Origin of the sequence: Reyranella sp. (assembly GCF_050185545.1) — a bacterium.
Taxonomy (GTDB): Bacteria; Pseudomonadota; Alphaproteobacteria; order Reyranellales; family Reyranellaceae; genus Reyranella.
Genome location: NZ_JBFWZI010000052.1, coordinates 1 through 40,432, shown reverse-complemented (window position 1 = coordinate 40,432; position 40,432 = coordinate 1). Strand labels below are relative to the sequence as shown.

The 40,432-nt window shown below is 67.0% G+C and carries 44 protein-coding genes; 24 read left to right on the top strand and 20 right to left on the bottom strand.

Annotated features, from left to right (window positions below):
* Positions 1 to 115: 115 nt before the first annotated feature.
* The 4 genes from AB7O82_RS16500 to AB7O82_RS16485 all read right to left on the bottom strand — a co-directional run bounded on the left by AB7O82_RS16500 (position 116) and on the right by AB7O82_RS16485 (position 4,946).
* Positions 116 to 1,084 (bottom strand): 2-hydroxyacid dehydrogenase, encoded by a 969-nt coding sequence (locus tag AB7O82_RS16500; RefSeq protein WP_428541083.1) that lies wholly within the window; start codon positions 1,082 to 1,084, stop codon positions 116 to 118.
* The gene (locus tag AB7O82_RS16495; RefSeq protein ID WP_428619784.1) at positions 1,084 to 2,070 is read right to left on the bottom strand and encodes a hypothetical protein; all 987 of its coding nucleotides are present in this window, start codon (positions 2,068 to 2,070) and stop codon (positions 1,084 to 1,086) included. Before AB7O82_RS16495 ends, AB7O82_RS16500 begins: the two co-directional genes overlap by 1 nt.
* Before the next feature lie 59 nt (positions 2,071 to 2,129).
* Positions 2,130 to 3,095 carry a peptidyl-alpha-hydroxyglycine alpha-amidating lyase family protein gene (locus AB7O82_RS16490; RefSeq protein WP_428541077.1) on the bottom strand — a complete coding sequence of 322 codons (966 nt, stop codon included), beginning with the start codon at positions 3,093 to 3,095 and terminating at the stop codon, positions 2,130 to 2,132.
* 147 nt (positions 3,096 to 3,242) lie between these two features.
* Positions 3,243 to 4,946, bottom strand: a complete 1,704-nt coding sequence (locus AB7O82_RS16485; RefSeq protein ID WP_428619783.1) for a GMC family oxidoreductase — start codon at positions 4,944 to 4,946, stop codon at positions 3,243 to 3,245.
* 302 nt (positions 4,947 to 5,248) lie between these two features.
* On the opposite strand from AB7O82_RS16485, the gene AB7O82_RS16480 reads away from it, so the two are divergent.
* From AB7O82_RS16480 to AB7O82_RS16460, 5 genes are all read left to right on the top strand, one after another.
* Positions 5,249 to 5,659 carry a nuclear transport factor 2 family protein gene (locus tag AB7O82_RS16480; protein ID WP_428541071.1) on the top strand — a complete coding sequence of 137 codons (411 nt, stop codon included), beginning with the start codon at positions 5,249 to 5,251 and terminating at the stop codon, positions 5,657 to 5,659.
* Complete coding sequence (locus AB7O82_RS16475; RefSeq protein ID WP_428541068.1) at positions 5,659 to 7,377, top strand: N-acyl-D-amino-acid deacylase family protein; 1,719 nt, start codon at positions 5,659 to 5,661, stop codon at positions 7,375 to 7,377. The genes AB7O82_RS16480 and AB7O82_RS16475 overlap by 1 nt, the downstream gene beginning before the upstream one ends.
* The gene (locus tag AB7O82_RS16470) at positions 7,374 to 7,634 is read left to right on the top strand and encodes a hypothetical protein (protein WP_428541065.1); all 261 of its coding nucleotides are present in this window, start codon (positions 7,374 to 7,376) and stop codon (positions 7,632 to 7,634) included. Before AB7O82_RS16475 ends, AB7O82_RS16470 begins: the two co-directional genes overlap by 4 nt.
* Positions 7,635 to 7,747: 113 nt before the next feature.
* A complete protein-coding gene (locus tag AB7O82_RS16465; RefSeq protein ID WP_428541062.1) occupies positions 7,748 to 9,427 on the top strand; it encodes a thiamine pyrophosphate-binding protein in 1,680 nt (559 codons plus the stop codon).
* 205 nt (positions 9,428 to 9,632) lie between these two features.
* Positions 9,633 to 10,586 carry an SMP-30/gluconolactonase/LRE family protein gene (locus tag AB7O82_RS16460; RefSeq protein ID WP_428541059.1) on the top strand — a complete coding sequence of 318 codons (954 nt, stop codon included), beginning with the start codon at positions 9,633 to 9,635 and terminating at the stop codon, positions 10,584 to 10,586.
* A gap of 212 nt (positions 10,587 to 10,798) precedes the next feature.
* Here the strand turns inward: AB7O82_RS16460 and AB7O82_RS16455 are convergent, their stop codons facing one another.
* The 5 genes from AB7O82_RS16455 to AB7O82_RS16435 all read right to left on the bottom strand — a co-directional run bounded on the left by AB7O82_RS16455 (position 10,799) and on the right by AB7O82_RS16435 (position 16,565).
* Positions 10,799 to 11,830: a 5-methyltetrahydropteroyltriglutamate--homocysteine methyltransferase gene (locus tag AB7O82_RS16455; RefSeq protein ID WP_428541057.1), complete on the bottom strand. Its 1,032-nt coding sequence runs from the start codon at positions 11,828 to 11,830 to the stop codon at positions 10,799 to 10,801.
* Positions 11,831 to 11,940: 110 nt separating this feature from the next.
* Complete coding sequence (locus AB7O82_RS16450) at positions 11,941 to 13,314, bottom strand: amidohydrolase family protein (protein WP_428541054.1); 1,374 nt, start codon at positions 13,312 to 13,314, stop codon at positions 11,941 to 11,943.
* A 2-nt stretch (positions 13,315 to 13,316) separates the two neighbouring features.
* A complete protein-coding gene (locus AB7O82_RS16445) occupies positions 13,317 to 14,246 on the bottom strand; it encodes an NAD(P)-dependent oxidoreductase (RefSeq protein ID WP_428541051.1) in 930 nt (309 codons plus the stop codon).
* Positions 14,247 to 14,253: 7 nt separating this feature from the next.
* A complete protein-coding gene (locus AB7O82_RS16440; protein ID WP_428541049.1) occupies positions 14,254 to 15,657 on the bottom strand; it encodes an amidase in 1,404 nt (467 codons plus the stop codon).
* A 14-nt stretch (positions 15,658 to 15,671) separates the two neighbouring features.
* The gene (locus AB7O82_RS16435) at positions 15,672 to 16,565 is read right to left on the bottom strand and encodes a LysR substrate-binding domain-containing protein (protein ID WP_428541047.1); all 894 of its coding nucleotides are present in this window, start codon (positions 16,563 to 16,565) and stop codon (positions 15,672 to 15,674) included.
* Between the two features lie 200 nt (positions 16,566 to 16,765).
* Between AB7O82_RS16435 and AB7O82_RS16430 the strand changes: the two genes are divergently transcribed.
* Positions 16,766 to 17,845: an NAD(P)H-dependent flavin oxidoreductase gene (locus AB7O82_RS16430; protein ID WP_428541044.1), complete on the top strand. Its 1,080-nt coding sequence runs from the start codon at positions 16,766 to 16,768 to the stop codon at positions 17,843 to 17,845.
* On the opposite strand, the gene AB7O82_RS16425 is transcribed toward AB7O82_RS16430, so the two are convergent.
* A complete protein-coding gene (locus tag AB7O82_RS16425; protein WP_428541041.1) occupies positions 17,826 to 18,416 on the bottom strand; it encodes a TetR/AcrR family transcriptional regulator in 591 nt (196 codons plus the stop codon). The genes AB7O82_RS16430 and AB7O82_RS16425 overlap by 20 nt on opposite strands.
* Positions 18,417 to 18,461: 45 nt before the next feature.
* On the opposite strand from AB7O82_RS16425, the gene AB7O82_RS16420 reads away from it, so the two are divergent.
* Positions 18,462 to 18,929 carry a VOC family protein gene (locus AB7O82_RS16420; protein ID WP_428541038.1) on the top strand — a complete coding sequence of 156 codons (468 nt, stop codon included), beginning with the start codon at positions 18,462 to 18,464 and terminating at the stop codon, positions 18,927 to 18,929.
* A 205-nt stretch (positions 18,930 to 19,134) separates the two neighbouring features.
* On the opposite strand, the gene cutA is transcribed toward AB7O82_RS16420, so the two are convergent.
* The 4 genes from cutA to AB7O82_RS16400 all read right to left on the bottom strand — a co-directional run bounded on the left by cutA (position 19,135) and on the right by AB7O82_RS16400 (position 23,463).
* On the bottom strand, positions 19,135 to 19,446 hold the full coding sequence (gene cutA / locus AB7O82_RS16415; RefSeq protein ID WP_428541035.1) for a divalent-cation tolerance protein CutA: 312 nt from the start codon (positions 19,444 to 19,446) through the stop codon (positions 19,135 to 19,137).
* Complete coding sequence (locus AB7O82_RS16410) at positions 19,443 to 20,477, bottom strand: S1C family serine protease (RefSeq protein ID WP_428541032.1); 1,035 nt, start codon at positions 20,475 to 20,477, stop codon at positions 19,443 to 19,445. The genes cutA and AB7O82_RS16410 overlap by 4 nt, the downstream gene beginning before the upstream one ends.
* A 219-nt stretch (positions 20,478 to 20,696) precedes the next feature.
* Positions 20,697 to 22,127, bottom strand: coding sequence for a glutamine synthetase family protein (locus AB7O82_RS16405; protein WP_428619782.1), 1,431 nt, complete (start codon positions 22,125 to 22,127; stop codon positions 20,697 to 20,699).
* Positions 22,128 to 22,131: 4 nt separating this feature from the next.
* Positions 22,132 to 23,463 carry a Rieske 2Fe-2S domain-containing protein gene (locus tag AB7O82_RS16400; RefSeq protein ID WP_428541130.1) on the bottom strand — a complete coding sequence of 444 codons (1,332 nt, stop codon included), beginning with the start codon at positions 23,461 to 23,463 and terminating at the stop codon, positions 22,132 to 22,134.
* Between the two features lie 336 nt (positions 23,464 to 23,799).
* Here AB7O82_RS16400 and AB7O82_RS16395 point away from each other — a divergent pair, with 336 nt between their 5' ends.
* The 15 genes from AB7O82_RS16395 to AB7O82_RS16325 all read left to right on the top strand — a co-directional run bounded on the left by AB7O82_RS16395 (position 23,800) and on the right by AB7O82_RS16325 (position 35,510).
* Positions 23,800 to 24,684, top strand: a complete 885-nt coding sequence (locus AB7O82_RS16395; RefSeq protein WP_428541026.1) for an alpha/beta fold hydrolase — start codon at positions 23,800 to 23,802, stop codon at positions 24,682 to 24,684.
* On the top strand, positions 24,681 to 25,700 hold the full coding sequence (locus AB7O82_RS16390) for a zinc-binding dehydrogenase (RefSeq protein ID WP_428541023.1): 1,020 nt from the start codon (positions 24,681 to 24,683) through the stop codon (positions 25,698 to 25,700). Before AB7O82_RS16395 ends, AB7O82_RS16390 begins: the two co-directional genes overlap by 4 nt.
* Positions 25,701 to 25,888: 188 nt before the next feature.
* Entirely contained in the window at positions 25,889 to 26,503 is a 615-nt protein-coding gene (locus AB7O82_RS16385) for a glutathione S-transferase family protein (RefSeq protein WP_428541020.1), read from the top strand.
* A 26-nt stretch (positions 26,504 to 26,529) separates the two neighbouring features.
* Positions 26,530 to 27,687, top strand: a complete 1,158-nt coding sequence (locus AB7O82_RS16380) for an NEW3 domain-containing protein (protein WP_428554602.1) — start codon at positions 26,530 to 26,532, stop codon at positions 27,685 to 27,687.
* A 10-nt stretch (positions 27,688 to 27,697) separates the two neighbouring features.
* Positions 27,698 to 28,651, top strand: coding sequence for an ABC transporter ATP-binding protein (locus tag AB7O82_RS16375; RefSeq protein ID WP_428554599.1), 954 nt, complete (start codon positions 27,698 to 27,700; stop codon positions 28,649 to 28,651).
* Positions 28,641 to 29,642, top strand: a complete 1,002-nt coding sequence (locus AB7O82_RS16370) for an ABC transporter permease (protein WP_428554597.1) — start codon at positions 28,641 to 28,643, stop codon at positions 29,640 to 29,642. The genes AB7O82_RS16375 and AB7O82_RS16370 overlap by 11 nt, the downstream gene beginning before the upstream one ends.
* 50 nt (positions 29,643 to 29,692) lie before the next feature.
* Positions 29,693 to 30,310 (top strand): hypothetical protein, encoded by a 618-nt coding sequence (locus AB7O82_RS16365; RefSeq protein WP_428554594.1) that lies wholly within the window; start codon positions 29,693 to 29,695, stop codon positions 30,308 to 30,310.
* Positions 30,311 to 30,648: 338 nt separating this feature from the next.
* Positions 30,649 to 31,524 carry an LLM class F420-dependent oxidoreductase gene (locus AB7O82_RS16360; protein WP_428554592.1) on the top strand — a complete coding sequence of 292 codons (876 nt, stop codon included), beginning with the start codon at positions 30,649 to 30,651 and terminating at the stop codon, positions 31,522 to 31,524.
* Positions 31,525 to 31,536: 12 nt separating this feature from the next.
* Positions 31,537 to 31,674, top strand: a complete 138-nt coding sequence (locus AB7O82_RS16355; RefSeq protein WP_428619780.1) for a hypothetical protein — start codon at positions 31,537 to 31,539, stop codon at positions 31,672 to 31,674.
* A gap of 30 nt (positions 31,675 to 31,704) precedes the next feature.
* Positions 31,705 to 31,941 carry a type II toxin-antitoxin system Phd/YefM family antitoxin gene (locus AB7O82_RS16350; protein WP_428554589.1) on the top strand — a complete coding sequence of 79 codons (237 nt, stop codon included), beginning with the start codon at positions 31,705 to 31,707 and terminating at the stop codon, positions 31,939 to 31,941.
* A complete protein-coding gene (locus tag AB7O82_RS16345) occupies positions 31,938 to 32,105 on the top strand; it encodes a hypothetical protein (protein WP_428554586.1) in 168 nt (55 codons plus the stop codon). The genes AB7O82_RS16350 and AB7O82_RS16345 overlap by 4 nt, the downstream gene beginning before the upstream one ends.
* A 131-nt stretch (positions 32,106 to 32,236) precedes the next feature.
* Entirely contained in the window at positions 32,237 to 32,488 is a 252-nt protein-coding gene (locus tag AB7O82_RS16340; protein WP_428554584.1) for a hypothetical protein, read from the top strand.
* A 410-nt stretch (positions 32,489 to 32,898) separates the two neighbouring features.
* Positions 32,899 to 34,284, top strand: coding sequence for an aminotransferase (locus AB7O82_RS16335; RefSeq protein WP_428546343.1), 1,386 nt, complete (start codon positions 32,899 to 32,901; stop codon positions 34,282 to 34,284).
* A 28-nt stretch (positions 34,285 to 34,312) separates the two neighbouring features.
* Complete coding sequence (locus tag AB7O82_RS16330; protein ID WP_428546340.1) at positions 34,313 to 35,188, top strand: hypothetical protein; 876 nt, start codon at positions 34,313 to 34,315, stop codon at positions 35,186 to 35,188.
* A 13-nt stretch (positions 35,189 to 35,201) separates the two neighbouring features.
* On the top strand, positions 35,202 to 35,510 hold the full coding sequence (locus AB7O82_RS16325; RefSeq protein ID WP_428546337.1) for a hypothetical protein: 309 nt from the start codon (positions 35,202 to 35,204) through the stop codon (positions 35,508 to 35,510).
* A gap of 138 nt (positions 35,511 to 35,648) precedes the next feature.
* On the opposite strand, the gene AB7O82_RS16320 is transcribed toward AB7O82_RS16325, so the two are convergent.
* The 5 genes from AB7O82_RS16320 to AB7O82_RS16300 all read right to left on the bottom strand — a co-directional run bounded on the left by AB7O82_RS16320 (position 35,649) and on the right by AB7O82_RS16300 (position 38,311).
* Positions 35,649 to 36,515 carry a hypothetical protein gene (locus AB7O82_RS16320; protein ID WP_428546334.1) on the bottom strand — a complete coding sequence of 289 codons (867 nt, stop codon included), beginning with the start codon at positions 36,513 to 36,515 and terminating at the stop codon, positions 35,649 to 35,651.
* Between the two features lie 85 nt (positions 36,516 to 36,600).
* Positions 36,601 to 37,017, bottom strand: coding sequence for an ester cyclase (locus tag AB7O82_RS16315; RefSeq protein WP_428546331.1), 417 nt, complete (start codon positions 37,015 to 37,017; stop codon positions 36,601 to 36,603).
* Complete coding sequence (locus AB7O82_RS16310) at positions 37,014 to 37,616, bottom strand: helix-turn-helix transcriptional regulator (RefSeq protein ID WP_428546328.1); 603 nt, start codon at positions 37,614 to 37,616, stop codon at positions 37,014 to 37,016. The genes AB7O82_RS16315 and AB7O82_RS16310 overlap by 4 nt, the downstream gene beginning before the upstream one ends.
* A 37-nt stretch (positions 37,617 to 37,653) precedes the next feature.
* Positions 37,654 to 37,980 (bottom strand): hypothetical protein, encoded by a 327-nt coding sequence (locus tag AB7O82_RS16305; RefSeq protein WP_428546325.1) that lies wholly within the window; start codon positions 37,978 to 37,980, stop codon positions 37,654 to 37,656.
* 58 nt (positions 37,981 to 38,038) lie between these two features.
* Positions 38,039 to 38,311 (bottom strand): helix-turn-helix transcriptional regulator, encoded by a 273-nt coding sequence (locus AB7O82_RS16300; protein WP_428546322.1) that lies wholly within the window; start codon positions 38,309 to 38,311, stop codon positions 38,039 to 38,041.
* On the opposite strand from AB7O82_RS16300, the gene AB7O82_RS16295 reads away from it, so the two are divergent.
* Positions 38,310 to 38,885 (top strand): hypothetical protein, encoded by a 576-nt coding sequence (locus AB7O82_RS16295; RefSeq protein ID WP_428546319.1) that lies wholly within the window; start codon positions 38,310 to 38,312, stop codon positions 38,883 to 38,885. The genes AB7O82_RS16300 and AB7O82_RS16295 overlap by 2 nt on opposite strands.
* A 221-nt stretch (positions 38,886 to 39,106) precedes the next feature.
* The gene (locus tag AB7O82_RS16290) at positions 39,107 to 39,358 is read left to right on the top strand and encodes a hypothetical protein (protein ID WP_428546316.1); all 252 of its coding nucleotides are present in this window, start codon (positions 39,107 to 39,109) and stop codon (positions 39,356 to 39,358) included.
* Between the two features lie 130 nt (positions 39,359 to 39,488).
* On the opposite strand, the gene AB7O82_RS16285 is transcribed toward AB7O82_RS16290, so the two are convergent.
* Complete coding sequence (locus AB7O82_RS16285) at positions 39,489 to 40,187, bottom strand: RluA family pseudouridine synthase (protein WP_428546313.1); 699 nt, start codon at positions 40,185 to 40,187, stop codon at positions 39,489 to 39,491.
* Positions 40,188 to 40,432: the final 245 nt, after the last annotated feature.

Sequence of the window (40,432 nt, the reverse complement as noted above, 5' to 3'; positions counted from 1 at the left end):
CGCCCGCTCAACATCATGATCATGAGCGGGCGGGACGCCCGCGGTCTGCCTGATTCATGACCCCTCCGTCGCCGAAGACGGCGACACCTCCCCACTTCGTGGGGAGGAGCATGAACTACGCCCCCTCCAGCAGCTCGGGCACGACCCACAGCGCAGGCTCACCGCGGGCGACGCGCTGGACGTTGTCGAAGCCGTTGCGCAGGCGGGTGACGTTGCTTTCCCAGGTCGGGCCGGCGAGATGCGCCGTCAGGATCACGTTGTCGAGCTTGAGCAGCGGGTTGTCGGGCGGCGTCGGCTCCTCGTCGAACACGTCGAGACCGGCGCCGAACAGGTTGTTGGCCGAGAGCGCCGCCGTCATCGCCTTCTCGTCGATCACCGGGCCGCGCGAGGTGTTCACGATGATCGCCGACTTCTTCATCATCGCGAGTTCCTGCGCCCCGATCATGTGATGGGTCGAGGCATTGAGCGGCACGTGCAGTGACAGGATGTCGGAGCCGCGCAGGATCTCGGGCAGCAGGCGAAAGCGCACGCCGAGCGCGTCCTCCTCGGCTTCCGACAGGCGCTTGATGTCGTAGTAGTGCACGATCATGCCGAACGCCTGGGCGAGTCGCGCCACCTTCTTGCCGATCGTGCCGAGGCCGACGATGCCCAGCACCTTCTCGCGCACCTGGTGGACGGTGGGCGGCTGATTGCCGTGCCAGCGCCCGGCGGTGACGTTGCTGTGCTGAGTGATCAGGCGGCGTGACACCGCCAGCATCAGCAGCACGGCGTGCTCGGAGACGGCCACCGAGTTGGCGCCGCCGTTGTTGCAGAGCGGCACTTTGCTCTTGCGCGCCGCCTCGAGGTCGGCCCGGTCATAGCCCGCGCTCAGCATCTGGATCAGCTTGAGCTTCGGCGCGTCCTTGAAGAGCTGCGGCGTCACGTACTGCTGGATAAAGCCCACGAAGTAGTCGGTGCCAGGAAGGGCCGCCTTCATCTCCGCCGAATTGTGGAGCGCCTTGACGATCTCGAACCCCTTCGGTGCGAGGTCGTCGACCATGGAGATGGTGTCCCGGGGTCCGACGACGAGTACGCGTTCAACCATTAGAGTGCCTCCGCAGCATCACGATGACCTTTGAGCAGGCCGGGCAGCCGGCCGGGTTCGGTGCGGCCCCAGCCGCACTCGGCTGACAAGCCGAAATCGCCGGGGACGTGGCGCCGCGCCACCGCGAAACGGGCGCGATCGCCGGTATCGTCGTCGTGGTGCAGCAGCCCGAGAAAAAGCTTGGTGCCGGCCGGCCGCTTCCACGCGGCGATCGGTGCGTAGAAGGCGTCGTCGGTGCGGCCCTTGGGGACGGGGATGTGAAAGAAGTCGATCGGCCGGCGGGCGGCCGCAGCGATGCCTTCCATCATCTCGACCAGGATGCCTGCGTCCTTGGGCTGCACCAGGTGCTCGTCGCGCGGCGAGCCGTAGCACAGGTGGTATCCCATCTCGACGCCAGCGGGGACCGCATCACCCAATCGCCCCAGCATGTCGAAAGTCTGTTTCTTGTAGTCGGCCGGACGATCGACGAAGTAACCCTCGAAGGCCAGCACCTCCTGGCAGACGTCCCACTGGATGGTGAGGTCGGTGGCCGGGATCGCCTTGACGATAGCGGCCAGCGCCGACTTCAGCGCGCGTTCGTAGACGCCGAAGTAGGTCTGCCGCGCCGGTCCGCTGACATAGAGATAGCCGCTGGCCTGCGGCGTCGGCACCGAGACCTGGAAGCGCATCGGCGCGGGAATGGCGCCCGCGGCGCGCAGCCGCTGGAACACGCCCCAGGATGCAAGGGCCGCCTTGTCGTAGCCTGTCTCGAACATCACGGTCTGCGGATCGGTGCCGGGCTTGAAGCGGACCTGCTCGATCTCGCGCAGCAGCTTGCCGTCCCATTGGACGAACTTGTAGGGCGGCACCGTCGGATCGATCTCCATGGCCGGATGATCGAGCAGCATCTGGCGCTGGAAGAAGACCCAGCGGGCGCGCTCGCCGGTCTCGCCGTCGGGGATGCAGCGCAGGAACGGGCCGAGCGTCTCGCTGAGTCGTCTGAACACTTGCTCGCTGCTGTCGAGGGGCATGCTGCCGATAAGATGCAGCCGTTCCTGCCTCTCCATCACGCGACCTTCTCGAGCTTCTGCAATGAGCGCAGGTATCTCGGCACCGGCGTGCCGGGGTGCGTGCCCGACCAGTTGGTGTAGCTCACCTCGCCGACATAGATGTCGCTCTTGCTGTCGACCGCCAGCCCATGAGGCGAGAGGAACTTGCCGGGCTCCTGCCCGGGGCCCTGCTCGCCCCCCAATCGGGCGATCACGCCGCCCTTCTTGTCGACGATGGTGAGGCGCGGGCCGATGTTGGTGTGCTTGCTGTTGACCGGCATGCCGGGCCCCAGCTCGCCGATGATGAATTGCGGGTTGGGAGCTCCGCCGCAGCAATAGAGCGCACATGGCCTGTGCATGTTGTTCCATTGCAGCTCGTACTTGCCGTTGCCGTCGAACACCTGGACGCGATGGTTCTCGCGGTCGGCGACGTACACCCAGCCGTCCTCATCGGTGGCGATGTTGTGCACGATGTTGAACTGGCCGGGATCGGTGCCGGTGGTACCCCAGCACATCAAGTGGCGGCCGTCAGGCGTGTACTTGTGGACGCAGGAATTGCCATAGCCGTCGGCGACATATATCTCGCCTTTCGGCGAGAGGGCGGTGTGGGTGCAGCGGTTGAACGGCTGGCCACTCAGGAACGGCGCCGGCCGGTTGGGCACCCCGATGGTCAGCAGCACCTTGCCGTCGGTCGTCATCTTGCGCACGGTGTGATCGCCGTCGTCGGTGCAGTAGAGCGTGTCGTCGCTGTCGATGTGGATGCCATGCGCGCGGCTGAACAGACCCTCGCCCCACGAGCGCAGGAAGTTACCGTCGCGGTCGAACACCATCATCGGATGCTGGCCGCGATTGAAGACGTAGACCCGGTCCTTGCTGTCGACGGCGACCGCGGCGACGTCGCGGAACTCCCAGCCGTCGGGCAACTTGGCCCAGTTCTCGACCACGCGATAGCGATGCTCGCCACTGCCCAGGATCACTGACATGGTTGGCTCCTTCTTGTTTTTCCTCCCCAGCGCAGCTGGGGAGGTGTCGCCGTCTTACGGCGACGGAGGGGTCATGATTCATGATTCTTGACCCCTCCGCCCCGTAAGACGGGGCACCTCCCCAGCGAAGCTGGTGAGGAGAAGAACTCACGTCGCCGACATCATCGCGTCGGAGATCTTCTCCGCGGTCATGAGCGTCGGGAAGTTGGTGTTGGCGCAGGGCACCACGGGGAAAACCGACGCGTCGACCACGCGCAGGCCCTGCACGCCCTTGACCCGGCCCTGGATGTCCGTCACCGACATCGGATCGTCGGGTCGACCCATGCGGCACGTGCACGAGGCATGCCACACGCCGATCGCCGCCTTGCGCACGAAGGCTTCGAGTGCCTCGTCGTCGTTCATCACCTGGTCGAACGTGAATCCCTCGACCACGAACTTGTCGATCATGTAGCGGCGCAGCGCCGCCGGCCCGTCGAGGCATTGCGCCACGATCTTCGTCAGGATCTTGTTCTTGGTGTTGACCACGCCGATGGCGCGCACGCGGTCGCTGTAGGCGGCGGGGAAGGGGACGTCGGTCACCTTCTGCAACTCGTCGGTCATCTGCACCGCGGCCATCAGCTTGAAGCCGCTCATCAGGCGGTCGAGGTCGCGCTTGTCGGACAGGAGATTGAACTCGACGACCGGCTCGCTGCGCCAGTCGCGCGAGGCGAGCTTGACCTGACCCGTCTCCGAGTAGGTCTTGTTGATGAAGGTGAGCAGGGAGGCGATCTGCTCGCCGACGGCGTGCCAGGCTGACTTGCTGACCACGGCGACGAACATGTCGCCCTTGGGTACGCCGGGCAGGCCCGACGAGTAGCGCAGGCCGAGATGGATGTGCCGGCGCGTGTGCTCATTCATGCGCGAGCCGCGCCGGATGAACGAGGACAGCGCGATCGACGGATGATCCATCAGCCGCTGGCCCACGCCAGGCAGGCCGGAGACCACAGGGATGCCGAGCTCGGCGAGATGGCCGACCGGCCCGATGCCGGCGCGCATGAGATGGGCCGGGGTATGGATGGCGCCCGACGACAGGATCACCTCCGTGGCGCGGAACTCCTGCTCCTGACCCTTGACCATTGCCGTCACGCCGACGCAGCGCGTGCCGTCGAACAGCAGCGATTTCACCTGGGTGTCGGTCGAGATGGTGAGGTTGGCGCGCTTGCGCGTCTCGGCGTCGAGATAGCCCATGGCGGCCGAGACGCGGCGCTCCTCCGCGTTGGAATGCGTTACCGGGAAGTAGCCGTCGACGAACTCGCCGTTCTGGTCGGGGAGGAACTTGAAGCCCTTGGCGGCGAAGCCCTTGGCCACCGCCTTGGCGTGGCCGGTCCAGTGCTCGGGCGGGATGCGGCGCACCGGGATGCGGCCGTCCTTGCCGTGGTAGGGCCCGTCGAAGTCGAGATCGCGCTCGACCTTCTTGAAGAACGGCAGCACCTGGTTCCAGCCCCAGCCCTCGGCACCGCGACTCGCCCACTCGTCGTAGTCCGTCGGCGCACCGCGATTGGCCATCTGGCCGTTGATCGACGAACCGCCACCCAGAACGCGCGCCTGCTCGTACTTGCGCAGCGGCGGCCGGTTCTCTTGCGGATTGTTGTGCGAGACGACCTGCGTGTGGACCCTGAGCTCGGTCCAGTGGAAGCGCGGGTCGAAGTAGGCCGTACCGGAGTAGCTGTCGGCGATCTCCTTCGGCTCCTGGCCTGGCGGCGTATCCTGGCCGGCCTCGCACAGAAGGACCTTGTTGGCACTGCGCGCCGACAGCCGTTGCGCCATGACAGAGCCGGCCGAGCCGCCACCCACGATGATATAGTCGTACACGGACGTTTCCCCGAGTTGTTGGCGCTACGCTAGAGCGGTTTTCGGCCGAATGGAACCGCGAGCGTTTCCATTCGAACGAAAACACCCATGCTCGCCTCCCCACGAAGTGGGGAGGTGAGCCGCCGTCTTCGGCGACGGAGGGGTCATGGCTCATGCGGACCGCGGGCGTCCCGCCCGCTCTTCTTATGAGTCATGAGCGGGCGGGACGCCCGCGGTCCGCATGAGAATGAATGTGCGCGCCGACCTTGCCGATGCTGGTCAAGCCTGCAATCGTTTGCTGTCGCATCAAGGGAGGGTTTCGTATGCCGGATGTTACAGCCGCAAATCCCGATGTCGCCACGCCGGAGCTGATGAAGGCGATCTCCGCGGCCTTCAACAGCCGTGACGTCGAGCGCATCGTCTCCTTCTTCACCGACGACGCGACCTTCTGCCTGGCGCGCGGGCCCGAGCCGGTCGGCCGCACGCTGAGAGGCAAGGAGACCATCGCCAAGACACTGGCGGCGCGCTTCAAAGTGATCCCCGACATGCGCTGGGTCCACAAGGAGTACATCTACGCCGGCAACCGTGCGATCTCGGTGTGGACGGTGAAGGGCAAGGGCAGTGACGGCGAGGATCTGAACTACCAGGGCTGCGACATCTACACGTTCCGCGGCGGGAAGATCTGCGCCAAGGACACCTACTGGAAGATCATCGAGCACAAGGACCGCCTGTGATGGACTTCGATACGATCATCCGCGGCGGCACCATCGTCGATGGCTCGGGCAAGCCGCGCTTCTCGGGCGACGTCGCCATCCATGACGGCCGCATCGTCGAAATCGGCCGCATCGCCGGTACCGCCGGGCGCACCATAGACGCCGATGGCCTGATCGTGGCGCCGGGCTTCATCGACGGCCATACCCACATGGATGCGCAGGTTGCCTGGGATCCGCTGGGCAGCTGCTCCTGCTGGCATGGCGTCACCAGCGTGGTGATGAGCAACTGCGGCTTCGCGCTGGCGCCCTGCAAGCCCAGCGACCGTGACTGGTACGCGCGCTGCCTGTCGGCGGTCGAGGACATCCCGACCGAGGCGATGGCGGCCGGAATCGACTGGACGTGGGAGACGTTCCCGGAATACCTCGCCACCGTCGAGCGCCTGCCCAAGGCGATCAACTACGGCATGTATATCGGCCATTCTGCCTTGCGCATGTACGTCATGGGCGAGCGGGCGCTCTCCAAGAAGGCGACCGAGGACGACATGGCGCGCATGGCTGCGGCCGTGCAGGAGGCGCTCAAGGCGGGCGCCATGGGCTTCTCGAGCTCGCGTGCCTCCACGCACGTCACGCCCGACGACACGCCGGTGGCGAGCCGAATTGCCGAATGGGAGGAGATTGACCGCATCCTGGCGGCCATGGCCGAACTAGATGCCGGAATCTTCCAGATCGGACCGGATATCGCGAGCGGACCGCGCCATCGCCTCTTCCTCGATCGCCTGCGCAAGGTGGCTCTCGACTACAGGCGGCCGATCATGTTCGGTGTGCTGGCCACCAAGCAGGGCGACGATCCGACTTCGTGGAGCTACCAGACCAGGTACATCGACGACACGGTCGCCGCCGGCGGCCGCATGTTTGGCCAGGGCACGACACGCTCGATCAACGCCATCTTCTCGCTGAAATCCTACCTGCCGTTCGACGTGCTGCCGGCATGGCGACCGATCCGGGCGCTGCCGATCGACGAGCAGAAGAAGCGGCTGCAGGACCCGGCCGTGCGGCGCGAGCTGGTCGAGGCCGAGTCGAAGATGAAGCCGCGTGACAAGGTCTTCCAGGGCGGCGGTGCGGCGACGACCGATCCGCGCAAGCCCGATTATGCGAACCTGTTCGCCTTGAAGGGCGTCGACTGGGACGACCCCACGGTCGACCAGCTCGCCAAGGCGCGCGGGCAGCATCCGGTCGAGGTGATGATCGACCTGTCGCTCAGGGACGAGAACCAGGTCTACGTCCAGCCTCTGGTCAACGAATCGCCCGAGGACGTGCTCGGCATCCTGAAGCACCCGCGCACGCTCGCGACCTTCTCGGACTCGGGCGCCCATGTCTGCCAGGAGATGGGCTCGTCGCTGCAGACCCATTTCCTGAGCTACTGGGTGCGCAAGCGCGCTGCCTTCACACTCGAGCAGGCGATCAGGAAGCTGACTCACGACAACGCCGCCGCATGGGATCTGCACGACCGCGGCCAGGTGCGCGAAGGCTTCCGCGCCGACCTCGTGCTGTTCGAGGAGGACCGCATCCGGCCGCTCCTGCCGACGGTCGAGAAGGACCTGCCAGGCGGCGCGCGTCGCCTGGTGCAGAAGGCCGAGGGCATCAGGGCCACCCTGGTCAATGGCGCAGTCGCCTTCGAGAACGGCGAGGCGACCGGCGCCTTCCAGGGCGAGGTGCTGAAAGGAAAGCTGGCGTCGTGAAGCGCGGTAGCCTCGTCCTGGCTGCCGCCCTGGTCATTGCGCCGGGCGCGGCGATGGCCCAGGCCAAGCCCGCGCCGTCGCCGCCGGCCAGCACCGGCGGCACGGCCGACGCGAAGACGCGCCTCAACACGCTGCACTACAACAACGTCCAGGGTCTGCGTCGCGGTCCTGACGGCCAATGGACCGGCAAGGCCACCCAGGGCGGCGTCCAGAAGCAGGTCACCGTGACGCCGCAAGGCAAGGTGATCGCCCGGTGAGGTTCTCATACGCTGGGAGCGCGCCACTCCAGTGGCGCTCTTTTCGTTGATCACACACCCCATGAGCGCCACTGGAGTGGCGCGCGCCCAGCAATGAAAGACGGAGCGTAAACATGAGTGATCGCCGCATCCCGACCTACCAAGCGCTCGTCGACGACATCAAGGCGCTGGGCGTCGAGCAGGTGTTCGGCCTGATGAGCGACGACACGGCGGTGTTCGCCACCGCGCTCGACAGCGCCGGCATCCGCTTCTACGGAGCGCGGCACGAGAACAACGCCATCGCCATGGCCGAGGGCTTCTCCTATCGCTCGGGCGGCCTCGGCATCGCGGTCATCGGGCGCGGTCCCGCGACGGCAAACGGCCTGCATGCCGCAACCTACGCCAGCCGTTCGGGCTCCAATGTGCTGATCATCTCGGGCGAGGCGGCGGTGCCGTCGGGCGCCGCCAACGGGATCGGCCCCGACTACAAGGGCTTCAACGCCACCGCGGTCCTGGCCGCGGCCGGCATCCGCACCTTCGTCGCCACCAGCCCGTCGACGGCGCGCGGCGTGCTGGCCGATGCGGTGGCCGCAGCCATGCAGGGTGGCGCGGCAGCGCTCCTCCTTCCGGTCAACGTCCAACTCGCCGATATGGACACCAGCGATGCATCGCCGGCGCGGCCGCGTGAGCGCAAGCCCGCGGCGCCGCGTGCCCAGGCGATCGAGGCGGCTGCTGCCGTCGTTCGCCAGAGCCGCAAGCCCCTGATCCTGGCGGGCATGGGCGCGCACCGTGCCGGCGCCAAGGAAGCGCTGGAGAAGCTCGCCGAGCGCACCGGCGCGCTTCTGGCGACCTCGGCGCGCGGCAAGGACATGTTCCGCGGCAACCCCGCCAACCTCGGCATCGTCGGCTCGTTCTCGCATTCGGCGGCGAGGCGCCTCGTTCACGAGGCCGACTGCGTGCTGGTGTTCGGCGCCGGCCTTAACCTGCTCACCATGAGCTTCGGCCACTCGCTGCCCAACGTGCCGTTGATCCAGGTCGATACCGAGCGCGGTCATATCGGCCGCTGGCATCCCGCCGACGTCGCCGTGGTAGGCGATGCCCGCCTGGCCGCGGACGCCCTGATCGAGGCGCTGCCGCCCGGATCCAACGCCGAGCGGCCGTTCCGGTCGGAGGAGACCCTGCGCTTCCTGAGGGGCTTCGACATCGCGCGCGACTTCGAGCCCGCCAACACGGCGCGTACCGTCGATCCGCGCTCGCTGGGTGTTGCGCTCGAGAAGCTCTTGCCGGCCAACCGCAACCTGGTCTACGACGCCGGCAACTTCCTCGGCATCGTGCCCTACCTCTCGGTGCCGGGGCCTGGGCATTTCAAGCTGACCAGCGACTTCGCTTCGATCGGCCTGGGGTTCGGCACGGCACTCGGCGTCGCCAAGGCGCGGCCCGACGAAACCACGGTCTTGGTGATCGGCGACGGCGGCTTCCTGATGACCATGGGAGAGCTCGAGACCGTGGTACGCGAGGACCTGCCGCTGGTGATCGTGCTGATGAACGACTGCGCGTACGGGGCGGAGCTGCACTTCCTCAAGATGCGCGAGCTGCCGGTCGTCAAGTCGGTGTTCCCCGACGTCGACTACGCGCCGGTCGCCGAAGCCTTCGGCTTCCAGGCTGCGACCATCCGCACGCTCGAGGATCTGCAGAGGATCGCGCCAATGCTGGCGCGGCCCGACGGCCCGGTGTTCCTCGACTGCAAGCTCAATGCCGCCGTGGCGGCGCCGTTCATGAGCGAGTTCCACGAGTTCGAGACCCGCAAGCACTGAGGTGTCCAGGGGCAGAGCCTTTGGATATGCCATTCTCTCGGTCATCCCGAGCGAAGCTGCCCGAAGGGTGGCATAGTCGAGGGGCCTGTCTTTGTTGGCGTCGCAACAAGACAGGTCCCTCCACTGCGCCTCGTTGCGCTCGGCTTCGGTCGGGATGACGGTGTGTATTGCTAAAATGCGATAGTATTCGAAGGGGGAGACAATAGTGAGTTCAGTCCCGTCGCGCTGGGAATCCCCGGCGCCGATCCGCTATCCCGACCCTGATGTCATCGTGCTCGATCCGCGCTTCCGCGCGCTGGTCGTGCCGATGGCGGCAATCGAGCGCATCGCCACCGGTTTCCGTTTCACGGAGGGGCCGGCGTACTACGGTGATGGCCGCTACCTGCTGTTCTCCGACATTCCCAACGATGCGTTGGTTCGCTGGGACGAGATCACCGGCGCGGTGGCGACGCTGCGCAACCCGGCGGGCTACCCGGACGGCAACACGCGCGACCGCCAGGGCCGGCTGATCAGTTGCGAGCTCGGCAGCCGCACGCTGACGCGCACCGAGCACGACGGCACGGTCACTGTGCTGGCCTCGTCGTTCGAGGGCACGCGCCTTACCGGGCCCAACGACGTCGTGGTGAAGTCGGACGGCTCGATCTGGTTCAGCGACAACGGCGCTGGCATACGCGGCCACTATCTCGGCGACAAGGCGCCCAAGGAGATGCCGTACCGCGTCTACCGCCTGGATCCCAAGACCGGGGAATACACCATTGCCATCGGCGATATGGAGCGGCCGAACGGCCTTTGCTTCTCGCCTGACGAATCGCGACTCTACGTCGTCGACACTCCCGACGGCAGGCGCACGACGCGGGTCTACGACATGGTCGACGGCAAGCCGGTCAACGGCCGCCTGTTCTTCGACGCCACGCCGGGCTTCGCCGACGGCATCCGCTGCGACACCGAGGGCAACGTGTGGGCGGGCTTCTCGGGCGGCCCCGAGCAGGACGGTGTCGCCGTGTTCGCGCCGGACGGCACCTTGATCGGCCGCATCCTGCTGCCCGAGCGCTGCGCCAACCTCTGCTTCGGCGGCCGCAAGCGCAACCGCCTGTTCATGACCGCCAGCCAGTCCGTCTACGCGCTCTACGTCGAAGCGCAGGGCGTGGCGGGCGGGTGAGTTTGTTCTCCTCCCCAGCTTCGCTGGGGAGGTGTCGCCGTCATACGGCGACGGAGGGGTCGTGCTCATACGGACCGCGGTCGCCCCGCCCGCTCATCATCATGAGATCACGAGCGGGCGAGACGCCCGCGGTCTGGAAGACCATGACCCCTCCGTCCGCGAGTACGCGGGCACCTCCCCAGCAAAGCTGGGGAGGCCCATGCAAAAAGCGCCTACTGCAACTCCTTGCGCAGCAGGGCCGCGCCTTCGGCGAGCGCCTTCAGCTTGCCGAAGGCGGTGGCGCGCGGCAGGTACTTCATGCCGCAGTCGGGGGCGGGCAGGAGCTTGTCGGGCGGGACATACTTCATGCCGGCGCGAATGCGCTCGGCGACCAGCTGCGGTGTCTCGATCCCGGGATCGGCGAGGTCGATGACTCCGAGCATGATCTTCTTCGGCGCGAGATCCTTCAGGACGCCGAGATCGAGCCTGGGCTGCGCCGACTCGATCGAGATCTGCTGGGCGATGCTGTCGGCAAGCTGCGGTAGGAAGGCATAGCCGGTTGGCTTGCCGCCGCGCACGACGGCGGCGTAACCGAAGCAGAGGTGGACGACGGTCGGCACGGTGAGACCCTGGAGCGCCCGGTTGATCACCTTGACGGCGTAGCGCTTGGCCTCCTCCGGGTTGTTGCGCAGCCACGGCTCGTCGAGCTGGATCACGTCGGCGCCGGCCTTGACCAGATCGTGCGCCTCCTCGTTGACCGCGGCGGCGTAGTCCATGCACATCGCCTCGGCGTCCTTGTAGAACTCGTCCCTGACCTGCTGGCCCATGGTGAAAGGACCAGGCAAGGTGATCTTGGCCAGGCGATCGGTGTTGGAGCGCAGGAACTGCATGTCGCGCAGCTCGATCGGCTTCGTCCGCCTGATCTTGCCGACCACGCGTGGCACGGGGGTCTTCTGGCCGACCCGGTTCGTGATCTCGCCCGGGTGCTCGTCGTCGATGCCGTCGAGCGCGGTGGCGAAGCGGTTGGAGTAGCTTTCGCGGCGCATCTCGCCGTCGGTCACGATGTCGATGCCGGCCCGCTCCATGTCGCGGATGGCGAGCAGCGTGGCATCGTCCTGCGCCTGCTCGAGGAACGCCTCGGGCACGCGCCACAGCTCGCGCACGCGCGTGCGCGGCACCATCTTGCTCAGCATCTCGCGGTTCACAAGCCAGTCCGGCTGCGGGTAGGAGCCGACGACGGTGGTTTGCAGCAGGGTGGAGGCCATGATTACGCTCCTTGGTTACGCGGAAACAGCGAGTGTCATTGCAGCTTGATGCAGGGCCGGGAGCGCCAGGCGAGCGCCAGCGCGATCAGACGTGACATGGTTTCCTCCCCTTATGCCGCCGCTATGTCGCGGCTGGCGCTTCTTACGTTCAGGCTCGACAGGATCCGCCCGGCGGACGCCGACAGCCTGGCGCGCAGGCCGGCAAGATCGCGCCAGGCAAGCTTGCCGTCGCGCTTGGCGAAGCGCCCGGCCACCAGCACATCGCGCACGCGCGCGCCCGAGCCCTGCATGACGACGCTCGCCACCGGATCGTGAACTGGCCACATGGCGAGCGGGCCGAGCGACATCACGGCAATGTCGGCCTGCTTGCCGACCGCGAGGCTGCCGATACGATCGCTCATGCCGAGCATCGCGGCGCCGCGCATGGTGATCCAGTCCAGCGCCTCGGCTGCCGGGATTGTCGACGTCGGGGGGATGCCGCCGCTGCGGCTTCGCTCGGCCGCGTTGTCGAGCGCGCGCTGCGAGGCCAGCGCCATGCGCGCCACGGTGAACATGTCGCCGCTGATCGCCGATTCGAGATCGACACCGACCGACGGCGCCGAGCCGAGTGCGCGCAGCCGACCGGTGATGGGATGGCCATGGCCCTGCGCCATCTCGCTCTCGGGCGTGACCGAGAAGCTCACCCCGAGATCGACGAAGGCACGGAGCTGCGCGTCGCTGAGGTTGTTGCCGTGCACGATGTTGATGTGCGGCCCGACCAGGCCGCGCGCCATCAGCGTCTCCCAGCCGCCCGGCGTCTTGGCCTCCCCGCCGCCCTGATGCATGGACGCGACCAGCCCCATCTCCATCGCCAGCGCGAAATCGTGGGCGCTGACGTCGAGCGTCGAGTAGTGCGGGCCCAGCACGGCCATGCCGAGCGTCACCAACCCCGCGCGATCGGCAAGCGGCCCCTTCACCAGGCGTTCGATCTCGCGCCGCGGATGGGGCACCTCGGAGAAGTGCGGCTCGCCGGGCTTGGGGTCGGGTTTGGGCGAGCCGTGCAAGAACGCGGCGCGGATGCCGCTCTCCTTGAGGCCGGCGATGCCCGCGTCAGTGTGCTCGGGCGTCGGGTTGTTGTGGCACCAGTCGACCAGGGTAGTGACGCCGTGATCGAGCTGGTTGAGTGCACCGGCCACAGTTGCGATGTGGATGTCCTCGGGCAGGAAGACGGTAGCCAGCCCGGCATGGACATGGCGGAAGTACTCGAGCAACGTCCAGTTGGCGGCGACGCCGCGCAGCCCGGTCTGCCAGGTGTGCATGTGGGCGTTGACCAGCCCGGGCAGCACGAAATGGCCGGCGCAATCGACGGTCTCGGCGGAGGCCGCGTCGATCGACGGCGCGACCGCTGCGATGCGGTCGCCGTCGATCAGCACGTCGCCCTTGGGCAGCACGCCGAGTACAGGGTCCTGGGTGACGACGATGCCGGATTTCAGGAGCACGGTCATGGTCAGGCGAGTCCGTCGCTTACGGGGACGTTCTCGGGTTCGAGCTTCATGCCCGCGGCGCGCGCCAGCTCAAGCAGCAGCACTGAGAAATCGATATCGCCGGGATACTGATGCGACAGCGACATGATGCTGTCGCGCGTCGCCGAGGCGGCCGGCATGACGACGCCATAGGCTCGGCCCGCGGCCATGCCGAGCTCCATGTCCTTCAACAGCAGCTTGGGGGTGAAGGTGGTGGTGAAGTCGAGGTTGACCAGCGCCGGTGTCTTGTAGCGGGTGTACATCGAGCCGAGCACGCTCTGGTTTATCGATTCCAGAAAGACGTGGCGTGGGATGCCGGCCTTTTCGGCGAGCAGGGTGATCTCGCAGAGCGACTGGATGATGACGCCGAACATCGTGTTGTGGGCGATCTTCCATACCCGCGACAGCTCGCCTTCCCCAACATACATTGCGGCGCGGCCGAGGGCGGCCAGCAACGGCTGCACCGCGTCGTACTCGGCGCGCGGCCCCGAGGCGACGACCAGGAGCTTGCCCGCCTTCGCGACCTTGGCGTTGCCCGAGACGGGCGCGCTGAGATAGGCGACACCCGCTCCATCGAGTTGCCTGCGGATCTCGGCGGAGCCGCTATCGGAGATCGACGACATGTCGACCACGCGCCGGGGCCGCGCGTTGCCGGTCAGCACGCCGCCTTTGCCGAACAGGATGTCCTTCAAATCGTCGGTGGTCGACACCATGGTGATGACGCTCACACAGTGCGCCATCGCCATCTTGTCCGTCACCACCTCGGCGCCGATCTTAGCCAGCGGATCGGCCTTGGACGCGGTGCGATTCCACACCGAGAGCCCGAAGCCCGCCTTGACCAGGCGTGTCGCCATGGCCTCGCCCATGCGGCCGAGCCCGATCCAACCGACCTCGTGCGATGCCTTGCCGGTCATGTGGGGGCTACCCTCTCACCGGATCGATCGGGGTCACCACGCCTTCGGCCGCCTCGATCACCTCGCCGGCGTCGAGGCAGAGGTCCTCGCGGTTGCGCATGGCCATGATCTGGACGCCGGTGCGCAGCTTGCCATGGCTGCCGACTGGGACGGCGAGGCCGGGCAGGCCGAGCAGGGGCGCGAGCAGGGCGACGCGCATCGATTCCAGGATCTCGCCCTGTCCCGCCTTCGTCGTGTCGGCGCGCTGCCTGGGCGGCAAGTCGCACAGGGTCGGCAGGATCACCAGTGGCCACTGCTGGAAGAATCTCATCCATTTCAGCAGCAGGCCCTCACGCTCGGTGAGGGCGGCGACGTAGGTCGGCAGGTCGGTCGGCTTGTGCAGGTCGAGCCAGCCCTGCATGGAAGCGATGCCGTCAGGGTCGCCCATCTTCTGCATCTGCGGCCACAGGCCGCCGAACACGTCGGTGACGCAGATCAGGTGCCAGAGCTCGACGCCGCGTTCCATGTCGGGCGGCAGGATCTCCTCGACGACATAGCCCGCCGCCTGCAGGTGCTTGCCGGCGAGTCGCACCGCCGCACCCTGGGCCGGATGGGTGCGGCCGCCCGGCGCTTCTGGCACGATCGCCACCTTGATCGGCCGCGCCGGCGGCGGACCCTGCATCGGCACGTCGTTCCAGCGCCAGTCGCGCCGGTCGCCGCGCGCCATCGCCTCGAGCGCAAGCCGCGCGTCGCGCACTGTCCGGGTATGCGGACCCTGCACGGCCATCAGGACAGCGCCGATCGGCCGACCCTGAGGGGCGCTGGGATTGAAGGAGGGGATGCGGCCGAACCCCGTGCGCAGCCCGACCACGCCGTTGCAGTAGGCCGGGATGCGCACCGAGCCGCCGATGTCGTTGCCATGGGCAATCGCGCCGATGCCGGTGGCCGTGGCGGCGCCGGCGCCGCCGCTCGAGCCGCCGGGCGTCAGCTCCGGATCGCGCGCATTGAGCGTGCGGCCGTGCAGAGCGTTGTCGGTGAAGATGCGCATCGAGAAGGCCGGCGCATTGGTGCGCCCGACGATGATGGCGCCGGCGTGCTTCAGGTTGGCGACCACCGGGCTGTCCTCGGTGGCAATGAAGTCCTTGAGCGGGACCACGCCATTGTCGGTCGGCAGGCCGGTCTGGTCCACATTGACCTTGGTCGTTACCGGCACGCCGTGCAGCGGCGGCAGGGCATGGCCGCGGGCGCGCGCGGCGTCGGCGGTCTCGGCGACCGCGCGCGCCTCGTCGCCCAGCACGCGAACGACGGCATTGATTGCCGGGTTGACCTTGTCGAGGCGTCCGAGCACCGAATCGACGGCCTCACGCGCCGAGGCCCGGCCGGTGCGGATCAACCGCGCCAAGTCGGTCGCGTCATATTGCCAAAGTTCCATCAGTTGTTCCCTCGTCAGGCGCCCACTGTGCCGTCTCGCGAGCGGCGTCGTCCAGCGACCAGATCGTGGAAGGCCGACATCGCGCTCGAGCGCAGGGCGTCGCGCCGTTGCACGAGCACGGTCTGCACGCGCGCATCGGCGGCCGGCAGGCGATGCACGGCGACGCGCCCGCCGCGCCACACCGGCCCGACCAGGGCGCGCGGCAGCAGGGTGATGCCGAGACCGGCGGCGACGGCACCCAGGATCGCCTCCAGCGTGCCGAACTCGAGGCGCCGCAATCCGACGATGCCGCGGCGCGCCAGCAACTCCTCCAGCCGCTGGCGATAGGAGCAGCCGGCGCGCAACACGATGATACGAAGGTCGGGCCTGGCCAGCAGCCTGGCGACCGACCGCTCTGCCGGCGCGCTCAGCAGCGCCAGATCCTCCTCGAAGACGCGGGTGGTGATGAGGTCGGGATGGGAGACCGGCCCGCACACCAGGGCCGCTTCGAGCTCGCGATCGAGGACTCGCTCGATCAGCTCGGCCGTCGTGCCGGTGCGCAGGACGAGATCGACTTTGGGATAGTCACGTGCATATGCGGCGAGCAGAGGAGACAGGCGCAAGGCGGCCGTGGTCTCCAGCGAACCGACCGTGAGGGTGCCGTTGGGGGCGCCGTCGTCACGCGCCGCGCGCGTCGCCTCCTCGAGCAGGACGCCGATGCGCGTCGCGTAGGGCATCAACCGCTCGCCGGCCGCGGTGAGCCTGGCGCCGGAGCGGCTGCGCGCGAACAGGGTAACGCCGAGCCCTGCCTCGAGCCGGCGCATGCGTTGCGTCACGTTGGATTGCACGGTGTTGAGCTCGCGGGCGGCGCGGCCCATGCCACCGAGTCGCGCAACCGTCTCGAACGTCACAAGATCCTTGGCATCCATTTAATCAGTTTATCAGATGTCAAGGATCACGATAAATCATTATTCAAGATGGTATGTTCGGCGGTAGTGAAGACACTGGTAAGTGCAGAGCATTGGTGTCTGGATGCGCTCTTCATTCTCTTCCCCAGCTTCGCTGGGGAGGGGATGGTGTTCGTGCCAAACGCGAATGCCCTGTCCGGTAGCGGAAGGAGCGAAGCGTCATGAAGTGGCAGGATCGTCGACTGCTCGAGCTGTTCGGGATCGAACATCCCATCATCCAGGCTCCCATGGCCGGGCCGACGACGCCCCAGATGGCCATCGCCGCGAGCAAGGCAGGGGCGCTGGGCTCCCTGGCGGCGGCCATGCTGACGCCCGACCTGCTGCGCGGCGAGCTGCAGACCGTGCGTCAGCAAACCGACCGGCCGATAAACGTCAATTTCTTCTGCCACATCCCGCCTGCCGTCGACGCCGACCGTGAAGCCGCCTGGCGCAAGCGGCTGGCGCGCTACTACGACGAGCTCGGCGTGCCCGCTTCGGCGGCCGACGGCGGCGCCGTGCGTACGCCCTACGGCTCCGCAATGGCGGCGCTGCTGCTCGAGTTCAGGCCCAAGGTCGCGAGCTTCCACTTCGGGCTGCCCGAAGAGGCCTTGCTGAAGCCGCTGCGCGACGCGGGAATCCTCATCCTGAGCTCTGCCACTACCGTCGAGGAGGCGCGCTGGCTGGAAGCGCGCGGCGTCGACGCCGTCATCGCCCAGGGCGCGGAGGCGGGCGGCCATCGCGGCATGTTCCTGACCGACGACATCGCCAGCCAGCCCGGCACGATGGCCCTGGTGCCCCAGGTGGTCGACGCGGTGAAGGTTCCCGTCATCGCTGCCGGCGGCATTGCCGATGGTCGCGGCATTGCCGCGGCGCTCGCGCTGGGCGCCGCCGGCGTTCAGCTCGGAACGGCCTTTCTCCTGAGTCCCGAGGCGAAGACATCGCAGGTTCACCGCGCGGCGCTGAAGTCGAGGACGGCCGACGTGACGGCGCTGACCAATGTCTTCACCGGCCGGCCGGCACGTGGAATCGCCAACCGCATCATGCGGGAGGTCGGTCCGATCACGTCCGAGGCGCCGAGCTTTCCCCTGGCCGCCGGTGCCGCGACACCGCTGCGCGTTGCCGGCGAAGCCAGGGGCAGCGGGGAATTTTCGCCGCTGTGGAGCGGCCAGTCGGCGTTGCTCGCCCGCGAGATGCCGGCCGGCGCCATGGTGGCGATGCTGGTCGAGCAGACCCAAGCCGTGCTCAAGCGCGTGCGGGGATGACGGCCTGCAGGAGCTGATCGACGAAGCCGCGCGTGATCGGGGCGTGACCCATCAGCAGCCGGTAGAACAGCGGGCCGAAGATCAGGTCGAGCGCCAGGTCGAGGTCGGCCGGCGCGGCGACCAGGCGATCGGCGATGCAGCGTTCGAGGAGCAACCGTGCAGTATCGCGGTTGCGGGCGATGAATTCGTTGCGGAACGCCTTGGCGAGCTCGGTCTCGGATTGGGCGGCGGCCACCATGGCAGCGACGCTGCGGCCCGTTGGCGCGGCGAAGGCGTCGGCCACGGCGTGGAGCTGGGCCTTGAGCGCGACCAGTGGCGAGCGGCCCGATGAGCCTGACGTCGGCGGAGCCGACGCTTCGAGGAAGGCCGCCATGGCGACCGCCGGCGCGTTCGGCCAGTAGCGATAGATGGTGGGTCGGCTGACGCCCGCTTTGGCTGCGATTCCCTCGATGGTGACGGCCGTCAACCCGCCGTGCTCGAGCAGGGCGCGCGCAGCGGCGAGAATAGTGCTGCGGATTCGTGGATCGCGCGGTCGGCCGCGCGCTGGTGCAGGAGAGGCTTGACGGGGCATCTATTTATGTTACGTTACGTAACGTAATATAGCACAGGTGAAGCCATGACGGCAAAGAGCGCGACTGGACAAACCCTGCGGGCCCACATGACGGTGCATGACGCGAAGGCTGCAATCGCCTTTTACACCAAGGCCTTCGGCGCGACCGAGCTGTTCCGCCTGACCGAGCCATCGGGCAAGGTAGGTCATGCCGAGATCAGGATCGGCGATAGCGTGCTGATGCTGAACGACGAGTACCCAGATTTCGGCGCCCGCAGCCCGGCGGCGACGGGCGGCTCGCCGGTGGCCTTTCACATCGGCGTCCCCGACGCCGACAAGGCGGTCGACCGCGCCGTCGCCGCCGGTGCCACGGTTGTCCGTCCGGTGCAGGACCAATTCTACGGCGATCGCTCGGGCATGGTCGCCTGCCCCTTCGGCTACCGCTGGTTCCTCGCCGCGAAGAAAGAGGACGTCGGTCCGGCCGAGATGCAGAAGCGCTGGGAGAGGATGCTGGCCGAAGGCAAGGTGGAGTAGATCATTCTTCTCCCCACGCTCCGCATGGGGAGGTGTCGCCGTCTTACGGCGACGGAGGGGTCATGGTCTTCCGGACAGCGGGCGTCCCGCCCGTTCATGTTTCATGAGCATGAGCGGGCGGGACGCCCGCGGTCCTCATGATTCCATGACACCTCCGTCGGCGTAAGACGCCGACACCCCAGCGAAGACGCTTGGCAGGAAAAGACTACGCCGAATGCTCCGCTATCCACTCACCATAAGCCGGCAGGACGTGCTCGAAGGCGAAGGCGTGGATGGCCGGCAATTCATACGGGTGCATATTGCGGATGGCGCTCTCGACAGAGGCGTAGCGTTCGTCGACGGTCTTGAACAGCACGCGATACTCCTTGCCGTGCTCGATCTCGTCCTTCCAGGTGTAGATGCTCTCGATGCGCGAGATCTGTGCGCAGGCGGCGAGGCCGGCTTCGACCAGCGCGCGCGCGAGCGCGCGGGCGTCCTTCTTGCGGGCGACTGTCGTGACGACGGCAATGGGCTTCACGTCGGCGGCTCCTGGTTGCGTTCGGCGGGTACGATCACGACCTGCTTGCGTTCGCGGCCGGCAATGACCGTCAACGTGGTGTCGACACCGATGCGACCTGCCCCCAGCAGTTGGACCAAGTCGTCGGCACCGGTTACCGGTTCGCCGTCGAGCGCCAGCACGATGTCGCCCTGCTGCAGGCCCGCCTTGGCTGCCGGACTGTCCGGCTCGAGGCTCGCGATCGCCACGCCACTCACCTGCCGCAGCCCGAGCACGAGCGCAAGACGGCGCGGTAGGGGCACGGTCTGGCCTGCGACACCGATGAAGGCGCGCCGCACGCGGCCGTGACGCACGATCTCGCTCACCGTGTAGCTCGCGGTGTTGCTGGCGACCGCGAAGCAGATGCCCTGGGCGCCGGCGATCACGGCGGTGTTGATGCCGATCACCTCGCCCTGCGAGGACAACAGCGGACCGCCCGAGTTGCCGGGGTTGAGCGCGGCGTCAGTCTGGATCACGTCGTCGATCAGCCGGCCGGTGCGCGAGCGCAGCGAGCGGCCGAGGGCCGAGACGACACCCGCGGTCACCGTTGATTCGAAGCCCAGCGGATTGCCGATCGCGACCACGAGCTGGCCGCGCCGCAAGGTTTTCGAGTTGCCGAGTCGCGCTGCCGGCAGGGCGACGTCGTCGACCACGCGCAGGAGGGCGAGATCGGTATGCGGATCGTCGCCCAGCACGCGCGCCTTGACGGTGCGGGTGTCGGCCAGCGTCAGCCGAACGGCGGTGGCGCCCTGCACGACATGGCTGTTGGTGAGCACCAGACCATCGGGCGAGATCACCACGCCCGAGCCGGTGCCGCCGCGCTGCCGCTTGTCGCGATCGGGCGGCGCCTCGACCCGCACGACGGCGGGTCCGACGCGATCGACGACATCGACCACCGCCTGCGAATAGGCATCGAACAGCGGCCGCTCGTCCGGGGTGGTTTCCGCGAGGGAAGCAGGTACCTCCGTCGCGGTATCCTCGTCGGAGACGAGAGAGAGGTGGAAGTCGAACATGCCGCTATATGGGGATTGCTCTATGTCTTTCCTCCCCCGCATCGGGGGAGGTGGTCCACAAGGGCCGGAGGGGGAGAGCCTCAGACGAGATCCACGGAAGTCCGACGTCGGAATATCATGTGCTCCTATCTGGGGCCTTCCCCCTCCGCCGCTTGCGGGGCACCTCCCCTGATTGTGGGGGAGGGAAGCACTTCCCCCACGTCTTCGGTTGCAAACTTCTCAAAACAGCGAAAAATACTCGCGCTGTTCCCAGTCGCTGACCTCGAGGTTGAAGCGGTCGATCTCGGCCTGCTTCAGCTTGAGATAGTAGTCGACGAAGAAATCGCCGAAGGACTTGCGCAGGACCCGATCCTCGCCCAGCGCAGCCAGCGATTCGGCGAGCGAGCGGGGCAGGAGCGGCGCGTCCGAGTTGTAGGGCGTGTCGGCCGACGGGCCGGGATCGAGGCCGCGGTCGAGGCCGTCGAGGCCGCTGACGATCTGGCTCGCCATGTAGAGGTAGGGATTGGCGGCAGGCTCGCCGATGCGGTTCTCCAGATGGGTGGTGGCCTCGCCCGGACCGCCCAGCACGCGGATCATGACTCCGCGGTTGTCGTGTCCCCACAGGATGCGATCGGGTGCCAGCGAGAAGGGGCGGTAGCGCTTGTAGCCGTTCAGAGTCGGCGTCGAGAAGGCGGCGGCGCCGCGGGCGTGTGCCAGCAGCCCAGCCATGTACTGCATGCCGGCCGACGACAAGGGTACGTCCTTGTCCATGAAGGCGTTTGCGCCGGTCCTCTTGTCCTTCAGCGACTGGTGCAGGTGCCAGCCGCTCGACATGACGTTGGCGATCTTCGGCCGGCACATGAAGGTGGCGTGAAAGCCGTGACGCTGGGCGACCTGACGGACGGCGCTGCGGAACAGCACCATGGTATCGGCCGGGGCGACACCGGCGGCGGCGCGGAAGGTGAACTCGACCTGGCTCGGGCCGTATTCGACCTCGAGCGAGCGCAGCGGCAGGCCGAGATCGACGATGTTGGAGCGCAGGATCTCGAGGATCGGGTCCATCTCGTCGTAGCGATGCTCGGTGAGATACTGGTAGCCCTGGTTGAGCAGCGACACGTCGATCGGCTCGCCGGGCTGGCCGGCGTCGCCCTGGGCGAGCCTGGTCTTCTCGACCTTGAACAGGTGAAACTCGACCTCAAGCCCGGCGATGAAGTCGTAGCCGCGATCGCCGAGGATCCCGAGCGCGCGCTTGTAGAGCTGGCGCGTGCAGAGCGGCATCGGCCGGCCGTCGGGAAAATGGATGTCGCCCAGCATCCAGCCCGAGTGCGGCGCCCAGGGCAGCGCCCGGAAGGTCGTCGGGTCGGGCAGCATCACGACATCGGCGGCGCCCTCGAGTTCCTTCATGCCGAAGCCGCCGCCCGGCCGCCATACCGGGAACACCGTGCGATGCGAGGTGTCCTTGAGCAGCATGGTGGTGGTGAAGCCGACGCCGTTCTTCAGCGCGCCGTCGATCTCGCCCGCGGTCAGGGTCTTGCCCCGCAGCACACCGTGCTGATCGGCGAACACCAGCCGCACCACCGACATCTCGCCGGCATGCATGTGGCGCAGCGCTTCGCGGGTTGCCGCCTTGCGGTCCTCGTTCCACAGGCCCGCGCGTTCGACCAGCGTCACGGGCTCACGCCACCAGGGGCGGCACGGTGTTGGCCGCCCAGCTCGAGTTGCCGCGCCGCCGGGTGTCGACGTCTTTCCAGTAGGATTGCCAGCCCTCGGTCGGGCCCATGCCGTCGATGGCGATCGGGCCGCGCAACCGCGTGGCCCGCGCCGCGTCGAGCCACATCGGCGGCTTGTCGCCGTTGGCCACCAGACCGATCGCCGACAGGAGCATCCGGCGATAGGCGACGATCGCCTTGTCGGTCGTGCCGAGATGCTCGCGCGTGCGATCCTGGATGCGGCCCTGGCTCTCGATCGCCCATTGATCGTGCACGTTGATGTCGAAGCCCATGCCGGTGAAGGTCTGGCTCGCCTGTTCAGCGACGTTGTAGCCGTAGTCGTTGTGACGACCCAGGCGCGGGCGGTAATCGGGAAGCTGATACAGCTTGAGGCGCTGTTCGCGCATCGCCGCGTGATCGACCGGCTGGCCGAAGCTGGTGAAGATCGCGTACCAGTAGCAGGACGTGTCGTCGATCGGCACGTGCCACTGGGTGATCGTCATCTCGGCGCTCATGGGAATGACGAAGGCGTAGGGGAAGACCAGGTTGGTGACGCGCACGTGGGTGTGGCGCTCGTCGAGGCGGCGCAAGGCGAACAGGCGCAGGCCATAGTCGGTCGCCTCGACGTCGATGCGCGGCCGGGTGAACTCGCGCAACAGCCGTGTCATCGGAATGTCGGAATCGGACGAGGCGGCGCGGAACTGTCTGCCGTAGGCCGCGCCGGTATCCTCGTCCTCGTAGAAGCGATGCAGGTACGAGGCATGGGCCGGATCGATGCCGACCTCGAGCGCCTGCAGCCAGTTGCACTCGATCAGCCCCTTGAAGGCGAAGGCATGGCTGGTTGGCGCGAGGAAGCAGTCGAAGTCGGGAAAGGCCGGCGGCTGGCCTTCGCCCACGAACGCGAACACGATGCCGTTCTTGACGACGACCGGGTAGGCGCGCTGGCGCACCCGTTGGCAGAGCACGCTGCCCTCCGGCTCGGCCGGCGTCTCGAGGCACTTGCCATCGACGTCGAACAGCCAGCCATGGAAGAGGCAGCGCAGCCCGCCATTCTCGAGCCGGCCATAGGCGAGGTCGGTACCGCGATGCGGGCAGTCGCGATCGAGCAGGCCATGCCGGCCACGCTCGTCGCGGAACAGCACGAAATCCTGGCCGAGCAGGCGTACCGCCTTGGCCGGCCGGGCGTCGGGCAACTCATCGGCGAGCGCCACCGGATGCCAATAGTGCCGCATCAGGGCGCCGCATTTCGTTCCCGGCCCGATGCGGGTGATCAGATCGTTCTGCTCGGGGCTCATCATGGCCACGAGAGTGGCCCAATCCGCGATGGGGCGCCACAGGGTAAGGTTCCTCCCCAGCACATCTCGAATTCTTCCCCTGTAATCGTGGGAGGTGCCCCGTCATGCGGTGCGGAGGGGGAAGGCCTCACTCGAGATGTCTCTGATCCCGACGTCGGAATCTCATGAATCTCCTTTTGGGCCTTCCCCCTCCGCTCCCTTTGGGGGGTACCCCCCCGTAAGACGTCGTAAGACGGGGAAGGACTCGAGATGTGTCCACTCCGTAGCAGCAAAGCTCCGCGGACAACGAGACCCGCGGCCCAGATTTCAATGTGAGCCGGCCCTCGCTATAGAGAAAGCATGACTCTTTCCAACGGCATGCCCGGTCCGACCTCCCGGCACTTCGTCTCGCAGAGGCTGCGTCTTCACTATGTCGACTGGGGCAATCCCGATGCGCCACCGCTGCTCCTGGTGCATGGCGGGCGCGATCATTGCCGCAACTGGGACTGGGTGGCCGACGCCCTGCGGCATGACTGGCACGTGATCTGCCCGGACCTGCGCGGGCATGGTGACAGCCAATGGTCGCCCGACGGCAACTACGCGATGTCGTCCTACATCTACGACCTCGACCAGCTCGTCCATCAGCAAGGGCTGGCGCCGGTCACCATCATTGCCCATTCCCTGGGCGGCAACATCTGCCTGCGCTATTCCGGCATCTATCCGGAGAAGGTGCGCAAGCTGGTCGCCATCGAGGGGCTGGGCCCGTCTCCCAAGGCGATCGCCGAGCGCGGCACCAAGACGATCGGCGAGCGCATGCGCCAATGGGTCGAGGAGCAACGCAAGCTGTCGGGCCGCCTGCCGCGGCGCTATCCCACCATCGAGGATGCTTTCAAGCGCATGCAGGAGGAGAACACGCACCTTTCCGCCGCACAGGCGCGCCACCTGACGCAGCAGGGCGTCAACCAGAACGAGGACGGCACCTACAGCTGGAAGTTCGACAACTATGTTCGCACCTGGCCGCCCTACGACATGAGCTACGAGGACATCGAACTTCTGTGGGCGCAGATCACCTGTCCGACCTTGCTCGTTTATGGCAAGGAAAGCTGGGCCTCCAACCCCGAGAAGGACGGCCGGCTGAAGCATTTCAAGGGCGCCAAGGTGGTCGAGTTCGATCATGCCGGCCATTGGGTGCATCACGACCGGCTGAAGGATTTCGTCGACGTGGCACGGGAGTTCATCAAGTGAAAGCAGCGATCTTTCGCGGTGGCGACATCGTCGTCGACACGCTGCCGGAGCCGGTGCCGGCCCGCGGCCAGGTGCTGGTGAAGACCCTGGCCTGCGGCATCTGCGGTTCCGATTTGCATGCTGCCAAACATGCCCACCGCATGGTCGAGGTGACCAAGCGCATCCCGGGCCGCGTGCCGATGGACCTGTCGCGCGACGTCGTGTTCGGCCACGAATTCTGCTGCGAGGTGCTCGACTATGGCCCCGGCACCGAGCGCACAGTGAAGCCCGGGACGCGCGTCTGTTCCATGCCGCTGATGATCGAGCCGGATGGCCCGAAGGGCATGGGCTACTCGAACACCTACGTCGGCGGCTACGCCGAGCAGATGCTGCTGTCGGCGCCCTTGATGCTCGAGGTGCCGAACGGCCTGCCGACCGAGCACGCCGCCCTGACCGAGCCCCTGGCGGTCGGCGTGCACGCGGTCGAGAAGGGCGCGGTGAAGGAGGACGAGGCGCCGCTGGTGATCGGCTGCGGGCCGGTCGGCCTCGCCGTGATCACGGCGCTGCGCCTGAAAGGGATACGGCCGATCGTGGCGGCCGATTTCTCGCCGACGCGCCGCGAGCTCGCCGTGAAGATGGGAGCCGACATCGTCGTCGATCCGGCCAGGGAATCGCCTTATTCCCGGCTGGCGGCGGACAGGCGGGCAGCGATCTTCGAATGCGTCGGCGTGCCGGGGATGATTCAGCAGCTCTTCGAGGCGGCGCCGCGCGATGCCCGGGTGGTCGTGGTCGGCGTCTGCATGGAGCCCGACACGCTCGAGCCGATGTTCGGCATAGTGAAGGAGCTCAGCCTGCAGTTCGTGCTGGGCTACACGCCGGAGGAGTTCGCGCGTTCCCTGCGGTTGCTGGCCGACGGCCAGGTCGACGGCGAGGCGCTGATCACTGGCAAGGTCGGGCTGACCGGGGTCAAGCAGGCCTTCGCCGAGCTCGGCAACCCCGAGCGCCACACCAAGATCCTCGTGGAGCCGTGGCGATAGGGGGAGCTCGTCATCGCTGGGAGCGCGCCACTCCGATGGCGCTCTTCCTGTTGATCATACATCCCATGAGCGCCATGGGAGTGGCGCGCTCCCAGCAAATGAGCGAACTGGGCTGGCGCCCGTGGACCCGAGAGTTGACCGCTGGCCGGACGATTTGTTAGCGATTTGGGCCGCAAGGGAGGATGTCAATGAAGCTCTATACTTCGATCGGACCGAATCCGCGCATGGTCCGCATGTTCATGGCCGAGAAGGGGTTCGAGGTTCCCAAGGTCGAGGTCGACCTGCGCGGCGGCGAGAACCGGCGCGAGCCCTACCTCAAGGTCAATCCGTCGGGACAAAGCCCGGCCCTCGAGCTGGATGACGGCTCCGTGCTGGCCGAGATCACGGCCATCTGCGAGTACGTCGACGAGGTCAAGAAGGACACGCCATCGCTGATCGGCAACACGCCGGAGGAGCGCGCAAAGACGCGCATGTGGACGCGGCGCATCGATCTCAACATCGTCGAACCGGCGACCAACGGGTTCCGCTTCGCCGAAGGCTTCAAGATGTTCGAGAAGCGCGTGCATTGCATTCCGCAGGCGGCCGACGACCTGAAGGCGACGGCGCGCGAGAAGCTGGTGTGGCTCGACGGGCTGGTGGGCTCCAAGCCGTTCATCGCCGGCGACAAGCTCACCATGGCGGACATCCTGCTGTTCGCCTTCCTCGATTTCATGGGGCAGGTCGGCCAGCCGCTCGATCCTGCCTGCAAGAATCTCACGGCGTGGTTCGGGCGCATGAAGGCGCGCCCCAGCGCCGCCGCCTGACGGAGACCCCGACGATGCGCCGCCTGATGGTTCTTCTTGCGTACATTGCTGCCTCGATGGTCGCGGGCAGCGCGCTCGCCCAGGCGGCCGATCCGCCGCCGCGCGGCCTGTTCCTGATGACGGACTACCCTTCGCAGACAGTGCGCGCGGGGGAGACGACGACCATCCGCCTCAAGCTCAACAACAGCGGCCTGCCGCCGGAGCCGGTGGCGCTGGCCCTGTCAGGCGTCCCGCAGGGCTGGAAGGTCGACCTGCTGGGCGGTGGCCTGCCGGTCGCCTCGGCCATGCCGGGCGTCAACGAAAGCGTCAGCCTGCAGCTGCGTGTCGAGGTGCCCAAGGACGCCAAGGCGGGCTCGCACAAGATCACGCTCGGCGCCAAGGGGCCGCTCACCCAGGCGCCCGAGCTGGTGTTGACGCTCACGGTGGGCAGCGAGGCGCCGGCCAAGCTCAGCCTGAAGTCGCGCCTGCCGTCGCTGCGCGGCACGCCGCGATCCTCGTTCGAGTACACGGTGACGGTCGGCAACGACAGCGGCAAGGATCTGACGGTTGCGCTGTCGGCCCAGGGTCCGGCCAACTTCCAGACGACCTTCAGCGAAGGCTACGGCAGCAACGAGATCAGCTCGATCCCGATCGAGGCCGGCCAGACCAAGGACATCAAGGTCAAGGTGACGCCGCCGCGCGACGTCAAGGCGGGCGACTACCCGGTACTGATCCGGGTGGCGTCGGAGGGCGCCACCGCGGAGCTGCGCGTCACCCTGCAGATCAGCGGCCAGGGCCGCCTCGCTCTCGGCACCAAGGACGGCCGCCTGTCCGGCGAGGCCGAGGTCGGCAAGAGCTCGACCTACACGCTGGTCGTCAGCAACGACGGCACGGCCCCGATCGACGAGGTCGAGATGTCGGGCACCGTGCCAGCCAACTGGAAGGTCGAGTTCAATCCCAAGACCATTGCCAGCGTCGCGCCCAACGAGAAGAAGGACGTGCAGGTGATCGTGACGCCGGGCGACAAGGCGATCGCCGGCGACTACGTCGCCTCGTTCCGTGCCAACGGCCGCGGCGAATCGGCGTCGGCCGATTTCCGCATCACCGTCACCACCTCGACTCTGTGGGGCGTGGCGGGCATCGGCATCATCGCCATCGCCTTGCTGGTGCTGCTGGGCGCGGTGGCGCGCTTCGGCAGGCGGTGAGCGGCGGGCAATGGCCAATCCGGCGGAAACCTCCAATGTCATCGAGGCGCGTGGACTCCTGAAGCTCTACGGCACCCAGCGTGCCGTCGACGCCATCGACCTCGACATCCGGCGCGGCGAGATCTTCGGCCTGCTCGGGCCGAACGGCGCCGGCAAGACGACGACCATCCTGATGATGCTCGGGCTCACCGAGATCAGCGGCGGGACGGTGAGCGTGCTGGGCTTCGACCCGGTGCGCCAGCCGCTCGAGGTCAAGCGCCGCGTCGGCTACCTGCCGGACTCGGTCGGCTTCTACGACCATCTGACGGCGCGCGAGAACCTGCGCTACACGGCGCGCCTGCTCGACCTGCCGCGGCGCGAGACTGACGCGCGGATCGAGGAGGCGCTGAAGAGCGTCAATCTCGCCGACGTGATCGACAAGAGGGTCGCGACCTACTCGCGCGGCATGCGCCAGCGGCTCGGCATCGCCGAGATCGTGATGAAGAAGGCCGAGGTGGCGATCCTCGACGAGCCGACCTCGGGACTGGATCCGCACGCCACGTTCGAGCTCCTGGAGATGATCCGCCGCCTCAAGGAGGCGGGGGTGGCGGTGCTGTTGTCGTCGCACCTGCTCGATCGCGTGCAGAGCGTTTGCGACCGGGTGGCACTGTTTAACCGTGGCCGCATCGCCCTGATCGGCACCGTGGTCGAGCTGGCCAACCAGGTGCTGGGCGCTGGCCACCCGATCCTCGTCGAGGCGTCAGGCACCGACGTGCCGGCGGCCCTGGGCGGTGTCGCGGGCGTGCAGAAGGTCACCCAGGAACGTGCCGCGACCTGGCGGGTCATTGCCGACCGTGACGTGCGCGCCGCGGTGGCGCAGCGCATCGTGACGGCGGGCGGTTCGCTGCTGCGGCTGGACGACCTCCAGCCCAGTCTGGAAGAGGTCTACACCAGCTATTTCGAGCAGGCCCGCAATGCCGCCTAGTGCCGGAACACAACGCGTCGCCGCACGGCGCGAGGGTTCGCCCTTCACCGGTCTGGGGCCGGTGTTCATGAAGGAGTTCTCCGATCACCTGAGCAGCGCCCGCATGATGGTGCTGATGCTGTTCGTGATCGCCTTCGGGGCGCTGCCGGTGGGGCTGTCGCTGCAGGAGCTGCGCAACGTCACCGAATCCGACCCGTTCCTGTTCCTGCGCATCTTCACCTCGGCGCCGCAGCGCGTGCCGTTCTCCTTCACGGCCTCGCTCACCCTGGTGATCCCGCTGCTGGCGATCGGGCTCGGCTTCGACTCGGTGAACAGCGAGTTCAACCGCCGCACCCTTAGCCGGGTGCTGTCGCAGCCGATCTATCGCGATGCCCTGCTGCTCGGGAAATTCCTGGGCGGCCTGGCGACGCTCAGCGTGGCCCTGGTCGCGTTGTGGCTGATCGTGCTCGGCGCCGGCCTGCTGCTGCTCGGCATCCCGCCGCGCGGTGTCGAGGTGGCGCGCGGCCTGGGCTTCCTGGTTGTCGCCATCGCCTTCGGCGGCGTCTGGCTCGCGATATCTATGCTGTTCTCGGTGCTGTTCCGTTCGACGGCGACGTCGGCGCTGTGCGCGCTGGGTGTCTGGCTGTTCTTCGCCATCCTGTGGCCGCTCATCGTGCCTGTGCTGGTGCTGGCGGTGACGCCGACCAACGTCGCCATGGGGATGGGCCGGCTCGACGAGACGCTGGCCATGATCCAGATGCAGTCGACCCTGGAGCGCCTTTCGCCCAACACGCTGTTCGGCGAGGCGGTGATCGGCCTGCTCAACCCCGAGACGCGCACGCTCGGCCCCATCATCCCGAGCCAGATGCGCGGGGCGATCATGGGCGCGCCGCTGCCGCTCGATCAGAGCCTGCTCCTGATCTGGCCGCAGGTCACCGGCCTGATCGCCGGCATGATCGTGGTGTTCGCCATCGCCTACGTCGTCTTCCAGCGCGAGGAAGTCAGAGCCTGAAGGACTGGACGGCCGCGGCCGCACTCAACAACGCCCGCTGGTGCGATGCGGTGTGCCGCGCGCACGGCCGGCCGGGGACGTTCCTGCCGCACATGTGGGTCAACGCCCAGGCGGTGCCGCGCTTCTATCCCAACGCGGTGACGCTGCGGCACGACGCAGCGGCGATCGACGAGCAGCGCGCCACCGTCGATATCCTGGCCAGGTCGAACCCGCCCGGCCGCTGGGCGGTTAAGGACAGCTTTGCCACCCTCGACCTGTCGCGCCGCGGCTTCGATCTGCTGTTCGACGCCCGGTGGATCCGCCAGCTGCCACTGCTGATCGCGCGGACGTCGTCGGACCTCGCCTGGCAGCGCGTGGTAACGAGCGACACCTTTCCCGCCGCCCTGTTCGGCGACGAGAATTTCGCGATGTTTGCCGGCTCGCGCGCCGGCGAGGTGGTCGCCGGCGGCACCGTCTATCGCGCCGAGAAGGTCGTGGGCCTGTCGAATGTAGTCGCCGAGCCCGGCGACGCCGTCACCGTCTTCCGCGACCTCGTCGCCCTGGCCGCCGGGCTGTTCCCGGGCCTGCCGATCGTCGGCTACGAGTCTGGCAACGAGCTGAAGGCCGCGATCAACGCCGGCTTCGAGCCGGGCGACGAACTCCGCATCTGGGTGCGAGAGCGACCGTAAATTACTCGGACTGCGGGATGCCTGACCCATAGGGGCGCACTCTGATGGAGAGGGCGTCTTTGCTGGGAGCGCGCCACTCCGATGGCGCTCATGGGATGTGTATTCACCAAGAAGAGCGCCATCGGAGTGGCACGCTCCCAGCAAAGACGCGAGGTCGCAAGCTGTGTATGCGCCGACACGGTCGACGATCCCTGATTCCAGTTCGCGATGTTCATCGCGCCGGCTAGTCTGGCCGTGTCGCGGGCAAGACCGTGCCGGCGTTCGAGCTGTCGCGTCCGGAGTGGACGCAACCGGCTCGAAGCCGGCACACGGCCTCACGCCTTCACAAGGAGTTCACGATGAAAGCTGGTGTCGTCTATCCGCAGGTCGAGCTTGGCGGCGATCCTGGAGCCGTCAAGGCGTTCGCACAGGCCGCGGAGGAACTGGGTTACGACCATATCGTGATCTATGACCATGTTCTGGGCGCGGTCCATGCCGGGAGGGAGCCGAAGCTGACCGGCCCGTACAAGGAAACCGATCCCTTCCACGAACCCCTGGTCACCTATGCCTACCTCGCGGGGATCACCCGGCGCCTCGAGCTGGTGACGGGGGTGATCATCCTGCCGCAGCGGCAGACGGCGCTGTTCGCCAAGCAAGCCGCGGATGTCGACCTGTTCTCGGATGGCCGGCTACGCCTCGGTGTCGGGGTCGGCTGGAATTGGGTGGAGTATGACGGTCTCGAGATGTCCGGGCATTTTCGCCGACGCGGCAAGCGGCAAGAGCAGCAGATCACTCTGATCCGCAAGCTGTGGGAACAGCCCGTGGTCGAGCATGAGGACTCCGACCATCGGATCGATCGGGCAGGCATCCTGCCGCGACCGAAAAGGCAGATACCGATCTGGCTGGGCGGCTTCAGCGAGGCTGCGTACGAGCGCGCCGCGAGGATCGGAGACGGATTCCTCTTCTCGGGCCGGACCCAGAGCGAAGCCGTGCAGATCAAGGCGAGGATCGAGGCCAGGCTGCGCGCGCTCGGCAGGGACGTCGACGCCTTCGGCTTAGAATCGATCCAGCAGTATGGCCGCGGCGACAACCGATGGCCGGGCGACATTGCGGCATGGCGCGACGCCGGGGGAAGCCACATCTCGGTGGCGACGCTGGGCGCCAACCTCACGACGGTGGACGCCCACATCGAAGCCATCAGGCGCTGGCGGGAAGTCTATGACTCGCTCGGCTAGCAGCCGGGCGACTTGTTCAGTCGCCGTCGCATCGCCCTGATCGGCAACGTGGTCACCGATCATCACTTCGGCATTGTCAGCGTGCTGGCCAGGCTCGCAGGAGAAACCTTGAGGCCAGGGGGACTTTCGCGGCCGCCCGTCGGCCGCTAAATCGGCATGAATTTTCGTTGGGGCTCGCCAATGATCACGGTTGGTGTCATCGAGGCGAAGACGACGCTTTCGGCATTGCTCGAGCGCGTCGCCGAAGGCGAGGAAGTCCTCATTACCAAGCACGGCCGGGCGGTGGCGCGGCTCGTTCCTGCCGGCGTCGATCGTGTCCGGGCGCGCAGGGCGATTGCTGCCATCCGCCGCGACGCCGAGAGAGGGCGGTTGCCTGGACACTCGGTGCGCCGAATGCGGCAGGCGGGTCGCGCGTGACCGCCTTCGTCCTCGACGTCTCGGTGACGATGAGCGATGTGCTGACACTGCACGAGACGGGGCTTGCCTCGTACGACGCCATGTACCTCTTTCTGGAGATCAGGCACGATCTGCAGCTTGCCGCCATGCACCGGGCATTTCGAACGGTGGCCCGGAAAAGTTGAGTGCCCTGCTGCCCGCGTGACGCGGGTTTGACGCTCCATCCGCGGCTTGATGCAGGTCAAGGGAAGCGCCATGAGACGTGCAATTGTCGCTAAGGCTAACAACGGCCTGCACCGATTCAAGGAGATACCCAATGAAGTCAGCCATCAAAGCCGCGGTGATTGCTGCGGCGTTCGCCCTGCCTGCGGCGGCCTTTGCGCAAAGTGCCGACCAGAAATACTGCAAGGCGTTGAGTTCCAAGTACCGCGAGTACCAGCGGGCAGGCTCGATCGACGGCGAGGTCGCGGCTGCGATGGGCCAGTGCGACAGCAACGCGGCGGCCGCGATTCCCGTGCTTGAGAAGCATTTGAAGGCTGGCAAGGTTCCCCTGCCGCCGCGCACCTGAGGGGCGGCTGCTCGGCGGGGCAATGCAGCATTGGCCGGTTGCCCCGCTGCAAGTGAACCTGGCCGTTGAATTGAAGCGCGCGGGATAGCTGGCCTGCCGCCTGCCGCAGGCCATCGTTGCTGGCCATCGCTGCAAGCGCGGGCCTCGGCGCTTCACCGAGGCGGGTGGAGGCCTGCCCGCAAGGGCAAGCGTTGTGCCATGCTTGCCGGCACGGCTGACTGTCATCCGAAACGCGCGAAGAGGGAGGCCCGAGCATGACTGTTTGAGGCGGGTGTTTGGATCGCGTGGACATCGGCGTGGACAGGGCACAGCGCATCTGTATCGTATTCGCGAGGCCGGCGATCTCCGGATTGCCGATGACTCCGATCGCGACAAGAGAGTTGCCCGCCCTTCGACCGCATGAGGCAGTGATGTCACTCACCAACGCACCCGATCCCTCCATTCGCCAGGCCGTCGTGCGGCAGGACCTCGAAAACGTGCTGCACCCCATCGTCCAGCACAAGGCGCTGGAGGCCAGGCAGATCGTGGTGACGGGCGCCGAGGGGTCGACGATCTACGATGCCGACGGAACCGCCTATCTCGACGCGATGGCCGGGCTGTGGTGCGTCAACATCGGCTACGGCCGCGCCGAGCTGGCCGGCGTCGCGGCGGAACAGCTTCGGCAGCTGGCGTATTTCCCGCACACCGCGATGAACGTGCCGGCTGCGGCCTTGGCCGAGAAAATCAACGAGCTGATGGGCGGCGGCTATCACACCTACTTCGTCAACTCGGGCTCCGAGGCGAACGAGGCCGGCTTCAAGATCGCCCGCCAGTACATGAAGCACGAACATCCACAGCATTATCGCTTCAAGACCGTCAGCCGATACTTCTCCTATCACGGCACGACCCTCGCAACCCTGGACGCCGGCGGCATGGGCGAGCGCAAGGCGAAGTTCGAGCCGTACTCCGGCGACTTCGTCCATGTCGCCCATCCCTATTGCTATCGCTGTCCGCTCGGCCTCGACTACCCGAGCTGCGGCTTGGCCTGCGTGAAGAACATGGAGACCACGATCCTCGGCGAGGGCCCCGAGACGATCGCCGAAGTGCTCGTCGAGCCGATCATGAGCGGGGTCGGCGTCGCGGTGCCTCCCGACGAATACTTGCCCGAGGTGGAGAAGCTGTGCCGCAAGTACGGCATCCTTCTGCACGTGGACGAGGTGATCAACGGCTTCGGCCGCACCGGTAAGATGTTCGCCCATCAGCATTATGACATCGCGCCCGACATCGTCGCGATCGCCAAGGGCATCTCCAGCGCCTATCTGCCGATCGCCGCGACCGTGGTGAAGAACAGCGTGTTCGAAAGTTTCTATGGCGAGGTTTCCGAAAACCGCCAGGTCGGGCAGGTGAACACCTACGGCGGTCACCCGGTCTCCGCCGCGGTCGCCGTCCGCAACATCGAGATCCTGGAAGGCGAGAAACTGGCCGAGCGCGCCGCCGATGTCGGCGCCTACCTGCTGGACGGGCTGAAGGGCTTGATGAAGAAGCACTCGGTCGTCGGCGATGTTCGCGGCAAGGGCCTCCTGCTCGGCGTCGAGCTGGTGAAGGACCGCACCAGCAAGGAGCCTGTTGGCCCCCAGGCCATCACGGCCGTCGCCGATTTTTGCCGCGAGAACGGCCTGCTGGTGGGCCGGTCCGTCGGCGGACGGCGCTACGGCAACACCATCACGATGTCGCCGCCGCTTGTGATCACCCGCTCCGAGTGCGACCGGATTGTCGAAACGCTGGATCGCGCTCTGTCGACGGTGAACTTCAGCTGAAAGGGGCCCGCGCGAGGGGAGACCTGATATGGCGGAGATCGTGTTCGCGGCCGGCGCGCCGCATGCGCCTGGCCTGATCGGCCTGCTCGAAGCCGCGCCCGGCGACGTCAAGGACATCGTCGTCACCACCTATCGCAGCCTCGCCAGCGCGATGGTCTCGGCCAAGCCTGATGTCCTGATCGTATTTGCCAACGATCACCTCGCCAACAGCCGCATCCGCGCCTATCCGGACTTCCTGATCGGCATGGCCGCCGAGCATCGCGGACCGTTCGAATGGTTCAAGCCGTGGATCGGCTGCGAGGACTACACGGTGAAGGGCGCGCCGGAGATTGCCGCCGCGCTGTTCAACGGCATGACCAGGCGCGGTATCCGAATGTTCGCCCGGACCGAGAACCTCAAGTTCGACGACAACATCTCGGTGCCGGTCCAGCTCACCAGGTTTGCCGAGTTGGGAATTCCGATGGTGCCGGTCCTGCAGAACTGCACCGTCCCGCCGATTCCCGACCAGCATCGCTGCTACGCCGTCGGCGAGGCGCTGGGCGACTTCATCCGCAACGACCTGCCGTCGGACATGCGCGTCGCGCTGCTCGGCTCCGGCGGCCTCAGCCACGAGCCCGGCGGCGCGCGCTACTACTTCATCGACGAAGCGTTCGATCGCTGGTTTCTCGACCTCGTCGCCTCCGGCGACCACCAGAAGCTGTTGAGGGAGCTGACGCTGGAAAGGATGGAAGCCGCCGGCTCCGGAGGCACCGCGGAATTGCTGTCGTGGGTGGTCGTGCTCGGCGCGATCGGCTCGAAGCCCGGCAAGAGTTTCGGCTACACCGTCCACCGCGATTTCAAGTGCGGCGTCGGCGCGGTGCTGTGGGATATGAATGCCAACCTGCCGAAGCGCCGTGCGGCGTAGGGAGGGCCCCCTCATGGGACTCGAGAAATTCAACCCCGCGCTTGCGACCCACGACCTGATCCAGGATCTGAAATGGTCGGTCGATCTGCGCGCCGAGTTCGCCGCCAACGAAGCTGCCGTGCTCGATCGCTATCCGCTGCGCGAGGACGAACGCCGTGCGCTCGAGACGAGGAATTTCCTCGCCCTCTACGATATGGGCCTTCACCCCTACCTCGGCGGACAGCTTGCCCGCCTGATCTTCGGTAACGAGGCGGGCAAGGGCGCGACGGTCGCCGTCAACAAGCTCGTCGAGTCGCTGCAAGGCAAGGGCGCGGTGGCGTAACGAGCAAATTTTCGATCCTGCGACTCCGGGTCCGCGAACGGCAGCGACAATGTATTCCGGACCGTGAGTGTCCGAGACTGCGAATCTATGGCAGCAGGCGCTCGTCAGCTTCGGTTCTTGCTTCGGATGAGCCGTGGGTCAGGCCTCTCGGTCGGCGCGTGAGCAGCCGATAAGCCGGCCGAGGCCAATGCCCAGCATGCGGAGTTTGGTGAGGGGATCGTTACGGTATGCGTCGGTGTCGACAATCCACCGGTTGGTCGCCAGCCGCGCGAGGCCGAGCATGCGAGCCTGTGCGCGTACAGCCCCGAACCTCAGCCAGCTGCCTCGGCTGTACTGCGGCAGGAAGTGCAGGCGGGCGGCAAGGTTGTCGGCACGGTGCCTGCCGGCGCGCCGGATTCCGAACGCGCGGTGCTCCGGATTCGGCTGCCCGCCGTGCTCCCCGTAGTGGCGGTGCGGGATGTAGGCACTGCAGCCATGCGCCATGAGCCACCATTGCAGGTAGGCATCGAACGGGAAATACTTTGCGGGATCGTGTCGCGCCATCTGCTCGTCGAAGAAGTCGCAGAGGACGCGGGCGACCGCGCTGTTGATCACATAGGCGACCAGTGGCGCGCAGTGGCCGCGCAAGTAGGGCCGCGGACCCACCAGGGCGAGAAGACGCGGGCTACCTTGGTAGAGGTAGCCCCAGGCATGATGGTCGTCCAGAGGCCAGAACGCTGGAAAGCCTCCCATGCCGAGACAAGGCACAAAATCGGCCTCGCACACCAACGTATAGCCGTCGTTCCGGGCCGCGAGTCGCCAGGCTGCATGGTGCGACAGAAGGCACCGCGTCGCCCGGGCGTAGGCCATTTCCCTGGAGGTGTACGTTGCCCGCAGAACCTCCGGATTGAGCCGCTCGACGGAGAGCGCCTCGACCAGCCGGGTGACGTCCTCCCGGAAGGCAATCACGTAGCAGCGGCCGACGACATCCCGCAGCGTCGGCACATGCGCGATTGTGAGCGTCATTCAGGCCATCCGCCGGTTGCCTGCCAATCGCAACCCCGTTGCTTGCTCATGGAAGATCCCGCGCCCTCGCTCGGTCAGGCTCCGGTCAGGTCCAGCCGAGCTCCTTCAGCGCGGCGCCGGAATTCCAGATCTTGGTCATGTGGACGATCTTGTCGCCCGAGAACTGCATCACGTAGACATAGTCCGATCGCGTGCTCTTCCCCGTCGGCGCGCACGGGCCGCCGGGACCGGTATGGGTGCCGGAAAACACCGCATAGGCGGTCACATTGTTGCGCTCGCCGTCGGCGGCGAAGGACTTCACCTCGTACCTGCCGTTGGGCAGGATCGTCATCAGGCCCTTCATCCAGTCCGTGTATTGCGCCAGCGTCTTGATGTCCGCGAGGGGCTCGGATTGGGCGGCAAAGGTGGCGTCGGGGGTGCAGTGGACCTTACAGGCTTCCCAGCCCTTTCCGGTCTCACAGGCGGCAAAGAAGTCTCTGGCGACAGCCATCATGGACGTCATGGCCTCTCCTCCTCGCGCAAGGCGTGTGTGGTCATCGCAGGCATACTATCCGGTACGACGGTCGAACCGGAACCCAGGTTCGCATGGATCGGCACCGTTGCGCGTCCCTCAAACGGGTGATGCTGCTCACGGGGAAAGCCGCGTCCCGGTTGCATGACCGCCCGGGTCCGATTTCCTGGCGACGCAGGGTGTAAAGGTCCGTGACTTCCCACCTGATTGTCGCCCGGCAGCTTCGCGCTACCCTCGGAGCCGTAGGCTTCCCGCAAGCCCCGCCGTCGGCCGACCAGCTCGGATTGGCGGCTCGTGCCGGTCTTCCTGAACAGCTCCTTCAGCTGGCTCCGCAGGGTCTCCCGGCTGAGACTGCGTCGTTCTGCGTTCTCCTCCAAGGTGAGGTGGGCGAGCAAGTCCGCGGCGAGGCGGCCTTCCGCCGGCGTCAGCCGGTACAGGCCGGCGAGCAGGTTGGGCAGCGGGGTGACGAGGGTTTCCGGATCGTGCAGAAACACCATGGCGGACGCCCGTTGCGTGACGTCGGGACGGTTCGCCGTGCTCAAGGGCACCACCAGGACCTCGAAGGGCTTCGAGCCGCTTGGGCGCGGCACGCAGCACCTCCGCCGGTCCGGAGAGCGCAGCCCGCGATCAAGGCTCTGAGGGCGCTGGTATCTCATCGGTGCAGAGGTCGGCACTGGTGTTCGCCCGCGCCAGCTTTCCTCTGCCGCGCAGGGCCCACAGGTCGCACTGGTGGTAGTAGTCGGCATAGAGCTGGAGCGCGTGCGGGCTGAAGCCCTTCACGCCGAGGATGTCGACCGTGCCGCTTTGCGGGATCTGCACGAGAGACATTCCGCTGCTGCCGCTGAATGTCGTCGCGGCCGTCGAGAACCACTGGGGCCAAAGCGTCGGCTGCAGGGCCGTCTCGTACAAGGCCGAGATCAGCCGATCCAGATCGTCCAACCGAAGCCCGTTCATGCCGATGCTCCGTCCCCAGACTTCCCATCCCGCCGATGGCACCGCGCCAGCGACGGCGTCACCGCCGCCGCCTCAGGCTCCCGGCCAGTCCTGCGGTCAGCCGGCCGACCAGCTCGGACTGTCGGTTCGTCCCCGACTTTCTGAACAGTTCCTTCAGCTGCGTCCGCAAGGTCTCCCGGGTCACCTGCCGTCGCTCGGCGATCTCCTCCAGGCTGAGGTGCTCGAGCAGATCCGCGGCGAGGCGGCCCTCCGCCGGTGTCAGCCGGTACAGGCTGGCAAGCACGCCCGGCAGCGGCGCGGCGCCGGTCTCGGGGTCGTGCAGGAACACCATGGCGGACGCCCGTTGGGTGATGTCGACGCGGTTCGCCGTGCCGCAGTGTGTCGAGCAGCGCCTCGAAGGGGGCGTGGTGCTGGTCCGCCTCCTTCAGCTTCGCGCGCACCAGCAGGGCTCGCTGAAAATGCGGCAGCAACCTGTCGAGCGCCCGAGCATGCGCTCGCGCGAACGGTCCCTTGGAGCGCGTGCTCTGGAAGCCGAGGACAGCGATGTCGGCGGCGACGGGAAGAACGGCGCCGACCACGTAGAAGGCGCCGCCGCCGTAAGGCTTGCTGAAGTCCGTATAGAGCTCGCTGTTGGCGAACTCCTCGTCGGTGCAGAGATCGGCACTGATGGTCGCCCGCATCAACGTTCGTCCGGAGCGCTGGGTCCAGAGATCGCACTTGTGATAGTGGTCGGCATAGAGCTGGATCGCCTGGTCGCTCAAGCCACGCACACCGAGCATGTCGACCGCGCCGCTGCGCGGGCTCTGGACCAGCGACAGCCCGCTGTTGCCGCCGAACGCCGTCGCGGCTGTCGAGAACCACTCGGGCCACAGCGTGGGCTGAAGGGCGGTCTCGTACAAGGCTGAGATCAGCCGATCCAGATCATCCACCCGAAGCCCATTCATCCCGATGCTCCGTCCCCGGACTTCCCATTCCCTTCACGTCTCACGCTGGCGAGGAATGCGCTGGTGACGGCCAGGCACGGACGTCATCGCGCTTCCACATCACGCGTAGCTCATTCGCGGCCGTCGGCGCCGATCCCTCACTCCCACCGGCGATCAAGCAGCCTCTGCAGGCCGGCCAGTTCGTGGGCTCGGAACTGGTCAACATCGTGAGCGGGGCGCAGGACACGGCGGACGGCAAGGACATCACCGCCGTGATGGGTAAGGTCGCGGTGAGCCTGGAATTCGTGCGCGAGCAGGAGGAGCATGACACGATATGGGAAGGCGCCAGCGATATCACGGCGGCGATGTCGCTGCTGCAGCCGGTGACGTCCGACCCGCTGAGTGTGCTGATCGGCGTTCGAAACGCCGAGGCTCTGATCGCGACACACGTCTGAGGGTGCCGCCGCGGTCGTCGTCGACGGCAACGATCGTCGTGGCGTTCGGCGGAAAGTCGTCATCCCCGGTTCCCGATAAATAAAGGCAGGGCCACAACGGAACGCAAACGACGCAAATTTCTCCCAGTTTTCACGAGTCGCCTGTCCAACCACACTCCGCCAATGCCTTCGCCATGTGTTGTGGCGGCGGCGCAGTGACGACTACCGGCGGCTTGTTCTTCGAGAGCGGCAGGACGATGCCGCGCGAGTGAAGATGCAGGAGCTGGTCGGGTGCACTGGTGCCATAGAGGCGGTCGGCGATCACCGGACAGCCGGCGGCGGCGCAGTGCACGCGGATCTGGTGCGTGCGGCCGGTCTCCGGCTTGAGTTCGAGCCACGTCATGTCGGGACCGCGGCCGATCACCTTGTAGCGCGTGCGCGCCGGCTGGCCCTTGTCCGAAACCTTCACCGACCAGCCGCTGCGCGTGTTCACCTTCAGCAGGTTCTGGTCGAACACGCCTTCCTCGGCCGGCGGGGAGCCTCGCACCACTGCCCAGTATGTCTTCTCGACGTCGCGGCCCTGGAACAGGCGGCCGAGCTTGGCCAGAGCCTTGGGATGGCGTCCCAGCACCAGCACGCCCGAGGTGTCGGCATCGAGCCGATGGGCGAGGGAAGGCGGGCGCGGCAGGCCGAAGCGCAGGGCATCGAAACAATCCTCCAGGCTCGGCGCCTTGCTCGGGCCGGCATGGACGGCGAGCCCGGCCGGCTTGTCGATGACCAGGATCAGCCCGTCGCGATGGAGGACGCGCGCCTGGATCTCCTGCGCGCTGAGCGGCGGCCGGCGCGACATCGCCTTTTCATGCGGACCGCGGGCGTCTCGCCCGCTCATGAGAAGCGCGGACGAAACGCCCGCTGTCCGGCAGTAGAAGGGCCGGCGAGCGTCCGCGGTCCCGATGAGAAGAGCGGGTGAGACGCCCGCGGTCCCGCATGAGAGGAGCGCGCTAGAGGTCCGGCCATCGCTCGAGCCAGCGCTCGCTCGCCTCGTAGAGCGCCGCGGCGCGCAGCACCGACGCCTCGTCGCGGAAGCGGCCGACG

What these genes read in the sequence shown, in the direction of transcription:
- AB7O82_RS16500 (WP_428541083.1), bottom strand. Translation starts at nt 1,084, where the DNA reads ATGGTTGAACGCGTACTCGTCGTCGGACCCCGGGACACCATCTCCATG.
- AB7O82_RS16490 (WP_428541077.1), bottom strand. Translation starts at nt 3,095, where the DNA reads ATGTCAGTGATCCTGGGCAGTGGCGAGCATCGCTATCGCGTGGTCGAG.
- AB7O82_RS16480 (WP_428541071.1), top strand. Translation starts at nt 5,249, where the DNA reads ATGCCGGATGTTACAGCCGCAAATCCCGATGTCGCCACGCCGGAGCTG.
- AB7O82_RS16475 (WP_428541068.1), top strand. Translation starts at nt 5,659, where the DNA reads ATGGACTTCGATACGATCATCCGCGGCGGCACCATCGTCGATGGCTCG.
- AB7O82_RS16465 (WP_428541062.1), top strand. Translation starts at nt 7,748, where the DNA reads ATGAGTGATCGCCGCATCCCGACCTACCAAGCGCTCGTCGACGACATC.
- AB7O82_RS16455 (WP_428541057.1), bottom strand. Translation starts at nt 11,830, where the DNA reads ATGGCCTCCACCCTGCTGCAAACCACCGTCGTCGGCTCCTACCCGCAG.
- AB7O82_RS16450 (WP_428541054.1), bottom strand. Translation starts at nt 13,314, where the DNA reads ATGACCGTGCTCCTGAAATCCGGCATCGTCGTCACCCAGGACCCTGTA.
- AB7O82_RS16445 (WP_428541051.1), bottom strand. Translation starts at nt 14,246, where the DNA reads ATGACCGGCAAGGCATCGCACGAGGTCGGTTGGATCGGGCTCGGCCGC.
- AB7O82_RS16440 (WP_428541049.1), bottom strand. Translation starts at nt 15,657, where the DNA reads ATGGAACTTTGGCAATATGACGCGACCGACTTGGCGCGGTTGATCCGC.
- AB7O82_RS16435 (WP_428541047.1), bottom strand. Translation starts at nt 16,565, where the DNA reads ATGGATGCCAAGGATCTTGTGACGTTCGAGACGGTTGCGCGACTCGGT.
- AB7O82_RS16430 (WP_428541044.1), top strand. Translation starts at nt 16,766, where the DNA reads ATGAAGTGGCAGGATCGTCGACTGCTCGAGCTGTTCGGGATCGAACAT.
- AB7O82_RS16425 (WP_428541041.1), bottom strand. Translation starts at nt 18,416, where the DNA reads ATGCCCCGTCAAGCCTCTCCTGCACCAGCGCGCGGCCGACCGCGCGAT.
- AB7O82_RS16420 (WP_428541038.1), top strand. Translation starts at nt 18,462, where the DNA reads ATGACGGCAAAGAGCGCGACTGGACAAACCCTGCGGGCCCACATGACG.
- AB7O82_RS16410 (WP_428541032.1), bottom strand. Translation starts at nt 20,477, where the DNA reads ATGTTCGACTTCCACCTCTCTCTCGTCTCCGACGAGGATACCGCGACG.
- AB7O82_RS16400 (WP_428541130.1), bottom strand. Translation starts at nt 23,463, where the DNA reads ATGATGAGCCCCGAGCAGAACGATCTGATCACCCGCATCGGGCCGGGA.
- AB7O82_RS16395 (WP_428541026.1), top strand. Translation starts at nt 23,800, where the DNA reads ATGACTCTTTCCAACGGCATGCCCGGTCCGACCTCCCGGCACTTCGTC.
- AB7O82_RS16385 (WP_428541020.1), top strand. Translation starts at nt 25,889, where the DNA reads ATGAAGCTCTATACTTCGATCGGACCGAATCCGCGCATGGTCCGCATG.
- AB7O82_RS16380 (WP_428554602.1), top strand. Translation starts at nt 26,530, where the DNA reads ATGGTTCTTCTTGCGTACATTGCTGCCTCGATGGTCGCGGGCAGCGCG.
- AB7O82_RS16375 (WP_428554599.1), top strand. Translation starts at nt 27,698, where the DNA reads ATGGCCAATCCGGCGGAAACCTCCAATGTCATCGAGGCGCGTGGACTC.
- AB7O82_RS16370 (WP_428554597.1), top strand. Translation starts at nt 28,641, where the DNA reads ATGCCGCCTAGTGCCGGAACACAACGCGTCGCCGCACGGCGCGAGGGT.
- AB7O82_RS16360 (WP_428554592.1), top strand. Translation starts at nt 30,649, where the DNA reads ATGAAAGCTGGTGTCGTCTATCCGCAGGTCGAGCTTGGCGGCGATCCT.
- AB7O82_RS16350 (WP_428554589.1), top strand. Translation starts at nt 31,705, where the DNA reads ATGATCACGGTTGGTGTCATCGAGGCGAAGACGACGCTTTCGGCATTG.
- AB7O82_RS16340 (WP_428554584.1), top strand. Translation starts at nt 32,237, where the DNA reads ATGAAGTCAGCCATCAAAGCCGCGGTGATTGCTGCGGCGTTCGCCCTG.
- AB7O82_RS16335 (WP_428546343.1), top strand. Translation starts at nt 32,899, where the DNA reads ATGTCACTCACCAACGCACCCGATCCCTCCATTCGCCAGGCCGTCGTG.
- AB7O82_RS16330 (WP_428546340.1), top strand. Translation starts at nt 34,313, where the DNA reads ATGGCGGAGATCGTGTTCGCGGCCGGCGCGCCGCATGCGCCTGGCCTG.
- AB7O82_RS16325 (WP_428546337.1), top strand. Translation starts at nt 35,202, where the DNA reads ATGGGACTCGAGAAATTCAACCCCGCGCTTGCGACCCACGACCTGATC.
- AB7O82_RS16320 (WP_428546334.1), bottom strand. Translation starts at nt 36,515, where the DNA reads ATGACGCTCACAATCGCGCATGTGCCGACGCTGCGGGATGTCGTCGGC.
- AB7O82_RS16315 (WP_428546331.1), bottom strand. Translation starts at nt 37,017, where the DNA reads ATGACGTCCATGATGGCTGTCGCCAGAGACTTCTTTGCCGCCTGTGAG.
- AB7O82_RS16305 (WP_428546325.1), bottom strand. Translation starts at nt 37,980, where the DNA reads ATGAACGGGCTTCGGTTGGACGATCTGGATCGGCTGATCTCGGCCTTG.
- AB7O82_RS16295 (WP_428546319.1), top strand. Translation starts at nt 38,310, where the DNA reads ATGGCGGACGCCCGTTGGGTGATGTCGACGCGGTTCGCCGTGCCGCAG.
- AB7O82_RS16300 (WP_428546322.1), bottom strand. Translation starts at nt 38,311, where the DNA reads ATGGTGTTCCTGCACGACCCCGAGACCGGCGCCGCGCCGCTGCCGGGC.
- AB7O82_RS16285 (WP_428546313.1), bottom strand. Translation starts at nt 40,187, where the DNA reads ATGTCGCGCCGGCCGCCGCTCAGCGCGCAGGAGATCCAGGCGCGCGTC.